The organism is Streptomyces sp. NPDC048419, assembly GCF_043200415.1.
GTDB lineage: Bacteria > Actinomycetota > Actinomycetes > Streptomycetales > Streptomycetaceae > Streptomyces.
Genome location: NZ_JBICXT010000013.1, coordinates 224,498 through 269,009 on the forward strand (window position 1 = coordinate 224,498; position 44,512 = coordinate 269,009).

Genomic DNA, 44,512 nt, shown 5'->3' on the forward strand with positions numbered 1-44,512 from the left:
AACGAGGCCGTCGCCATGACCGGCGGTCAGAGCGTCGAAGGCGGCCTCGACGTCGTCGCGCTCACCCGGTTGCTGGCGCTGGAGGGCGTGCGGCGCATCGTCGTCACCACGCCCGAACCGCGCACCTACCGCGGGATACGCCTCGACGCGCGGGCCACCGTGCGCCACCGTGACGACCTCGCCGACGTCGAACGCGAACTCGCCGCAGTCGAAGGCGTCACGGTGCTGATCCACGACGACCGCTGCGCCGCCGAGGAACGCCGGATGCGCAAGCGCGGCCTGCTTCCGGCGCCCGCCGAGAAGGTCGTGGTCAACGAGCGGGTCTGCGAAGGCTGCGGCGACTGCGCCGAGCAGTCGACCTGTCTGTCGGTGCAGCCCGTCGAGACCGAGTTCGGCAGCAAGACCCGTATCCACCAGCCCTCCTGCAACTCAGACTTGAGCTGCCTCAAGGGCGACTGCCCCTCCTTCCTCCTGGTCGAGCCGGGCACCTCGGCGTCCTCCGCGCCCGCCCGCCTGCCCGAACCGCCCACCTCGCTGCCCGAGCCGGAGCGCCGCTTCACCGACCACGAGGTCGTCCTGCGCATGCCCGGCATCGGCGGCACCGGCGTCGTCACCGTCTCGCAGATCCTGCAGATGGCCGCACACCTGGACGGACTGCACGCCGCGGGCCTGGACCAGACCGGCCTGGCCCAGAAGGGTGGCCCCGTCGTCAGCGACGTACGCATCGGCAAGGACCCCGTCACCGGCGCGGTGCGCGCCTCGGGCACCGGCGTCGACGTCCTCATCGGCTACGACCTGCTCGGTGCGGCGTCCGACCCGACCCTGGCCACCTGCTCGCCCGAGCGGACGGTCGCCGTCGTGAACACGGCCGTCGTGCCCACGGCCGCCATGATCACCCGGCAGGTCGCCGTGCCCGGCGGCCCCCAGGACGCACTCGACAAGATCGCTTCGGCGACCCGCTCCGAGGCGCTGCTACCGCTGGACGCCCAGGGCCTGGCCGAACAGCTCTTCGGCGACCACATGCCGGCCAACATGCTGCTCCTCGGCGCGGCCTACCAGCACGGCTGCCTGCCCGTCGGCGCGGAGGCCGTGGAACGCGCCATCGAACTCAACGGCGCCTCCGTGGCGAAGAACCTGGCCGCCTTCCGCTGGGGCCGCACCGCGGTGCTCGACCCCGAGGCCGTGCGCCGGGCCGCCGCACCGCGGCAGCAGGAGGCACCGCGCAGCACCACCTTGGAGGAGTCGGTCGACCTCCGCGCCGGCGACCTGACCGAGTACCAGAACAGCGCCTACGCGGACCGCTACCGGCAGGCGGTCGAGGCCGTCACCCGCCTCGCCACCGAGCGTGCGGGGGAGCGGGACGCCAGGCGCATCGCCCAGGCCTTCGCCACCTCATTGCACCAGCTGATGGCGTACAAGGACGAGTACGAGGTGGCCCGCCTGCACCTCGACCCCGTCGAACAGGCCCGTATCCGCGCCGAGTTCGGCGCCGACGCCGCGGTCTCGGTCATGCTGCACCCGCCCGTCCTGCGGGCGCTGGGCATGGACCGCAAGATCCGCCTGCGCCGCACCAGCGGTCCCGCCTTCCGCGCGCTGCGGGCCGCCCGCCGGCTGCGCGGCACCCCTCTGGACCCGTTCGCGTACGCCGCCGTGCGCCGCACCGAGCGTGCCCTGGTCACGCAGTACCAGCAGCTGATGCGCCAGGCCCTGGACCGGCTCACGCCGGACAACGCCGACACGGTCGTGCGGATCGCCGAACTCCCGCAGTCCATCCGCGGTTACGAGCACATCAAGATGGCGCGGGTCGAGGAGTACCACGAGCAGGCCCGCGAGGCACTGCGTGAGCTGGGCGCCCGAGAGCGCTGACGGGGGCCGGTGCGCGGGGCGCGGAAGGCGGCGCGCATGGGTGTTCATCTACCGCCGCGACTACGGCGTGAGCAGCGAGCCGCTGCGCTACGGCTTCGACATCGCCAGCCCCTGAGGGGCGCGGTAGGGCACATCGTGCCTACTCCACGGGCGTTATTTTAGTTGTTGCGCAAGCGTGGGAACCGTAGTGGTGGAATAGGGCGTTGAAACCCAGTGACCGTACGGTCGGCAGTCGAGCCGCGATCGGAAGGAATGAGCCGTGGGAGTTTCCCTGGGCAAGGGCGGCAATGTGTCGCTGAGCAAGGAAGCGCCGGGGTTGAGCGCGGTGTTGATCGGTCTGGGATGGGATGTGCGGACCACCACCGGTGCGGACTACGACCTGGACGCGTCCGCGCTGTTGCTCAACACCTCCGGCCGGGTCGCCTCGGACCAGCACTTCGTCTTCTACAACAACCTCCGCAGCCCGGACGGTTCGGTCGAGCACACCGGCGACAACCTCACCGGTGAGGGCGAGGGCGACGACGAGAGCATCAAGGTCAACCTCGCGGGCGTGCCGGCCGACATCGACCGGATCGTGTTCCCGGTCTCCATCCACGAGGCGGAAGCGCGAGGCCAGAGCTTCGGCCAGGTCCGCAACGCCTTCATCCGGGTGGTGAACCAGGCGAACAGCCAGGAGATCGCCCGCTACGACCTCTCCGAGGACGCCTCGACCGAGACCGCGATGGTCTTCGGTGAGCTGTACCGGCACAGCGGCGACTGGAAGTTCCGCGCGGTGGGCCAGGGCTACGCGTCCGGCCTGGCCGGCATCGCCTCGGACTTCGGGGTCAACGTCTGACCCCACCATGACGTGACGGCAGCCGGTGCATCCTGGGGTGCGCCGGCCGCCGCGCGTTTGCGGTCCGTCGCAACGCGCCACCTTCCTCCACCAGCGCGGCTTTCGCACCCCCTTGACTCCCGCATTGGTCCATACCAAAATCCCGGACGACCCGTGCGAGCCCCTGGGCTCGTCCCCCCACGTCGGGCCCTTTCCCCTGTCCGTCAGACAGAAGGACCCCTCGTGAGACGTCGTCGCCTCCTCGCCCTCTCCTCCGTCGGTCTCGTCAGTGCGTGCGGGCTCGAACCCGGTGGACAGAGCAGACGTACCGTCACGGCATGGCTGATGAAGGACAGCGCCTCGCAGGCGTTTCTGCGGCGGTTCACCTCGGCGTTCGAACGTGACAACCCGCACCTCCGCCTGAATGTCCGCATCCAGCAGTGGACCGGCATCGGGCCCAAGGTGCAGGCAGCCCTGGACGCCGACTCCGGAGGAGGCCCCGATGTCATCGAGGTCGGCAACACCCAGGTGCCGCAGTACGTGGAGGGAGGCCGGCTGCTCGACCTGACACTGGAGTCGGCGTTGCGCTGGGGGAGCGAGAGCTGGCTGCCCGGCCTCGCCGAGCCGGGACAGTTCCTCTCCCACCAGTACGGCATTCCCTGGTACGCCGCGAACCGGGTCGTCGTCTACCGCAAGGACCTCTTCGCACAGGCCGGCATCGAGACCGCCCCCCGCACCCGGGAGCAGTGGCTCGACGCCACCGAGAAGCTCAACTCGGGTGGCAGCCAGGGCATCTACCTCGCCGGACAGGACTGGTACACCCTCGCCGGGTTCATCTGGGACGAGGGCGGGGACCTGGCCGACGACGGTGACGGCGAGGGCTGGCGCGGCACTCTGGACACCCCGGCCGCCCTGCGCGGCATGGACTTCTACCGGCACCTGCAGGCCCTCGGCGACGGACCCACCGGCGCCGACGAGGAACACCCACCGCAGGCAGGCGTGTTCGCCAAGGGCCAGGTGGCCCAGATGGTCGCGGTCCCGGGCCTCGCGCGCACTGTCGTCCAGCAGAACCCGGGCCTGAAGGGCAGTTGGGCTTCTTCCCGGTACCCGGCCGGACCGCCGCCCATCCCGGCGCCGTCTTCACCGGCGGCTCCGACCTCGTCATACCGAACAACACCCGCGAGCACGACGGCGCCGTCGCCGTCGTCGCCGCGCTCACCAGCGCCAGGTGGGACACCGACCTGGCCCGCACCATGAACTACGTCCCCAACAAGAAGACCCTCGCCAAGCATGTCGCCGGCGAGGAGGGGGTCGCGGCCATGGCCGCCGGGGCCGCGCAGGGCCGGGCCACGCCCAGCACGCCCCAGTGGGGCGCGGTCGAGGCGGACAACCCGATCAAGCAGTACATGACCAAGGTGCTCACGGGAGCCGACCCGGCCACCGAGGCGCGCCGGGCCTCCCGCCGCATCACCGACGTCCTGAACAGGCTGAATTAACCTCGCCGCGAATGCAGTTGACCTCCGGCCGGGCGTCCGTGGTGCGGGCGGACGCCCGGCCGGAGGCCGAGGCGCTCATGAGGCTCAGGTAGTACGGCGGGTCACGAGGATCACGTCGGTGCCACCGCGCGCCCCGTCTGCGGAGAGATCATGCCGGCACACAGATTCCGCGCCGCAAGCCCCTGCGCGATACGCGGGATCGCGGCGACCGTGTTGGCGGGCCAGTCGTGCATGAGGATGATCTGGCCGTTGGTGAGCCGTCCGGCGGCGGCGACGATCGCGTCGGTGCCGGCGCCGTTCCAGTCCTGCGAGTCCACGTCCCAAATGATCTCCCTGAGACCGTACTTGGCCTCGACCGTCTTCACCGTCGCGTTGGTCTCGCCGTAGGGCGGACGGAACAGTTTCGGCGAACCGCCGCCCGCGGACGCGATGGCCTGCTGGGTGCGGGCGATCTCCGAGTCGATCTGGGATTGCGCGAGTTGGGTCAGATGCGGGTGGGTGTAGCTGTGGTTGCCGACCCACATGCCGGCGGCGACCTGGGCCCTGACCTGGGCCGGGTAGGCGGCGGCGTACTGGCCCTCGTTGAACATCGTGGCCCGCAGGCCGTTCTGCCGGAGCGCGTTCAACAGGTTGGGTGTGTTGCCGGACGGGCCGTCGTCGAAGGTGAGTCCGACGTAGCCGGTACAGGTGGCGGCCTGCGCCGGGACGGCGTGGACGGTGAGGGTGCCCGCGACGACCAGCGCGAGGGCGGCGCCCAGCCCCGTCGTGAGAGAACGACGTGACGCGGGACACCGTCGGCTGCCGCTCATCCCGACACCGTGATGTTGGAGCTGCCGCTGCTCTGGTAACCCTCGGTCGCGAGGATCATGTAGTACTTGAAGCTGCCGAGTGGCATCCCGGCGCGGCCCCATGCGTCGAAGTGGTTGCCGGTGGTGATGGTGCCCCCGGTCCGCTTGGACTGACGCACGCTCCAGTACTGGTTGAAGGTCTTGGTGCCTTCCACGGACGGGGCGTTGTACCGCGTCGTCATGTAGATGTCGTACGTTCCGCCGTCGCTGGTGACGGTGCCCTTGTACGTGCCCGTGGGCCGGTAGGTGCCCCAGTTGTCGACGATGTAGTACTCGACGAGCGGGTTCGACGTCCAGCCGTACAGCGACAGATAGCCGTTGCCGGACGGGCTGAAGCTGCCCGAGTAACTGACGTTCCGGCGGGCGCCGGTGCTCCAGCCCTTGCCGCAGACGAAGTTGCCGGTGTTCCTCCAACTGGTGCTGTAGTTCCCGCCGTTGCCCAGGGTCATGGAGACCGTGTTCTGCGCGTCCGTCCAGAACGAGTAGTAGAAGCCGTTGTTGGTTCCGGTCTGGTTCGTGGTGATGACGGTCGCGGCACGGGCGGTACCGGGCAGCGCCAGCGCCGTGGCCGTGCCCAGCAGCAGACCGCAGGCGGCCCTGCGGCTCATCGGGTGTGCGGGTGCGCCGTTCACGGGTGTGCCATTCATGGGGGGTTCCTCCTCGGGTCCGAGGGCGGGTTTTGGTCCGCCAGTGTTGGCCTGTCCCCGTCAAGCGTCAATAGTTTCGTTGGAAGCTCGAAACATTCGAAGTAACTTAGCCTGCGGATTGTTTCTTTTCTGGTGGCTCAAACTGCCTGCATGCGACCCAAGTTGGTTCCGAATGTTTCGAAGAATTTCCGGACTCACGTGCACATGAGAAGGGGCAGGTGCCGAACCCGGCACCTGCCCCAACCGTGCTGTCGCGGCTTACCGCGCCACGCTCAGCGACAGCGCGAACCGTCCTCCCTCATCCGTCCACCAGTGGGTCAACTCCAGCCCGGCAGCGAACAGTTCGGCGCGCACGCCCTCCTGGCGGAACTTCGCCGAGATCTCCGTGCGCAGTTCCTCGCCGTCGGTGAAGTCGACCGCGAGGTCCAGCGCGTGGATCTTCACCGTCTGCGCCGCGCGCGAGCGCAGGCGCATTTCGATCCACTCGTTGTGGGAGTCCCACAGGGCGACGTGGTCGAAGGCGTCGGGGTCGAAGTCGGCGCGGAGTTCGCGGTTGACGACGGTCAGGACGTTCTTGTTGAAGGCGGCTGTCACGCCGGCCGCGTCGTCGTAGGCGCGGACCAGAACCTTCTCGTCCTTGACCAGGTCCGTGCCGAGGAGCAGCGCGTCGCCGGGGGAGAGGAGGGAGCGGACCGCGGTGTGGAAGGCGGCGCGTTCGGCCGGGAGCAGGTTGCCGATCGTGCCGCCGAGGAACGCGATCAGCCGGGGGCCCGGCGTGTCCGGGAGGGTCAGGCTCGCCGTGAAGTCGGCGATCAGGGCGTGGACCTGGAGGTCCGGACGCTCGGCGACGAGGGCCTCGCCCGCCTGTGTGAGCGCGCTCTCGCTGACATCGACCGGGACGTAGGTGTCCAGGCCGGTGAGGGCGTCGAGCAGATGCCTGGTCTTCTCGGAGGAGCCCGAGCCGAGCTCGATCAGAGTGCGGGCGCCGGTCGCGGCGGCGATCTCACCGGCGCGGGTGATGAGGATCTCCCGCTCGGCGCGCGTCGGGTAGTACTCGGGCAGCTCGGTGATCTGCTCGAACAGCTCGCTGCCCTGGGCGTCGTAGAACCATTTCGGCGGCAGCGTCTTGGGCGTGCCGGTCAGGCCCTGTTGGACGTCGGCGCGCAGGGCGGCGTCGGTGGCGTCCTCGGGCAGGGTGCGGGTGAGAAGGAACGGGCTCACGTACGGGGCTCCTTCGGCAGTGCGGGGGCCGGGGCGTCGCTCGGCTCCTTGAGGGGGGTGAGCAGCACGTCGGTGCGGCTCGCCGCGAGCAGGGTGCGGTCGGGGACCTCCTGCCAGTGCGGGTCGTCGTCGTAGGGCTCGGACGCCACGACGGTGCTGCGGCCGGGCTGGGACAGGTACCAGAGGGTGTCGCCCCAGGTGGTCGCGGTGATCGTTTCGCCGTTGGTGAGCAGCAGGTTGAGCCGGGAGCCGGGGGCCGCCTCGGCGACCTCCAGGACCGTGTCGGCCAGGGCCTGGCCCTCGTCGTCGCCGTTGCGCAGCCGAGCCAGGATCAGCGCCCAGACGAGCGCCGAGTCGTTGCGGGCCTCCAGCGACAGCACGTCGACGGCGGGCAGGGCGGAGATGAGCGGGGCGAGCGAACCCGGCCAGCCCTTCACCGCGCCGTTGTGGCTGAACAGCCAGGGCCCCGCGACGTACGGTGCCGCCGCGGCCTCCGCGTCCGCCCCGGACAGGGTGGCATCGCGGACGGCGGCCAGTACGGCCCCCGAGCGCACGACGCGCGCGAGGTCGGCGAAGGACAGGTCCGCCCAGATGGGCCCGGCCCGGCGGTAGCGGGCCGGTGCCGGGTCCCCCTCGGCGTACCAACCCACCCCGAAACCGTCGGCGTTGACCGTGCCGTGGCGCTGGTGCCGGGGTGCCCACGACTGCCGGTAGAGGCTGTGTGCGGGGTCGACGAGGACGCTGCCGAGCGTCTCCTCGGGGCCCAGGTAGGCGAGGTGACGGCACATCAGGCGTCTCCTGCGGAACGGGCGGTGCGGAAGCCGGAGAAGATCTGCCGCCGGATCGGGTAGTCCCAGTTGCGGAACGTGCCCCGGCAGGCCACCTGGTCCACCGCGAACGAGCCACCGCGCAGCACCTTGTAGTCCGGCCCGAAGAACACCTCCGAGTACTCCTTGTACGGGAAGGCCTCGAAGCCCGGGTACGGTGCGAGGTCGCTCGACGTCCACTCCCACACGTCGCCGATCAACTGCCGTACACCCAGCGGAGATTCGCCCTTCGGGTAGCTGCCGGCGGGAGCGGGGCGCAGATGACGCTGGCCGAGGTTGGCGTGCTCGGGCTGCGGGTCGCCGTCGCCCCACGGGTAGCGCATGGAGCGGCCGGTCGCCGGGTCGTGGCGGGCGGCCTTCTCCCACTCGGCCTCGGTGGGCAGCCGCCGGCCGGCCCAGCGGGCGTAGGCGTCCGCCTCGTACCAGCACACGTGCAGCACCGGCTCGTCCCTCGGCACCACCTCGGTGACGCCGAAGCGGCGCCGTAGCCACTGCTTGCCGTCGCGGTGCCAGAACTGCGGTGCCCGGATGCCGTGCTTGCGGATGTGCGCCCAGCCCTCGGACGTCCACCAGCGCTCGTTCTCGTAGCCGCCGTCCTCGATGAACGCCTGGTAGGCGCCATTGGTCACCGGCGTGGTGTCGATGTGGAACGACGCCACCTCGCGCCGGTGCGCCGGGCGTTCGTTGTCCAGCGCCCACGGCTCGGTCGAGGTGCCCATGGTGAACGGGCCGCCGGGAACGAGGACTTCGGCCGGTCCGGTGAACAGCGGAACCGGATCCGGGTCGGGGGCGGTCAGGGCCTGCGGCCCCTTGCGCAGCTGATGGGTGATCAGCATCGTCTCGTCATGCTGCTGTTCGTGCTGCGCGATCATTCCGAAGGCGAAGCCCGCCTCGGTCAGCCGCGTCCCGTGGAAGGCGGCGCCCTCCAGCACGTCCATCACACGGCCGCGCACCTCGGACGCGTAGCTGCGCGCCTCGGCGGGCGGCAGCAGCGGCAGCGAGGGCCGTTCGGAGCGCGGGTGCTCGAAGGCGTCGTAGAGGCCGTCGATCTCGGGCCGCATCGCCTCGCGTCCCGCGACCGTCCGCAGCAGCCACAGCTCTTCCTGGTTGCCGATGTGCGCCAGGTCCCACACCAGCGGCGACATCAGCGGCGAGTGCTGGGCCGTGAGATCGGGCTCCTCGACGCAGCTGGTCAGGAGCGTGGTGCGGTCACGAGCGGTGACGAGCATGGTCAGCGCCCGCTCGCGGAGCGTCTCCGCGTCGATGAACGAGTCCTCCGTGGTGGATTCGTCGATGGCGGGGTCGGTCATGTGCGGATGTCCTTCCCATGCGGGCGCCGGTCGGTGCCGCGCACCCGGTCCAGCAGATCGTCGGCCGGGCTGCGGCCCTGGATGACATAGCGGTCGAGGTACGCCGCCACGGCGTCCGTGACCTCGCTGGTGGCGCCGATCCTGGGCAGGGCCTCCACCGCCGCGGCGAAGCAGGTGATGGCCGCCTCGTGCAGTTCGGGGTCGGCCAGGCCGTGGCGGGCGGCGTCGATCCACAGGGGATTGTGCGGCGCCGGCAGCCCGAGTGCCCGCTCGGCCAGGGGCTTCACAGTGCGGTAGGCGGTCTCGGCGGCCTCCGGATCGTCGAAGAGCGCCGCCGTCACGGCGAGCGGGACGATCCACCCGTCCTCGCCGGGCTGCGCGTCGATCATGCGCATTTCGAGGAACCCGCGCGGTCTGACCGGCGGGAACAGGGTCGTGATGTGGTAGTCGAGATCCTCCCGGGTCGGTGGCCTGGGCGCCCCGGACTCGGCCCACTCCCGGAAGGTCAGCCCCTCCGGAACGTCCCAGGGCCCGTCGTCCTTGCGGACGCACATCACCGGGGCATCCAGGACATGCCGGGCCCAGGCCCGGCGCGGGTCGCCGTTCAGCGGGGGTGCGCCCGCCCTGCCGGGGCCGATCTCCAGCCACAGCAGCTGCCGGGTGGAGCGCCAGCCCGTGGGCTGCCGGCCGGCGAGCGGGGAGTTGGCGAAGGCGGCCACCAGGACCGCTCCCAGCTGGTGCGCCAGCCACCAGCGGCGCCCGTGGCCGAGGGGACCGGGCTCCTCGTAACCCGCGTCCAGGCTGATCTGGACGGAGGCGGAGGTGCACATCATGCGACGGCCGGCCGGTCCGGTCCGGTCGAGGCAGGCCTCCAGGGCGTCGTAGCGCGGTTCGTGCAGGAACCGGCGGGGTGCGTGCCATGGGTCGTGGCCTATGCCGACGAGGCCGAGTTCCTGCCCGGTCAGGACCGAGCGGACGGCGTCCAGGTCGGCGGAGACGGTGCGGATGCACTCCATCAGGGAGGCGGCGGGCGGCGAGCTGAGCTCCAGCTGACCGCCGGGCTCGATGGTGAGCGCCGACCTCAGAGGTACGTTCCGCAGAGCGGCATAGGCCGCTTCGAGTCGTTCGGTTGTGACGGGGAGCTGCGGTGTGCGCAGCTCGTGTACGAGCCATTCCACTTCCACCCCGACGGTGCGGGGCGGGCCGGTCTTGAAACAGATGCCCCGGACCAGTGCCTCCACCTCGGGTGGGGTGAGGGCGGTGCGGGGCTCCGTACAGTCGGGCGCCGTATGAGTACTCGGCGTATCGGACATGCCAGGAACCTCCAGAGATTCGAACGTGCCGCCGACCCGGGCCGTCAGGTGCCCGGACGGCAGCACTCGTCCCACCCAAGACCCTCACGCCGTATCGCACAAGGGTGCGTATCGGCACGTTCTGGCTCGGTAATCTCCTCACTCCACGCGTTCGCCAGACCTTTCCCGGCCGTTCGCGCACGCGGAAACTCTGTTGCACGGCATGTCCAGCATCGCCCAGGATCGGTCCATGAGCACGACGGGGGAAATCGCGCGGCGCGCGGGCATGGCGCTCACGGGGGTGGCGCCATGAGCGCGCGCCTGCGCGGTATCGCGCAGCAGACGGAGCAGATCGTCGCGGCGGGGGTGTATCGCGCGTCCGACGGGCGCGAGGTGTCGATCGCGGGAGCCGTCGAGGCGGCTCGGGCGGGGACGCGGATGTACGGGCCGGATCCGGTGACCGTGCCATCGACGGCCGGCACCGACACGTTCTTCGAGGTCACCGGCGAGAGCAGCCTGCAGGCCGCGCGCCGGCTCGGCGGCGAGGTCGCGGTGCTGAACTTCGCGTCGGCCCGCAACCCCGGCGGCGGATACCTCAACGGCGCCCAGGCGCAGGAGGAAGCCCTGTGCCGCGCCTCCGCGCTGTACACGTGCCTGGTCGAGGTCCGGGAGTTCTACGACCACCACCGAACCCACCGCGACCCGTTCTACACCGACCGCGTCATCCACTCACCGGCGGTTCCCGTCTTCCGTGACGACCGCGGCGTCCTGCTGGACGAGCCGTGCACCGCGGGCTTTCTGACGGCGGCGGCTCCGAACGCGGGCGTGATCAGGCGTACGGCACCGGAGCGCGCCGACGAGCTGCCGCAGGCCCTGGCCGTGCGCGCGGAGCGGGTGCTGGAGACGGCCGCGGTGCACGGCTATCGCCGACTGGTGCTGGGCGCGTGGGGCTGCGGGGTGTTCCAGAACGATCCGGCACAGGTGGCGGGCGCCTTCCGAGCACTGCTCGGACCCGGTGGCCGCTTCGTCGGCGCCTTCGAGCATGTGGCGTTCGGGATATTGGACCGTACGGCGGGCAACACGGTGCGCGGGGCGTTCGTGCGGGCGTTTCCCGAGCGGCAGCTTCAGCCGTAGAGGGGCCGGCGGTGTGGTGAGGCCCCCGCAGACGGGGGATGCGGCGGGGGCCTCGTCCAGGTAGACGGATGGATGGGCCAATGAGTTCCTGACCGGCGCGATGACTTTTGCAGTGCGTTTTGTCAGCGCGCTTCGTCAGTGTGTTCCGCAGTACGTTCTGTCAGCGCGGGCGCCCGATCTGCATGCCGGGGCGGCGGCGGTGGACGGTCAGGTAGGCGAGGCCGTCGTCGCCCGCGGCGATGCTGCGGGTGGATCCGTGGGGGAGCCAGACCAGCGCGCCGGGGCTGAGGGGCTGCGGTTCGTCGTCTACGTGCCGGCCGCCGAGGGAGCCGTAGCCGGAGACGACGAGCAGGAGCACATCCAGGTCCGGCTCCGCGTGCGGGGCGACATGGCGGCCGGGGGTCAACCGGACGAGATTGGCGTCGAGTTGGCGTCCGCTCTCGGTGAGCTTCCACGCGATGGCGGCCTCGGTCGGTGCCGCGTCGGCCAAGGCGGCGGTGTCACAGAGGATGCGCGCGGTCGGTCCGTCAGGCCCTTCGTCCGCTCCGTCGCCCTGTGGCCCGGCGCTGGTCATCGGCTGCCCCTTCCCTCCTGCTCACCTGTCACACAGCTTGCCGTAGAATTATTACAGGCGCTGTTTGGAGAAAAAAATCCCAGGTGGGATACCGGGTCGGAGAGGGGTGAGCTGGCGTGAAGGGTGCGAGCGCGCGCATCAGCCCGCGTCGGCGCGAGGTCCTCGACGTGCTGCGCGCGGCCTCGGGTCCGCTGGGTGTCGCGGAGGCGGCCGAGCGCCTCGGTGTCCATCCCAACACCGTGCGGTTCCACCTGGAGACGCTGGTCGAGCAAGGGCTCGTCGTGCCCGAGGTGCTGGAGCCCTGCGGGCCGGGGCGCCCGCGGACGGTCTACGCTCCGCGCCCGGGCATGGACCGGGGCGGAACCCGCCGCTATCAGATGCTTGCGCGGATGCTGCTCGGCCAGCTGGCGACCACGGGACCCGACGCGCGCTCCACGGTCGTGGAGGCGGGGGAGGCCTGGGGTCGTTCTCTGGCGGATCAGTCTTCGCCGGCGTCCGAGCGGCCCACCGCCGCGGAGTCGGTCTCCCGGCTCGTAGGCCTGCTGAACGACCTCGGCTTCGACCCGGCCGCCTCCACGAGCGCCGGTGAGGAGGGTGGAGCGCCGTCGCTGATCCGGCTGCGGCACTGTCCTTTCCTCGAACTCGCCGAGGAGCACGGTCAGTTGGTGTGCCCGCTCCATCTGGCCCTGATGCAGGGGGCGTTGGCCGAAATGAGTGCCCCACTGACGGTGACGGACCTCGAACCGTTCGCGGAACCCGACGTGTGTCTGGCCCACTTGGCGCCCGCACCGCAGTAACCGCAGTAAACGGCAGACGGCAGATTTCAGAAAGGCGCGCTTGATGTACCCCACGTGGGCCGCGGCAGCGGTCGCGATGACCTTCGTCTGGCTCGGCATGGTGCTGGCGATCTCGTTCCTCGAGGCACCGCTGAAGTTCCGCGCCCCCGGCGTGACCATCCCCCTCGGACTGGGAATCGGTCGGCTCGTCTTCCGGGCGCTGAACCTCGTCGAGGCCGCACTCGCCGTCGCGATCGTGATCGCCGTCGCCGGTGATGCGTCGACCGCGGTCGTGACACCTGTCGTCGCCGCGGTGGTCCTGCTCCTCGCGCAACTGCTCGTGGTACGCCCGCGACTGAACCGCAGGTCGGACCGCATCCTGGCGGGCGAGGGCCTGCCCCGATCGCACGAGCACTTCTACTACGTCGGCCTGGAGTTGGCGAAGGTCGCGGCGCTGATCGCGCTGGGCGTGGGCCTGTTGACCATCGGCTGACGGCACAATGATCGGATTCCACCGAGGTGGGCCGGTGGCGGCGGTGGTGGCGGCGACGAAGGAGACCGAATGCCGGGACTGATCATCTTCCTGAACGGGACGTCCAGTTCGGGCAAGTCCAGCATCGCGAAGGAACTGCTGCAGATCCTGGACGAGCCGTACTTCCACATGCCGGTGGACGCCTTCCACGCGATGCGAACGCGTCGAGTGGTCAGTCCGGAAGAGTTGCCCGACCTTCTGCGGCGCACATGGATGGGCTTCCACCGGGCAGTGGCCGGGATGGCCGCGGCCGACAACAACGTGGTGGTCGACCATGTGCTGAGCGAGGAGTGGCGGCTGCCGGACTGCCTGGGACTCTTCAGTGCCAGGGATGTCGTCCTCGTCGGCGTGCGCTGCTCGCTGGAGGAACTCCAGCGCCGTGAACAGGCACGGGGCGATCGCCCGGAGGGCCTGGCAGCCATGCAGTTCGAGCGGGTCCACGCGCACGGCCTGTACGACCTGGAGTGCGACACCACCACGGCCGGTGCTGCTGACTGCGCCCGGCAGATCAGTGCCTTCCTGCAGCAGCGGCCGACCCCGACGGCGTTCGAGCAGCTCCGGACGACGCTGCGCCCGGATCTGGCGGCCCCTGGAAGAGAGGCGGTAGCACTGTCCTGACCTCGTTACTGTCAAGGACCCGACAGCCGGGCGCAGTCAAGGAGAGGCCGTCAACGTGTCGATACGCCAGACCTTCGCCAAGCTCTTCGAGAGCACGGCCGAGAGTCCCGACGGCGACTCGTTCGCCGTGGAGCGCGCGTGCCAATGCTCGCCGCAGTGGCCCGGCCTGGAGACGACGGCGAACGGTCACATGCTCCCGGCTCAGCCCTCCGGCCACTACAGCGTTCTGACGAACCCGGAGGTCGGCCCGTTCGTGGCACGCTGCACCGGCTGTCAGGCTCGTTATCCCGACCCATGGGTGATCCCGCAGGGTGCGCCGATGCCTTTCGACTGGGCTCGTTAGAACTCTGGCCCCGCGACTCCGCCGGCCTCAGCTCCAGCCGTAGCGCTCCGCCAGCCGCTGCCGGACCAGGTTGAACCGGCCCCGGTCCAGAGCGCAGGCCTCGCGGCGCATGCCGTCCTCGTGGAGGCGCAGGACGCGGTCGACGTCGATCCAGGAGTCGCGGCCGGTGCGGTCCCAGGGGCCGCTGCCGATGGCCACCCACTCCCGGTCGCCGTCGTGGCGCTTGCTGGAGAGCTGGACGGCGAGCAGGGTGCCGGCGGCCTCGCGGGCGACGACGAGGACCGGGCGGTCCTTGCCGCGGCCGTCGTTCTCCTCGAAGGGCACCCAGGTCCACACGATCTCACCGGGGTCGGGGTCGCCGTCGTGCGCGGGGGCGTACTCGGTACGCACCTTGCCGACCTGGCGCGGGTCGGCCTCGGTCGTGGCGGTGGCGCCGTAGCGGCCCGGGACGTTCTCATCGGTATACGCGGTCACGAGGGCACCTTAGACGGAGAGGGTGTCGGCCTCTGACAGCGCCTGCGCAAAAGGCCGGGGGCCCTCGGAAGAACCGAGAACCCCCGGGCACGCTGCGCGGAACTTGCCCCCTATCCCTCCTTCTCCACCGGCACCCGCTGCGCCGGCGGAGCCGCGATCCCGTTCAGGGACGGTGAAGTCTCCTTCGGTGTCTGTCCGTTCTGATTCATCGAGGCCAGCAGCTGACGGGCGAGGCCGAGGCCGGTGCCGCCCATGGTGAGCGCCTTGGCGAGCATGTCGGCCATGCCGTCGGCGCCGTTGAGGACCACCATGTTGTCGACGCTGCCGAAGGCCGACGCGCCGGCCTTGACGATCTCCGGCCAGTTCTCGGCGAGTTGCTGCGCGACGACCGCTTCCTGGTTCTCCGCGAGGGCCGCGGCCCTCGCCTTGATGGCCTCGGCCTCGGCGAGTCCCTTGGCCTTGGTCGCCTCGGCGTCCGCCAGGCCCCTGGCCTGCGAGGCCGCCGCCTCCGCCTCACCGGTGGCCCGTGTGGCGGCCGCCATGGCGGCACCACGGGCCTTGGTCGCCTCGGCCTCGGCGCCCGCGGCCGCCTTGACCCGGGTCGCCTCGGCCGCCGCCGCGAGCTCCGTCTCCTTCGCCTTGGCCTGGGCGCCGGAGATACGTGCGTCGCGCTCGGCCTCGGCCAGCGTGCGCTTCTCGTAGGCCATGGCGTCCGCCGGCTTGCGGACGTCGGCCTGGAGCTGCTGTTCCCGCCGGTGCGCCTCGAGTTCGGCGACCCGCGTCTCCTGGACGACGACCTCCTGCCGGGCCGCGGCGTCGGCGAGCGGGCCCGCCTGCCGGGCCTGTGCGCCTGCCTTGTCCCGTTCGGCCTGGTAGCCGGCCTGCAGGATCTCGCTGTCCCGGGTGGCTTCCGCCATCCGCGCCATCGCCTGCTGCTCGGCTTCCGTGGCGAGCCGGTTCGACTCCGCCTGCGCGATCCGCGCGTCCCGCTGTACGGCCGAGGCATGCGGCAGAGCGAGGTTGCTGATGTATCCGGTCGGATCCTCGATCTCGTGGATCTGCAGCGAGTCGACGATCAGGCCGAGCTTCTCCATCTCCGTGCCGCAGGCCGCGCGGGTCTGCCCGGTGAGCTTCTCCCGGTCGCGGATCATGTCCTCGACCGTCAACCCGCCCACGATGGACCGCAGATGACCGGCGAAGACGTTGTGCACCCGCTCCGACATCAGCTTCTGCTGGTCGAGGAACCGGCGGGCAGCGTTGGCGATCGACACGAAGTCGTCGCCCACCTTGAAGATGACCACGCCCCGCACCTTGAGCGGAATGCCCTGGTGGGTCACGCAGTCCACATGCAGTTCGGTCTCGTTCAGGTCGAGCGAGAGCTTGCGCACCGCCTGCACACCGGGCAGCACCAACGTGCCGCGTCCGGTGACGATGCGGAAGCCCATGCCCTCCCCGAGTCCCTCCGTCTTGTGCTTGGAGCCGGAGATGATCAGTGCCTCGTTGGGTTCCGCGACACGCCACATCAGCTTGAACAGACCGATCAACGCGGCGATGGCAACGACGGCCACCCCCGCAACGACGCCGACGATCATCGGCATACGCCCCCTTTGAATGGTGCCCTTTCGGCACCGAACGAAGGGAGTGTGCTCCTGCGCGGAGCCCGGTAGAAGACGCTGACGAATCCTTGTCGCGTTCTTGACGCGCAGCCCGCCAACAGGCTCTCACCTGCGTGAAGTTGGGCTCACCTGTTAAATCAAGTGCTGGCTCGGGTGCTCAACTGTCGTATGCCTCAGTGACGTACACCGTCCTCGGCGGCAGGTACTCCACGACCATGACCACCGTGCCCCGCTCCATCCGGGTCGTCCTGGTCGCCGCATAGGCGAGGAAGTGCTCGGCACCGCCCCGCACCCGGACGATCACCTCGCCGACGAGTCCGGGCCCGACCGTTCCGGTGACCCGCCCCATGAGCCCCACCATCGACGCATCGTCCATGGTCACAGGGTACGGGCGGAACGGGCCTACGCCGCCGGGGAGTCGCTCACCGCGAGTTCCGGCGGCCACGCCTCGTGCCAGCGCAGCTCCGCCTCCAACTGCGCGGCGAGCGAGATCAGCAACGGCTCGCTGCCGGCCGGCCCGAGCAGTTGCGCCCCAACGGGCAGGCCGCCACTCACGAACCCGGCCGGCACATTCACACCGGGCCAGCCCAGCACGTTCCACGGCCAGGCGTACGGGCAGGCGGCGATCATCGCCCGGTCGGTGGCGAAGCCGCTCAGTTGAAGCATCGAGCCGATGCGCGGCGGGGGAGCGGCCGTGGTCGGCGCGAGGATGACGTCGTACGACTCGAAGAAGCCGCCGATACGACGGTGCAGCACCGCCTCCGCACGCCGCGCCGCCCTCAGCGGTGCCCCGCCGAGCAGCCGTCCCAGCCGGGCGGCGTCACGGGTGCGCCGGTCGAGCAGCGCCGGGAAGGGTGCCTCGCCCACGCGCTCGGCGAGACCGACGGTGGCGCGGGGGATGAAGGTGAGCCCGATCTGCCCGTACGGCGGGTCGGCCTCCTCCACCACATGCCCCAATCCGCTGACTCTCTCGGCGAGTTGGACGACCCGAGCCCGCACTTCCGGCTGCAGGCGCGCGGGCAGGGCGGTGAACGGCGGCTTGAGGGCGAGCGCGATACGCAGCCGCCCGGGTTCCCGCCCGACCGCCTCGAACGCGTCGATGCGGGGTGGCTGGTGCGGATCGCGCTCATGGTTGCCGCTCGCCGCGTCGAGCAGCAGGGCCGCGTCCGCGACCGTACGGGCGAGAGTGCCGTTGACGGTGATGCCCTGGAAGGACTCGCCGCGCGGCCAGGTCGAGATGCGCCCCCGCTGCGGCTTGATGCCGATGAGGTGGGTCCAGGAGGCGGGGATGCGCACGGAGCCGGCGCCGTCCGAGCCGAGGGCGGCGGGTACGAGCCCGGCGGAGACGGCGGCCGCCGACCCGCCGGACGAGCCGCCGGGTGTGTGCTCCGGATTCCACGGATTACGGGTAGCGCCGAAAGCCGGCCCCTCGGTGAACGGCCACTGCCCGAACTCGCAGGTGTTGGTCTTGCCGATGATCACGGCCCCGGCCGCACGCAACCGCCGTACGGCCTCCCCGTCTTCGGCGACCAGCGGAAACTCCCCGTCGCAGCCGAACGCGGTCGGCTCGCCGGCGACGTCCATGTCGTCCTTGACGGCGACGGGCACGCCGAGCAGCGGCTTCCGCACTCCGGCGGCGAGCTCCTTGTCGGCGGCGTCGGCCTCGGCGAGAGCGGCCTCGGCCCGCACGATCCGGAAGGCGTTGACGGTGGACCGGCTCGCCTCGATACGCGCCAGCGCCTGCTCGACGAGCACCCGGGAGCTCACCTCCCCGTCGGCCAGCGCTCGGACGGACTCCGCCAGGCCTGCGGCACGGTCGAGCGTCATGGGGGACCTCCGGTTGCACGGGGCGTTGTCTACTGAACAGTAACGTCCGTGAGGTGGAGGGGGAACGGGCTCGACGGGGGCTCGCAAAGGTGAGGGCGATCCGGCAGGCCAGATCGTCGGCGTGCGCCGCGCTGGAGCGTCGGCAGGGCCGATGGACGTCCACGACGCTGCAACTTTCGCGGTTCCGGACTGGATACCCCGACGTCACCGATCACCGTGGCGCTGACTTTGCCGCTCCAGAGCATGCTCGACCCCGCGGGCGGCCTCGCCCCCGGCGACCCGCGGCGCATGGCCGGGCGCGTCATCGAATCCGCCGCCGTCGAACCGACCCCACTGTGCATGCGCTCCGGGGCTACGGCATGCCCCGTGCGGTGGAGGCTACCGGCCTATGCCTCGATGTTGTGCGACTTCTTGACTGCGGTCGCAGAACTGCCCTACATTCGCAACGCTCCCGATCATCCCGCGTGTACTGCTGATCTCGTCCGCGGGTTTTCCTCTCCTCGGCCCAGCTCTCCCCGCGAGCTGCCCCGGCCGGCCCTACCCGTCAGGAGATCCGTGTGTCCACCACAGTCGGCAACACTCCGGAAGCCGCGACAGCGGGCCCGGCGCTGACCCCCGGAACACTCGTCGGCGGCCTGATACCCGTGTGCCTGGAGCAAGTTGGTCTCGCCGTGCCGGCCACCTCAACGGCCTGTTCCAGACGAATCTGCACCCGGTCGGCTCGCAGCTGACCTGGATCACCGGCGCCTTCCTGCTCCTGGTGACGGTGGTGGAGCTGACGTTGGGTCTGCTGGGCCCGGCCGGTCACCCGCCGACCGGATGCCACCTCTCCTGCACGCCCTCTCCTGCGCGCTCTTTCCTGCGCATCGGCACACCTGGCACGACACAGAACTCCTGGCGCGCCTCCCCGCGCCGGGCCGGCATATCCCGCATTGGAGTCCCAGTGAGACCGAACAACCGCACATGGCTGGGTCGTTCAGCCCTCTCCGTCTCCGTTCTCCTCGCAGCGTCGGTCGTACAGTCCTCGGCGGCCGGTGCCACCGAGGTCGGCGCGCAGGGCGCGGAGAGTCCGCGGATCAGCTGCGCGTCCCTCGCCGGAGCGCAGATCCCGGCGAGCGCCATCGCACTGCGCACCGACGGCGCCACGATCACCTCCGCCACCCTCGTCGCCGCCTCCGGCACCCTGCCCGAGTACTGCGCCGTGCGCGGCACGGTCAACTCGGTCGACGCCTCCGCCCCCGACATCGGCTTCGGCGTCGACGTGCCCACCCAATGGAACGGCTCCGCCTGGCAGTTGGGCGGCGGCGGCAACGACGGATCGGTCCCCAACCTGGCCGTCACCCAGCTGGGCCAGGGCTACGCCGTCTACGGCGGCGACTCCGGCCACCAGGGCCAGGGCGTGGCCTGGGCGTACAACGACGAGTCCTGGCTGAACTTCTCCTACCAGCAGATCAAGAAGACCCATGACGCCGCCACCGACGTCCTCAAGCTCGTGTACGGCCACCAGCAGAAGCTGAACTACTGGCAGGGCACCTCCCAGGGTGGCCGGGAAGGCCTGGAGGCCGTCACGCGCTTCCCCGACGACTACAACGGCGTCGCGGTCACCGTCCCGCTGGCCGACTTCTCCAGCCTGATGCCCAACCCCGTCTACCTGGGCTCGCGGCAGACGACCGGCGCCACCTGGATCGCGCCGGCACAGCAGACCCGCGTCGCCCGCACCGTACTGTCCATGTGTGACGGCCTGGACAACGCGGTCGACGGCGTCATCAACGACTACGCCGCCTGCAACCACAAGGCCGATCCCGACACCCACGCCTCGGACGCCTTCTACGCCAAGCTGCGGTGCACGACCCAGGACACTTCCGGCGACTGCCTGTCCGCCGGGCGGATCGACACCCTGAAGAAGATGTACGGGACCCTCGCCTATCCCTACCGGCTCGCCAACGGCCGTACCGACTACGCCGGTTGGGGCACGGGCATGGAAGGAGCGAACGGCTGGCTGTGGAGCTCCACCCAGCCCACCACCACCCAGACCGCAGGGTTCGGCATCGGCTGGCCCGTCCTGCAGGCGCACCTCTCCGGTACCGATGCGGGCACCTACGCGGTCGGTGACTTCGGCCTTCTGAAGGAGAAGGACACGCTGCGGCAGATGTCGTACCAGCTCGACATCTCCAGCGACCTGGACCGGTGGATCGCCCGTGGTGGCAAGCTGCTGATGGTCACCAACGCTTCCGACGCCATCTCCAACCCCCGGGCACAGATGGCCCTGTATCAGCGCTGGGCCACGGCCTACGGCCACAAGGCACTCGACCGGCACGTTCGGTACTACGTCGACCCGAACCAGGGGCACGTCGGCGGCGGCAAGGACGCCACCGGCGCGACACTGCCCTCGACCATCGACATGGCCGGCTACCTGGTCAACTGGGTGGAGAAGGGCGTCGCCCCCGGCAAGTCGCTGATTGCCTACAACACCAGCGACCCGGCCACGGCCACGTACTCCAAGCCCGTGTGCTCCTACCCCACGTACCCCCGCTACCGCGGCACCGGCGCCCTGACCAGCGCGTCCAGCTACACCTGCGCTTCCTGACCGGGCAAGCTCCAGCTCTGGCCCGCTCCAGGTCGGGCACCCAGATTTCGAAACGGGCGCCGGCCGGGACCTGGACGAGCAGATGGTGCGCGTGACCTTGGGTCCCAGCCGTACGGCTGCGAACGTTTTGAGGAGCTTCGCACCGTACGCCTGGCGAACGTCTCAGTGGCCCGGGCCGCGTGGGCTGTGGACCTCACGGTGATCACGGTATCCGAAGCGTGCGTCCGGGGCTCCCGGACGCACGCTTCCGAAGCTCAGTTGCGGTAGCGGTAGAGGATGCGGCCGCGGGTCAGGTCGTAGGGGCTGAGCTCCACGAGCACGCGGTCGTACGGGAGGATCTTGATGTAGTTCTTCCGGATCTTCCCGCTGATGTGCGCGAGCACCTGGTGCCCGTTCTCCAGCTCCACCTTGAAGTTGGCGTTGCGTAGGCATTCGATGACGGTGCCCTCGATTTCCAGGCCGTTAGCTGTTCTTGCCAAGGTCTCTCTCTTCTCGAGTCGGTGAGTCGGTGAGTCGGTGAGTCGGTGAGTCGGATGGGGTCGGTTCGTTTCGGTGCGTGAGCAGGCGTCAGCGGTACACCAGCTCCAGGTAGCTGCTCGATCGCCGGGCGCCGACGCCCTCGAACAGCGCGATCGCCGCGGTGTTGGATTCGTCCACCTCGGCCCAGGCGGAGTCGATCCCGTCCCGATGCAGCGTCCTCAGCGCGTGGGTCAGCAGCGCCCGTCCGATGCCACGGCGGCGCTGATCGGCCCGTACCGCGAGCAGCCCGATCCGCGCCCGGCGGCGCACCGGCACAACCCGGACCAGACCGACGTACTCACCGTTGCAGACCGCGACAGCGTACTTCGCCGGGTCGACCAGCGTGCACCCGGCCGGGCCGGTCAGCAGCTGGGCCGGCATGGTATGCCAGCCGACGGTGGCTTCGACTTCCTCGCGAATCGCGCGGTCCAGCGCGCGCAGCGGGCGCTCGTCCGCCTCGCCGGCGGGCAGGATCGTGACGTCCGCCGGGAGCTGCAGCGCGTCGAGCCCGGTTCGGCGCGGGTGACTGGGCAGGACGTACTCCCGCTCACGGCGTCCGACGACGAATCCGAGCCGCTCCCAGCTCGACCTCAAGTCCTGGTCGGCCTCGCCGACCAGTGTGTAGAGAGGCTCGGGCAGGGCCGCCAGCATCGCGCTGGCGAGCTGGTCGAAGAGCGCTTCCTGCCATACGTCGATGCTGATGAAGAGCCGTCCGTCGGGCCGGTGGGATGCATCGCCGCAACCGGCGATCAGCCCCTCGGCCACGGCCTCCCACCGGGCCTCCGCGACCCGTGTGATCGTCACTGTGTTCATAGGTGTTCGCCTTTCAGGAGTGCCTGGTTGGAGAGGCGCTCCCGACGACACCTGGGTCAGTCGGACACCGTGACGGTGAGAGGGAGCACCCACCTCGATACAGCGTTCATGGGTCTCACCTCCTCCGGCACGTCACGGTTCGACCGCAAGCTATCAGCCGGATCATCAGTCTGGCCAACCGTTTTCCGGGTCCGGGCTCGGAGTCTCCGCCTGGGCGGGAAGCGTCCGGCCCAGGCGGGCGAGCGGGGACGAGGCCATCAGTGCCGGCGACAGCAGCATGCCCGCGGCGGTGACCAGGAGGCCGGTGCGCGTCCCCCACGCTTCCGCGAGGAAGCCGCCGAGCAGTGAGCCGAACGGGGTCAGCCCCATGCCGACGAAGTTGATCGTCGCGGCAGCGCGGCCTTGCATCGCGTCCGGAGTGACAGTCTGCCGGACGGCCATGACCGTGACATTCACCAGCTGACTGAAAGTCCCGAAGACGAAGTTGACCGCGAGAAGCGCGGGAACCGTCACGGCGGGGCTGCCGTCCAGCGCGGGCACGAACAGAAACACGCCGTCGCCGAGTGCCGCCGCGGACACGAGGACGACGCCGTACCCGAAACGGCCGGGCAGACGGGCGGCCAGCAGCGCGCCCAGGAGCGCACCCGGTCCCGTCGCCGCGAGCGTCAGCCCGACGGCGGTGCCCGACAGGTGCAAGTTCCTTGGCAGGAACAGCAGATAGACGGTCATCACCGCCGCGAACGAGAGCTGGAAGGCCGCCGATGCGAGGCACACCGTCCGCAGTGAGGGGGCGCCGGCGACGAAGCGGAGGCCCTCCTGGATTCGCCACCGGAGCCGGGGAGGGCGCTGCGAACGTTCCCGAACGCATTCGCGGCGACCGATCCGCCGGATCGACAGGAATGACACCGCGAAGAACACGGCACTGGATGCGGCGGCGATCGGCGCCGAGAGCATGGACACCAGCGCGCCACCGAGGGCGGGGCCGCCGATCTGCGCGGCGGACCGGCTGCCCTCGAGCGCGCTGTTGCCCCGTACCAGCTGATCGCGTTCCACCAGCCGTACCAAGGACGCCTGATACGCCACGTCGAAGAACACGGACAGCGCTCCGACGGCGAAGGCGATCACGAGCAGCTGCGGCAGGCCGAGCGCACCGAGGAGACCGGCCACGGCTGCGGCGCTCAGGGCCAGGGCCCGGCCGGCGTCGGCCAGCACCATCAGCGTGCGGGTACGCCACCTGTCCACCCACGCGCCGACGAAGAGCGACAGCAACAAGATCGGTGCCTGTCCCACGGCTCGCAGGGCGCCCAACTCACCGGCATCGGCGTGGAGCGTCAGGACGGCGAAGAGCGGCAGAACCACCAGGCTTGCGTGTTCCCCCAGTTGGGAGGCAGTCTGGCCCGCCCAGAGCCGACGGAAGTCCAAGTCCCGCCACAGGCCTGACGGACGACCAGCAGGCCGGCCGGAACGGGACGCGGAGGCGGGAAGGGAAGAGGAGGAGGACGGCACAAGGACCCCTGAGATCACGGAAGACGAGACCCGCCACCCGGCACACGACAGACAAGGTGCACCGGGCCGTTTCAGGCAGCGGGAAAGGAAGGCTCGCTGTGCCGCGGATCAAGGGCAGCACGCGATGACAGGCCGCTCACGGCCACAGATGTCAACGCGTGCTCTGACGACCGACCATGTCCTCGCTCCTCGCTCCTCGTGTACCGCTGGAGTCGCTCGCTGCGCGAACACTAACTTCCACTCGGCCGCGCCCGAAAGGCGAATAAGGCCGGGCAGGCGCGACGGCAAGGAGTCCGGCATCTCGCGCCGGCCTCTACGGATACGGCACCCAGGCGCACAGCGCGCGGTGCACGCCCCGAGATCTCAGCCGCTGACGACCTCGCGCTGGAGTGCGGGAGTGCGGGAATCTGGAACTGGCTCGGGACCGGCGGCCGGCGCACCAGGCGTTCGGTCAACGTCTCCCAGGCGTCTCCCAGGAAGGCGCCGGTCTCTGTGACCCGGTACCAGCGACTTTCCGGCAGCAGCTGGCCGCCGGGCTCGCGTCAGTCGGCTTCTCCGGCTCGCAGCCGTTCGCCGGAAACGCCGCTCTCGTTGACGCTCATCAGGTCAAGCGTCCCAGACACTTGACTCCGCAAGCGACCGCCGCGATCCTCTCCCATGCATTGTGCGGGTCATGACAACCTGATGGGTCGGTCGAGCCCGCCATCCCTCCGACCAAGGGGCGTGGGCCGTGACGCTGACTCGACGCTGGTATCGGCGACGCAAGAACGTCACCATGCTGTCGCTGCTCTTCCTGGTGCTGGCCATGGCGCTCGGCCCCGCGCCGAGTTCGGTGGCCGCCGACGACTGGTGGGACCCGGCCGCGCGCCCGAACCCGGACTCCCAGATCGACGTCACCGGTGAGCCGTTCACCGGCACCAACTCCGCAGGCGACGTACGGGGGTTCGTCGACGCGCACAACCACCTGTTCTCGAACGAGGCCTTCGGCGGGCGGCTGATCTGCGGCAAGGTGTTCTCCGAGCAGGGGGTCGGCGACGCCCTCAAGGACTGTCCCGAGCACTACCCCGACGGCACCCTCGCGATCTTCGACTACATCACCCACGGCGGCGACGGCAGGCACGACCCGGTCGGCTGGCCGACCTTCAAGGACTGGCCGGCGTACGACTCGATGACCCATCAGGCCGACTACTACGCCTGGGTGGAGCGCGCATGGCGTGGCGGGCAGCGGGTGCTCGTCAACGACCTCGTCACCAACGGCGTGATCTGCTCGGTCTACCCCTTCAAGGACCGCAGCTGTGACGAGATGACCTCGATCAGGCTGCAGGCCAGGATGACGTACGCCCTGCAGGACTACATCGACAAGATGTACGGCGGCCCGGGCAAGGGCTGGTTCCGGATCGTCACCGACAGCGCACAGGCCCAAGGCGTCATCAAGCAGGGCAAGTTGGCGGTCATCCTGGGTGTCGAGACCTCCGAGCCGTTCGGCTGCAAGCAGATCCTGGACGTCCCGCAGTGCAGCAAGGCAGACATCGACAAGGGCCTGGACGAGTTGTACGGGCTCGGCGTGCGCTCCATGTTCCTGTGCCACAAGTTCGACAACGCGCTCTGCGGGGTCCGCTTCGACTCCGGCGGGCTCGGAACGGCCATCAACGTCGGGCAGTTCCTGTCGACCGGCACCTTCTGGCAGACCGAGAAGTGCACCGGTCCGCAGCACGACAACCCCATCGGCAACGCGTCCTCCAGCGCGGAGGGGGACCTGCCGGCCGGCGTGAAGGTCCCCTCCTACGACAGTGACGCCCAGTGCAACAAACGCGGGCTCACCGACCTCGGCGAGTACGCCGTGCACGGCATGATGAAGCGCAAGATGATGCTGGAGATCGACCACATGAGCGTCAAGGCGGTCGGCCGGGTGCTCGACATCCTCGATGCCGCCTCCTACCCCGGCGTCATCTCCTCGCACAGCTGGATGGACCTCAACTGGACCGAACGCGTCTACTCGCTGGGCGGTTTCGTCGCCCAGTACATGCACGGTTCGGATGGGTTCGTCGCGGAGGCGAACCGCACCAAGGCACTGCGCGACAAGTACCACGTGGGCTACGGCTTCGGCACCGACTTCAACGGCGTCGGCGACCACCCCGCCCCACGCGGCGCGGACGCTCCGAACAAGGTCACGTACCCCTTCAAGAGCGTCGACGGCGGCTCGGTCATCGACAAACTCACCACCGGACAGCGCACGTTCGACTTCAACACCGACGGCGGCGCCCACGTCGGCATGATCCCCGACTGGATCGAGGACATCCGCAAGAACGGCGGCCAGGACGTGGTCAACGACCTCTTCCGCGGCGCCCAGTCCTACCTCGACACCTGGGGTGCGACCGAGCAGCACCAAGCCTCGGTCAATCTCGCCGACGGCAAGACGGCGACGGCCAGTTCGTCGGAATGGAACCCCTTCACCAGCTACCAGCCGGGGCGGGCCGTCGACGGCGACAGCGGCAGCCGGTGGGCCAGTGACTGGAGCGACGACCAGTGGTGGCAGGTCGACCTCGGCGCCACCAACCGGGTCGGCCGCGTCACGCTGGACTGGGAGCGGGCGTACGGGAAGTCGTACCGCATCGAGGTCTCCACCGACGGCACGAACTGGCAGACCGTCTGGTCCACCACCTCCGGTGACGGCGGCCTGGACACGGCCAAGTTCAACGCCACACCGGCCCGCTACGTCCGCATCCACGGCCTCGCCCGCGGCACCGGCTGGGGATACTCACTCAAGGAAGTGGGCGTCCACAGCGCCTGATTGAGGTATCGACAACCGAGGACACACATGGCACGCATGCCGTCGGCGGAACGGCGCACACAGCTGACGGAAGCGGCGATACGGGCGATGGCCCGGGACGGCGTCGCCAAGACGACGACCCGGTCCATCGCCGCCGAGGCGGGCGTGTCCCTGAGCGTCTTCCACTACTGCTTCGACTCCAAGCAGGCCTTGATCGAGTCGGTCATCACCACCCTCACCGACCACTCCGTGACCGTGGTCAGGCAGGCCCTACGGCCCCGGGCCACCCTCGTCGAGACCGTCCGGGCGGGCTTCCAGGCCTACTGGGACCACGTCCGCGCCCACCCCGACGACCACATGCTCACCTACGAACTGACCCAATACGCCCTGCGCGAGCCGGGCTTCGAGCACCTGGCCCGACGACAGTACGAGCTCTACGGCGATGCCTATACCGAGCTGATCGGCGGCCTGCGCACCGTCATGAACCTCCAACTCAAGGTGCCCGTCCCCACGTTGGCCCGCTACCTGGCCGCCATGACCGACGGGTTGACCCTCAACTACCTTGTACTCGGGGACGAGTCCGCCTGGAGCGACATCCTGGACACGGTCACCGCCCACATCGCCGGGCTGGTCCAGCAGCACGACGAGGGGTGACCCTGAACGACGCCCACCGTAGCCGTTCTCGATGACATCAGGCATACGAATCAGGTCCCGTCCGACCAATCAGTCGGCGGCGTCCGGATGGCTCGGCCACCTCCCGTTCACCGAGCTGTTTCGGGCTGATGACATGTGGCACCAAGCCGTTGCAGTGAGGCGTGCAACGGGTGGGGTGGCCGGCTGGTCGTACTAGGCATCGGAAGCGGTGTCCGACCGGACGATGACCAAGTCCGGGGATGCTGGACCAACTTGAGCTCTGAAACGGGGAGAAACATGTCACGGACGAAGCGTGTGCTGCAGGGCGTGGTGGTTGCCGGTGCGAGCGCTGTCGCCCTCGCGACTCTCGCACCGACGGCGTCGGCTGCGCCCGCCACCACGAAGACCGTGGCGGCTACGGCGACGACGACTGCGGTGGCGTACAACGGCGCCTGCGGCAGCGGCTACAAGGTCGTCAACTCGACGGCGATCGGCGACATCGGCACGGCCTATCTCACCTACAGCTCCGCCACCGGCAAGAACTGTGCGGTGGCCGTCCGTAACGTCGCGGGTGACCCGGTGTACATGGACCTGTTCATCCGGCGCAGCAGCACCGAGATCTTCGACGACCAGGACGGCGGCAACTTCCGTTCCTACGTGGGCCCGGTCTATGTCAAGGCCGCTGGGTCCTGTGTCGACTGGTGGGGTTCGATGGGCGGGGTGTACTACGGCGAGTACGGCACCAACTGCGGCTGATCCTTTCGGCGTACCTCCGTTTGCGATCAATCCGATGCCTCGAGACGGAAACCTCCGTCCGGGGCATCGGCCTCTTCATGGTCGAATTGCTGGTCGAATTGCTGGTCGAAACGGAGTGTTCATAGCGGGTGCATGGCGTTGGACGGATGGTTCTGATGACCTTCGATCCAGCTCACCGCGCACCGCAGGCACACAGCACACCGAACGCCGCCCAGCTCGCAGCAGGAGAACCGCATGCCCAGCCGCCGCCGTTTCCTCACCGGCGCCGCGCCCGTCGCTGCGCTGCTACCTGCGCGACCCCGACGGCTATCTCATCGAGGTGGGTCGGTCCACCGGCCTGCTCAGGGGGATCCTGGCCGATCCGCCCGCGGACGCGTGACTTGGCGGATGTCACAGATCGTGGGGCTGTCCTGTCTTACCTGTTGATCGGACAGCATCGCGTACCCCGGCAGGCGGAGAGGCGCGTCGTGAAGACCGTGAGAGCCGGCGTACCCGTCCGGCTGTCCGAGTCGGACCGAGCTCACGCGCGCTCCGTGACCTCCCGGGTGCGCGGCCACCCCTTTGCGACAGCGGAAATGAGCACACTCATGGAACAAGCGGAACAGGTCGACATCGCCGCGGCGCCCGTGACCGCACGGATCGACACGCTCGACAGTCTTCGCGAGCACCTTCAGTGGGCGATCGAACTCGAACACGCCACTCTGCCGCCCTATCTCTGCGCCCTGTACTCCCTCGACCCGCAGCGGAATCCAGACGCCGCCCAGGCGGTGAGCAGTGTCTTCGTCGAGGAGATGATCCATCTCGCCCTGGCGGCCAACCTCCTCAACGCGGTCGGTGGGCAGCCACGCCTGGACCCCTCGACCATGCTGCCGAGCCACCCCCGGACGCTGCCCCACGGCGACCGCTCTCTGACGCTGTCACTGGTTCCGTTCGGGGCGCAGGCTCTCGAGATGTTCCTCCGCCTGGAGAAGCCGGCTCCGCCCGCCGCCCCGGCGGAAGGCGACGACTACGAGACGATCGGGCAGTTCTACGACGCCATCGAACAAGGGCTGCACCATCTGTGCGCCGAACTCGGCGAGGAAAAGGTCTTCTGCGGTGACCCGGCCCGTCAGATCACGGCCGGCCCCTTCTCCCACACCGGCGGACAGTTGAAGCCGGTCCTCGATCTCGCCTCGGCCCTCGCGGCGATGGAGGAGATCGTCGAGCAGGGCGAGGGCACGTCACGCGGCGAAGTCTGGGACGGCGACCAGGACGTCTTCCACCCCGACCGTGACGAGGTCGCCCACTACTACCGGTTCGAGGAGCTCAAGCTGGGCCGCCGATACCGGCGCGGCGACACCCCCGCATCCGGCCCCACCGGTGAGGCGATCGTGGTCGACCCTGACGGCGTCCTCCCGATGCGCCCCAACCCCCGTATGACAGACCACCCTTCGGGCGACCCGATCCGCACCGCGCAGGAAGGGTTCAACCAGACCTACTGCACCCTGCTCGATCAACTGGAGCAGGCGTTCAACGGCAGCCCGCAGATGCTCGGGGCAGGGATGGGCACGATGTACGCGCTCAAGGCACAGGCGCTGAGCCTGCTGCAGATGCCCGACGGAGACGAGACGACGGCCGGACCGACCTTCGAGTACGTGGCACCCGACACCCGGCGGTGAACGTCGCAGCCAGACCCTGGGCCCGTAGGCCGGTGGGTTCTCCGCCCGCCGGCCTGACGGCCGATGTCCCACGCGCGCTCGCAACCCTCTCTGGAGGTGCACCATGGACGCCGACAAGGAGGCCGCACGCGGCCTGAACGACATCGAGAGCTTCCTCTACCAGGAGGCTCATCTCCATGCCGCGCACCAGCGCGTTGAGGAGTTCACCGCTCGGGAAGAGGGGCTGACCCGCGGGCAGAAAATGGACATCGAGCGGTGGTACCTCGAAGAGCAGGCCTACGTCGCCCATATCGTGACCGCTCACATCGCCGCTCGGATCGGCGAGCTGGAGCAGCAGCACCGCAACCACCTCGGCCACTGGCTCCGCGGAACCCTGATCGGCATGGCCGTCATCACCGCGGCACTGATCACGACGTGCGTCACGGTGATCCTGGCCGTATCGCGCTGAAACGCGGCGCGTGCGCCTGAGCCCGGGACGAGACCGCCTCCACTGGGTGCTTTGAGTACGCGGCGTTTGCGAGGTCGGCCGGTATATGGGCCGCTTCGTCACCGGCAAGGTGGCCGGTGTGTGACGCCGGCCGGGAAGGCCTCTTTCGTGCTCAACAGCCCACCCGCGCACGGCATGCTGCACCACGTCGAGCTCTGGGTGCCCGATCTCGCCCGCGCGCGGGCTTCGCTCGGCTGGTTGCTGGAGAGGCTCGGCTACGCCCTCTTCCAGAGCTGGGACAGCGGGCGCAGCTGGCGGCTCGGGCCCACGTACGTGGTCGTCGAGCAGTCCCCGGCGCTGACCGCGGAACGGTACGACCGGTGCCGTCCAGGGCTGAATCATCTGGCCTTCCACGTCGAAGACGCCGTCGTGGTCGAGAACTTGGCGGCCGACGCGGTCCAGCATGGTTGGCAGCTGATGTTTCCCGAGCGGCATCCGTATGCGGGCGGGGAACGGCACTACGCCGCCTATCTGGAGAACGACGACGGCTTCGAGGTCGAGCTTGTGGCGATCGAACCGTCCGGGCGCAGCTGACCAGGCCTCGGGCCTACAACGGTGCCGGCGAAGAAGCCCCCGGGATCAACTTCCGAGGCGTTCCCGTGCCGTTCGCCGGTGTGCTCCACAAGTCCGTGCTGCCGACGTTGCCTTGGGACGGGAGGGCGTAGGCGACGGTTTTGTTGTCGAGCCAGGTGGCCTGGTCGTCGACGCTGTGGCGTTCGGCCAGGGGGGTTTCCTTCAGGGTCTTCAGGTCGAGGACGTATTCGTGCCAGAGGTCCGTGCGGGACAGGATCCGCTTCTTGAAGGCGACGCGGGTCTCGTCGGGGGACAGGGACGGGCACTCAACGTTCTCGATCAGCGTCGTGACCTTGTGCTGGGACAGCGAACCCCGCACCAGGTACGTCTTGTTGGCCGTGTTGAGCGTGGCGTAGAAGGTGTCGTCGTCGTGGGCGAAGGTGACGCCCCAGAAGTTGATGTCCGAGGCGTGGTAGGGCTTGCCGTCCTTGACGATGGAGAACGTCTCCAGGCTGGGGGTCAGCTTCATGGTGCGGGTGTCCAGGACGGAGGTCCTGGTGGAGAAGAAGGCCGAGGAGTACGACTCGCCGGAGACGAAGACGGTCCAGGCGACGAAGCGGCCGCTGGGGGAGACCCGGGCTCGGCTGGGTGTGCCCGCGAGCGCGTACGTGTGCCGGGTGCGGAGGTTCGAGTCCAGCAGCAGGGCGCGGTTGCTCTGCTTGAGGACGCCGGTGGTGGACTGCAGGCAGACGCCTGTGCCGGCCGCCGCGTAGAAGCGCGCGCACTTCAGGTCCGTGGCGGTGCGCTTGGCCTCGGGGTCGGTGGACGGGACCGAGGCGACCGCGGTGCGGTGCGGGCCGGAAGCCTGGTTGACGAAGGTCAGGCGGCTCTTCTGGTCGAGGGTCAGCCTGCCCGAGTCGACCGTGGGGCCGCCTGCCTGGGGCTTGTTGGCGCGGTCCGCGCGGGCGGCGGCGTGCAGCACGACGCCGGTCCCCACGCCCGCGAGCACCAGGACCGCCGCGACGAGTATGAGCAGGCGGCGGCGCATCGATGTCATCTGTGGGTCCCTGTGGTTCTTGTAGCGGTGGTGGTCTTCGTGGTGGCAGTCATCGTGGTGGCGGCCATCCGGCTGGGTCCGGGGGCCTTGGTCATCGGGTTCCGTCGGCCGGGCGTAGCACCACGCCTGCTACCACCGCACAGCACAACAGGCCGATCGCCGAGCCGGCCAGGGCCGGGCCGTCGCCCCACATGGTCCAGGCGGCGCCGAAGGCCAGGGAACAGCAGAAGCGCGCCAGCGCCTGGCTGGTGCCGACGATGGCCAGGCCGCTGGCGCGCAGATGGCTCGGGACGATGCCGGCGAGGGCGGCGGGGAGCACGCCGTCGGTGGCCGCGTAGAACGTGCCGTGCAGGGCGAGTACGAGTACCGGGAGGGCCGACGTGGCCGGGGCCCACAGCAGGAGGACGTAGGCGACGAGCAGTACCGCGTGCCCGGCGAGGAACACGGTGCGGCGCCCGATCCGGTCGGCCAGGGTGCCGAAGGGTACGGCCAGGAGCAGGAAGACGGCGGCAGTGCCCAGCGGCAGCAGGGGGAACCACTCCTCGCCGATGCCCGCGCGTCGTTGCAGGAGCAGGTAGACGAAGGCGTCGCTGACGGTGGTCAGGCCCAGCAGCGCGGCGCATCCCGCGAGCGCCCGCATCCGAGGCACTCGTAGAAGTGCCAGCGCTTCACGAACGCGAACGGGTGGCTTGCTCTGCGGCAGGCCCTCTCCCGCCGAGATACCCGTCCCGTCCGACGTGTCGCTCTGCTGCCGGCCGCCCGGCAGGACCGCCTCGTCCGAGACACCGCCCCGCTTGCGCCCCGGCACGAACAGCACCAGCACCAGCACCCCGAGCGCGGCGACACACGCGCTCACGCCGAACACCGCGTCGTAGCCGTCGACCGCCGCGCGCAGGATGAGGAATGCCGCGAGCGGGCCGAGCATCGCGCCTGTGGTGTCCATCGCGCGGTGCACGCCGAAGGCGCGGCCCTGCCTCTCGGTCGGTGTGGACAGGGAGATCATCGCGTCGCGCGGGGCGGTGCGCAGGCCCTTGCCGGTCCGCTCCAGCGCGAGGACCGTGCCGAGCGTGCCGATGCTGCCGGCGAGCAGGAGCAGCGGTTTGCACAGCGCGGACAGGCCGTAGCCGAGTCCCGCCAGGAGTTTGTGGTTGCGAATCCGGTCGGCGAGGTGGCCGCCGGTCAACTGGACCAGTGCGCTGACGCCGTTGTAGACGCCGTCGAGGGTGCCGAATCCCAGTGGACTGAAGCCCAGCGTGGTGACGAGGTAGAGCGGCAGGACGGCGGTGACCATCTCCGAGGAGATGTCGGTGATGAGGCTGACCGTGCCCAGGACGAGGACGACCGGGGCGACCTTGCGCCCCGGTCCGCGTCTTGGACCCTGGTCGGCGCCTGCCTTCGGCGGCGCGGAACGGTCGGTGAGATACAAGTCCTGCTCCCCGTGCGGTGGTTCAGTTCTGCTGCCGGCTGCTCTCGTCCCGGAGCCAGGTGCCGAAGTCCTGTGCCCGGATGGCCTTCCTGGCTCCTCGCCGGGCGGTGACCGCCGCCGCGAGGAAGACCACGACATTCGGGAGGAGTGTCGGCTCGCGGCGGAGCATGGCTTTCAGGTCTGCCGTACTCGTGCGCGCCGAGGCCGACGCCTCCCCCGGGGCCTCCGCCTCTTCCGAGCCCGAGCCCCGACTCCGCTCGCCCTGATTCTGCTCGACCTGAGCCGTCGACACAGCCGCCCGGATGCGCCTTCTGATCAGATCCGGCCATGTTCGCGGCGGTTGGATCACGACGGAGGCCGCGTCCACCACGCGGCGCTCCGCCGGCGTGAACGCCAGGGATGCGGCCAGGTCGTCCGCCATGAGCGGCGGCAGCGCGGCGAGGCGGGCGTGCCCGGCCTTGGAGACGGCGATGACGCCCCGGCCGAACAACCCCTCGCGTACGGCGGGGAGTTGCTGCCAGACCCGGTAGTAGGCGCGAACCCGCCATGCGCAGGAGGCGAGCGGAATCCGTCGTTCGGGGGCGGTGGCGAGGATGCCCGAGGCCTCGTCGTGCAGGGGCTCGGTCAGCGCCCGCACCTCGGCTCCCGTGATCACGACGTCGGCGTCCACGTACACGCGGGGGAAGCCGCGTGCCTGGTCGTCGCCCGCCCGCAGCGCGGCGTGCTTGGACGGGACGGGGATCTCCACCACGCGGACGCGCGGGCCGCGCTCGGACGCGACTTTCGCGGTCGAATCCGTGCAGCCGTTGCACACGACCAGGATGTCGGTGTCGTCCCCAGGGTCGGAATCGGCCAACAGTGCATCGAGGAGTCTGCCGATGACAGGCGCCTCGTTGTGGGCCGGGATCACAATGCTGGTCACGCGGGCAGTATGCCGCCGGTGTCGTTATTGCGACATGTGTTTCGTCCAACTGTTCCCGAGACTGAGTTACGTGGTCTAGATTGAGCTCCGCCGGACCGGTTTGGGTGGGGAACAGGTTCTTGACTGCATGTCACGGTGCGGCATTGTGAATGATTCTGATCAATCTGTAACCAGCGTGCTGGGTGCATGAGGCGGTTGGGGAACCGCTGACGCTCCCATCGCTTTCCAGTGCTGCTCTGTCCAGGGCACTTCGGTCAGGGGTAGCCGCGCACATGGTGGGGGGGGCATGGCCATTGAGGTCACGCATGAGCGAGCACAGGTGGAACACAGGCGTCCACAAGCTCGCCGAAGACGTTGGGAACACAAGTACCGACTTGCTCTACTGGTCGCGGACGGCTGCGCTGCAGCTGCTGCGGCCTTCCTGATCCACGCGGCCTACGGCCGCTGGGCGGTGGCCCTGGTGCTGCCCCCGACCTGGATCATCGCCATGTTCGCCCACCGCTCCTACGACCGCAGCGCCCTGGGCCTGGGGTCCGAGGAGTACCGACGGGTGCTGCGCGGTGCCGTCGCACTGCCGGCCCTGGCCGTGGTCGCGTACTGGGTGTTCACCCGCGATTCGGGCCTCCTTCATGACATGATCATGGCGGCTTTGCCCGTTGCTGTGATTGCGGTGGGGGTTCGCTACACGCTCCGCCGCAGGCTGCACAGACGCTGGGCGCGCGACCGGGACCGTAGCGTGACGCTCCTGGTCGGGCCCTCGCGCGGCGTCGTGGAGCTGGTCTCCGTGCTGAGGCGCGGCGGCGCGCAGGAGCTCCAGGTGGCCGGCGTCTGCCTGAGCGACCCGGAAAACGCCGCGGAAATACGGAAGTTGGGCCTCCCCTTTCTCGGTGGCATCGGGGGCATGAACGACGTCATCCACGCCCTGGGCATCAACACCCTGGTGGCGCTGCCGGTTCCCGGAGCCGACCCCACCGTGCTGCGCCGGATGTCATGGAGTGCGGCCGCACAGGGTGTCGACTTCCTGCTGGCCCCGGTGCTGACCGACGTGTCCGCCCCGCGGCTCGCGGTACGGCCCACCAACGGGGTGCCGCTGATGCGAATCAAGGCACCCGACATGTCCCGGTTCTCCCGGCTGCCCAAGGAACTGCTGGATCGTTCCCTCGCCGCCGGCCTCCTGCTGCTCCTCTCGCTGCCCATGCTGCTGGTGGCCCTGATCGTGCGCCTGGACAGCTCCGGCCCGGCCCTGTTCCGGCAGGAGCGGGTGGGCCGCTTCGGCGACCACTTCACCATGCTGAAGTTCCGCACCATGCGGGTGGACTCGGAAGCCCTGCGGGCGGAGCTCCAGCACCTCAACGAGAACAGCGACGGACTGCTGTTCAAGGTGAAGAAGGACCCCCGGGTCACCCGGGTCGGCTCGTTCCTGCGGCGCAGCTCGCTGGACGAACTGCCGCAGCTCATCAACGTGGTCAAGGGCCACATGTCACTCGTCGGCCCGCGCCCGTCGCTGCCCGAGGAGGTCGAGGAGTACACGCCGGACGTCAAGCGCCGGCTGCTCGTCAAGCCCGGCCTCACCGGGCTGTGGCAGGTCAGCGGACGCTCCGACCTGCCCTGGGACGAGGCCGTCCGGCTCGATCTCGGATACGTGGACAACTGGTCGATGGGCCTGGACCTGTCGATCCTGGCGCGCACCGGGTCCGCAGTGGTGCGAGGAACGGGGGCCTACTGATGGACCGAGGAAAGAGGAAGCAAGTGACGCAGACCACGGAGCCGTTGGGGGTCGCGGTCGTCGGGGCCGGCTACTGGGGTCCCAACCTCGTACGCAACTTCCAGGCCAGCGACCGCTTCCGGCTGCGCCGGCTGTGCGACCTCGACGTGGACCGGGCCAAGCGGGTCCTGGGCGCCTACTCGACGGTCGAGGCCACCGACGACTACGCGGCCGTCCTCGCCGACCCCGAGGTGGCCGCCGTCGCCGTGGCCACCCCGGCCGGCACCCACCTCGACATCGCGCTGGCCGCCCTGCGCGCCGGCAAGCACGTCCTGGTCGAGAAGCCGCTCGCGGCGACCTACGCCGACGGACTGCGTCTGGTCGAGGAGGCTGAGGAGCGCGGTCTCACCCTGATGTGCGACCACACCTACTGCTACACACCCGCCGTGGGCCGCATCCGCGAACTGGTCCGCGACGGCGAACTCGGCGAGATCCACTTCGTCGACTCGGTCCGCATCAACCTCGGGCTGGTCCAGAAGGACATCGACGTGATGTGGGACCTGGCCCCGCACGACCTGTCCATCCTGGACTTCATCCTCCCCGACCACGTCGAGCCGGTGGCCGTCGCCGCCCACGGGGCCGACCCGATCGGCGCCGGCCAGGCCTGCGTGTCCTATCTGACGCTCCAGCTCAACACCGGGGCCATCGCCCACGTGCACGTCAACTGGCTCTCGCCGACCAAGGTGCGCACCACCATGGTGGGCGGCTCCAAGCGCACCCTCGTCTGGGACGACCTCAACCCCGCCCAGCGCGTGGCGATCTTCGACCGGGGCGTGGACCTGGCCTCGCCGCAGGAGATCGGCGCCGACGAGCGCCGGGACATGCTCATCTCGTACCGCTCCGGCGACATGGTCGCGCCCGCGATCGGCGAGAAGGAAGCGCTGCGCAGCATGGTCGACGAGTTCGGCGACGCCATCCGGCAGGGCCGGGCGCCGCTGACCGACGGCCGGGCGGGCCTGCGGGTGCTGGACATCCTCGAAGCGGCCTCCCGCAGCCTCGAGTTCAAGGGCGCGGTCGTGGGCCTGCGCGCCGGGCGTTGAGCGCGACCGAGTCAGCGATGCAATTCCCTGAGAGGGCACAGCAGTTGAACAGCGTACGTGGCAAGAAGATCCTGGTCACCGGGGGAGCGGGCACCATCGGCTCCAACCTCGTCGACCTGCTGGCCGAGGGCGGCGCCCGCGAGGTCGTCGTCCTGGACAACTTCGTGCGCGGCCGTCGCGCCAACCTCGCCCGGGCCCTGCCCAGCGGGGTCGTCGAGGTCGTCGAGGGCGACGTCCGGGACGTGGAGACCGTACGGAAGGTCACCGAGGGCGCCGACCTGGTGTTCCACCTGGCCGCGATCCGCATCACCCAGTGCGCGGAGGAGCCCCGGCTCGCCAACGAGGTCCTGGTCGACGGCACCTTCAACGTCCTGGAGGCGGCGGCCGAGGCCGGCGTCGCCAAGGTGATCGCCTCCTCCTCGGCGTCCGTGTACGGCATGGCCGAGGACTTCCCGACGACCGAGCGTCACCACCCGTACAACAACGACACCTTCTACGGCGCAGCGAAGGCCTTCAACGAGGGCATGCTGCGCAGCTTCCACACCATGTACGGCCTGGACTACGTGGCCCTGCGCTACTTCAACGTCTACGGCCCCCGCATGGACATCCACGGCCTGTACACCGAGGTGCTCATCCGCTGGATGGAGCGCATCGAGGCGGGCGAGCCGCCGCTGATCCTCGGCGACGGTCTTCAGACGATGGACTTCGTCGACGTCCGCGACATCGCCAGGGCCAACGTGCTCGCCGCCGAATCGGACCTGACCGACGAGGTGTTCAACGTCGCCAGCGGCACGGAGACCTCGCTGAAGGAGCTCGCCGAGGGCCTGCTGGAGGCGATGGGCGCGACCGGTCTGGAGCCGGTGCACGGTCCCGCCCGCGCGGTGAACGGTGTGACCCGCCGCCTCGCGGACACCTCGCAGGCCGCCGGCCGGCTCGGCTTCACCGCGCAGATCGACCTGCGTACGGGCCTGAAGGACCTGGTCGAGTGGTGGCGCGCGGAGCGGGAGGCGGCCAAGTGAGCACCGACCGCATCCCGGTGATGATCCCCTGGCTCGGCGAGGAGGAGGCCAAGGCCGCCTCCGACGCCGTGCTGTCGGGGTGGGTCGCCCAGGGCCCGAGGGTCGCCGCCTTCGAGCAGGCCTTCGCCGAACGGGTCGGCGCCGAGCACGCCGTCGCCGTCAGCTCGTGCACCACCGCACTGCACCTCTCGCTCGTCGCTCTCGGCCTCGGCCCCGGCGATGAAGTCGTGGTGCCCTCGCTGTCGTTCATCGCCACCGCCAACGCCGTCCGCTACGTCGGCGCCGAGCCGGTGTTCGCCGACGTCGACCCCGTCACCGGCAACCTGACCCCGGCCACCGTGGACGCGGTGCGCACAGCGCGCACCGAGGCCGTCCTCGCCGTCCACCAGGGCGGCGTCCCGGCCGACGTGCACGCGCTGCGCGCCGCCTGCGCCGACTGGGACCTGCCGCTGGTGGAGGACGCGGCCTGCGCCATCGGCTCGACCGTCGGCGGCAAGCCCGTCGGACACGGCGCGCTGCTCGCCGCCTGGTCCTTCCATCCGCGCAAGCTCGTCACCACGGGCGAGGGTGGCATGGTCACCACCGACGACGCCGAGTGGGCGGTCCGGCTGCGCAGGCTGCGCGAGCACGGCATGAACGCCTCGGCGGCCGAGCGCCATGCCAGCGACAAGCCCATGCTGGAGAGCTACCTCGAGGTCGGCTACAACTACCGCATGACCGACGTCCAGGCCGCCATCGGCCTGGTCCAGCTCGGCAAGCTCGACGCGATGATCGCCCGCCGCAGGGAACTGGCCGCCCGTTACGAGGAGTTGCTGGGCGACGTTCCCGGCCTCACCCCTGTCCATGATCCCGCGCACGGGCAGAGCAACTTCCAGTCCTACTGGGTGCTGCTGGCCGAGGACTTCCCCGTCGGCCGGGACGACCTGCTCGCCGCACTCTCCGAGGCCGGCGTCTCCGCCCGGCGCGGGATCATGGCCGCGCACCTGGAACCCGCCTACGCGGAGCACCCGAGCGTGCCGCTGCCGGTCACCGAGCGCCTCACCCGCGACTCGCTGATCCTGCCCCTGTTCCACACCATGACCGAGGCCCAGCAGGACCGCGTCGTGGCCGTACTGCGCGAACAGGCCGGTAGATGAACGAACTTGTGATCGTCGGGGCGGGCGGCTTCGCCCGGGAGACCGCGCAGGCCGCGGCCGACTCGGGCGGGTTCAAGCTGCTCGGCCACCTCGACGACAACCCCGCCCTGCACGGCGTTGAGGTGGACGGCGTACCCGTCCTCGGCGGTTGCGACCTCGTGCACGAACTGCCCGCCGCCCAGGTGGTCATCTGCGTCGGCAACCCGAGGGACTACGCGGCCCGCGCCCGCCTCGCCGACCGGCTCGGCCTGCCCGAGGACCGCTACGCCACCGTCGTCCACCCGACGGCGGCGGTGTCGGCGACCTCCGAGGTCGGGCCGGGCTCGGTGCTGTTCGCGCACTGCGTGCTGACCGCGGCTGTGCGGGTGGGCGCCCATGTGGCCGTGATGCCGCAGGTCGTGCTCACCCACGACGACGTGGTCGAGGACTTCGCCACCCTCACCTCCGGCGTCCGCCTGGGCGGAAGCGCACGGCTGGAGCGCGGGGCCTACGTGGGCTCCGGTGCTTTGATCAGAGAAGGCACGACGATCGGCGCCTGGTCGCTGATCGGGATGGGGAGCGCCGTGCTCGGCGACGTGCCGCCGGGCGAGGTCTGGGTGGGGAGCCCGGCCCGGCGGCTGCGCGCGGCGGATGCGCCCGCGCTCGACCAACTCGCGGCGCGCGCACACGACGCCGCGCCGCATGCACTGGGGGGACCAGTCACATGAACCAGATTCCGCTTGTGGACCTCAAGGCGGCCCATGAGGAGGTCGCCGACGAGGTACGGGCCGGATTCGACCGCGTCCTGGCGGGCACCGCGTTCGTCGGCGGCGAGGAAGTGCGCCTGTTCGAGCGTGAATACGCCGACTTCGGCGGCATCACGCACTGCGTGGGCGTCGCCAACGGCACCGACGCCGTCGAACTCGCCCTGCGCGCAAGCGGTGTCGGCGTCGGCGACGACGTCGTGGTGCCCGCCAACACCTTCATCGCCACCGCAGGCGCGGTGGCCCGCATCGGCGCGCGCCCCGTCCTCGCGGACTGCCTGCCCGACAGCCACCTGCTCGACCCGCAGGCCGCACTGGACGCGATCACCCCGGCCACCCGCGCGGTCGTCCCCGTCCACCTCTACGGACAGATGGCCGACGTGACGGCCCTGACCGGTCAACTGCCCGACGGCGTACGGATCGTGGAGGACGCCGCCCAGTGCCAGGGCGCGAGCCGCGACGGCCGCACCCCCGGCAGCGGCACCATCGCGGCCACCAGCTTCTATCCGGGCAAGAACCTCGGCGCCTACGGCGACGCGGGCGCCGTCCTCACCGACGACGAGGAACGCGCCGGCCTGGTGCGCGCGATCGCCAACCACGGCGGCGTCGCCAAGTACCGCCACGACGTGGCCGGGTTCAACAGCCGCCTGGACGGACTCCAGGCCGTCGTCCTGCGCGCCAAGCTGGCCCGGCTCGCGGACGGCAACGCGGCCCGCCGGGCGGCCGCGGCCCGCTACGACACGCTGCTCGCCGGCCTCGCGGCGGCCGGCCGGGTCGTCCTGCCGGTGACCGCGGCCGGCAACGTCCACGTCTGGCACCTGTACGTGATCCAGGTCGCCGGCACCGACCGCGACGACGTCGTCGGCAAGCTCAACGCCGAGGGCATCGGCGCCGGAGTGCACTACCCCGCCCCGGTCCACCTCACCCCGGCGTACCGCCAACTCGGCCACAGCCGAGGCGATTTCCCGAACGCAGAGCACGCGGCGGACCGGATCCTGTCGCTGCCGCTGTACCCGCAGATCACCCCCGACCAGCAGCAGCGCGTCGTCGACACGCTCACCGACGCCCTCGCCGGCTGACGGTCCAAGAGTTCCACGCTCCATCACCGGCCCGCCGGCCGGTCCAGCACAGCACCGCTGAGAGGTACTTATGAAACGTTGGAGCAGACGGATCAGAGGGACCCGCCTCGCCGTCGTGGCGGCATTGATATTGGCGGTGCTCCCGCTGGCCGGGTCCGCACAGGCGGCGTCCGATCCGTGCGGATCGGGCTCCAACCCGATCGTGTGCGAGAACTCCAAGCCCGGCACCCCGAAGACCGACTGGTTCTCGCCCAACGCCTACGGCGACATCAAGGGCTTCACCACCAAGGAGAGCGTCCAGGCGGGTGACACCGTCCAGTTCAAGATCCAGTCGAAGACCACGTACAACGTCCAGATCTACCGGTTGGGCTGGTACGGCGGCGACGGCGCCCGCCAGATGTCGACCGCGGCCCAGGCGGCCGTGACGTATCCGGCCAACTACACGACGAAGCCCGCCAGTTGCACCACCAAGAACACCGGCCTGGTCGACTGCGGCAACTGGCCCGTGACCGCGAACTGGACCGTGCCCAGCGACGCCGTGTCCGGCCTGTACATCGCGAACCTGACGCAGACCGACGGCGACGGCCTGATGCCGTACCCCTTCGTGGTGCGCAACGACGCCAGCACCTCCGACGTCGTCGTGCAGACCAGCGACCAGACCTGGCAGGCCTACAACGACTACGGCGGCCAGGACCTCTACGGCGGCCTGGGCCCGGCGCCGGACGGCCGCGCCTACGAGGTCAGCTACAACCGGCCGCTGGACATCGGCGGCGACAACGGCATCTACGGCTCCGAGTACATGATGCTGGCCTGGCTGGAGCGCAACGGCTACGACGTCAGCTACACCTCCGGCGTGGACGTGTCCTCGGCGAGCGGCGCCACCCTGCTGAAGAAACACAAGGTGTACCTGTCCTCCGGCCATGACGAGTACTGGACGCAGAGTCAGTACTCCAACGTCCTGGCAGCGCGCAAGGCAGGTGTCCGGCAGGGCTTCTTCAGCGGCAACGAGGTCTTCTGGAAGACCCGCCTCGCGCCGAGCATCGACGGCACCAACACGGCCGACCGCACCCTGGTCTGCTACAAGATGACCAAGATGGAGCAGAACAACGGCATCGCCGATCCCAGCGGGACCTGGACCGGCACCTGGATGGACCCCGCCAGCAAGAACTACGGGCAGGACTACCAGCCGCCGAACATCCTGACCGGCTCCATGTTCACCGTGAACGGCTACCGCGCCGACGCCATCACCGTTCCCGGTTCGTACGGCAAGAACCGGATCTGGCGCAACACCTCCATCGCCAACCTGACCTCCGGCCAGACCGCGACGTTCCCGACGGGCACCCTCGGCTACGAGTGGGACAGCGACCTCGACAACAGCACCAGACCCGCCGGCGCGATCGACGTGTCGTCCACGACGGTCGACATCAACGACGCCAAGCTCCGCATGGACTGGGGCAACGTCTACGGCAACGGGACCGCGACGCACAATCTCGTCGAGTTCCGCGACCAGGACTCCGGAGCCCTGGTGTTCGGGTCGGGGACCGTGCAGTGGTCGTGGGGCCTGGCCAACGTCCCCACCTACAACCCCGATGACACGGTGGTCACCGAGGACTCCCGGATGCAGCAGGCGACGCTGAACGTCCTCGCCGACATGGGCGTCCAGCCGGCGACCCGGCAGAGCAACCTCGTCGCCGCGACGGCCACCACCGACACCACCGGCCCGACCGTCTCCGTGACGAGCCCGGCCTCCGGGGTCACCGTCCCGGCGCTGAAGCCGGTCACCATCAAGGGCACGGCCTCCGACTCCGGTGGTGTGGTGGCCCGCGTGGAGGTCTCCACCGACGGCGGCGCCACCTGGAAGGCTGCCACCGGTCTGACCTCGTGGACCTACACCTGGACCCCGACCAGCCCGGGCGCGGCGAACATCAAGGTCCGCGCGGTCGACGACAGCGTCAACATCGGCGCCGTCACCACCATCCCCGTCACCGTCGGCCCCCAGGCCTGCCCCTGCACCGTCTGGCCGGCCTCGGCCGTGCCCGGCACCGTCAACGCCGGCGACGGCAGCTCGCTGGAGCTCGGCGTCAAGTTCCGTACCACGGTGGCCGGTTCGATCACCGGGGTGCGCTTCTACAAGTCGCCGGCCAACACCGGCACGCACACCGGCAGCCTGTGGACCGCCTCCGGCACCCGCCTGGCCACCGGCACCTTCTCCGGCGAGACCGCCTCGGGCTGGCAGCAGCTGAACTTCGCCACCCCGATCAGCGTCAAGGCCAACACCACCTACGTCGCCTCGTACTTCGCCCCCAACGGCGGATACTCCTACGACGGCGGTTACTTCGACGACAGCGACGCGGGCCTGGCCCCGCTGACCGGGCTGAAGTCGGGCACCGACGGTGGCAACGGCGTCTTCCACTACGGCTCGAGCAGCGCCTTCCCGAACTCGCAGTCCTCGGGCAGCAACTACTGGGTCGACGTGGTGCTGGACACCTCCGCCGCCAGCACGACCCCGCCCACCGTCACCTCCACCTCCCCGACCTCCGGGGCGACCGGCACGTCGATCACGTCGCCGGTGTCGGCCACCTTCAGCGCGGCCGTCGACACCGACAACGTGACCTTCACCGTGAAGGACGCGGACGGCAGCACGGTGCCGGGATCGATCACGTATCCCTCGGCGAACAAGGTGACCTTCACCCCGTCGACGCAGCTGTCGCTGCACACCACCTACACCGCCTCGGTGCAGGCCTCCGATGTGTGGGGCAACGCGATGACGGACCCGGTGACATGGTCCTTCACGACCGACTCCACCCCGCCCGCGGTCACCTGCCCGTGCACCCTGTGGCCCGCCTCCGCGACGCCGGCCACGACCGATGTGACCGGTGACGCCAACTCCGTCGAACTGGGCACCCGGTTCACGTCCTCGGCGGCCGGCTGGATCACGGGCGTCACCTTCTACAAGGGCACCGGCAACACGGGCAACCACACCGGCAGCCTGTGGTCGGACGACGGCACGCTGCTGGCCGGCGGGACCTTCACCAACGAGACGGCCTCCGGCTGGCAGACGCTGACGTTCGCCACTCCGGTGGCAGTCACCGCCGGCACTCCGTACGTCGTCTCCTACCACGCGCCGAACGGCAACTACGCAGTGGACGGCGGCTACTTCAGCGGCGCCCACCAGTCGTATCCGCTGACCGGTACGGCCGACACCACCGCGCATCACAACGGGCTCTACCGCTACGGCGCCGACCCGGCCTTCCCCAACAGTTCCTACGGATCGGCGAACTACTGGGTGGGCCCCGTCTTCACCGCAGAGAACCCGAGTGCGTCCCTGGCGACGGCCAAGGCCTCGGAGGCGACCCTGTCCTCCGTGGCACACACCGCCGACGCGGCGAGCGCCCTCGTCATGACCGTGGACAAGTCGGCCCCGGTGTCGACCGTCAACGCGAGCGTGAGCATCGTGAAGGGCTCCAAGGCCGCCAAGCAGCTCCACGTGACGGCCGTCGTCTCCTACAACCGGGCGACCCACAAGGCGTCCGTCCACCTCTCCACCCCCCTGCCGGACGGCACACGGTTCACGGTCACGGTCACGGCGAAGGACAAGCACCGGCACACGGTGAAGTCGCACAGCTGGACCCTGACCAGCAAGACCGTCGTCAAGAAAAAGAAGAACTGACCCGTCCGCACCCACCGTCGGGGGGGGGGGGGGGGGGGGGGGGGGGGGGGGGGCCGGCGGGGGGGGGGGGGGGGGGGGGGGGGGGGGGGGGGGGGGGGCCGAGGGGCGGAGGGAGGGAAGACCCGTCGTCGCCCTGAATCCGGGCAAGCGGTTCGGCGTGCGCGTGTCGGGAAGCGCAGGCCTGGTGCGTGGAATGTG

General features: G+C 69.9%; 38 protein-coding genes and 2 pseudogenes (1 of these 40 only partly in view). 23 read left to right on the plus strand and 17 right to left on the minus strand.

The genetic code is table 11. The features are described from left to right. From ACGFYN_RS26720 to ACGFYN_RS26730, 3 genes and pseudogenes are all read left to right on the plus strand, one after another. A protein-coding gene (locus tag ACGFYN_RS26720; RefSeq protein WP_393868397.1) for an indolepyruvate ferredoxin oxidoreductase family protein crosses the window boundary here: on the plus strand, positions 1-1,866 show its 3' portion. Its footprint begins 1,572 nt before the window's first position; only the last 1,866 of its 3,438 coding nucleotides appear in the window; its start codon lies off the left edge, out of view; the stop codon is at positions 1,864-1,866. Between the two features lie 259 nt (positions 1,867-2,125). Beyond that, entirely contained in the window at positions 2,126-2,701 is a 576-nt protein-coding gene (locus tag ACGFYN_RS26725; protein ID WP_393868398.1) for a TerD family protein, read from the plus strand. A 222-nt stretch (positions 2,702-2,923) separates the two neighbouring features. Next, positions 2,924-4,176, plus strand: a pseudogene (locus tag ACGFYN_RS26730) (extracellular solute-binding protein). 110 nt (positions 4,177-4,286) lie between these two features. Here the strand turns inward: ACGFYN_RS26730 and ACGFYN_RS26735 are convergent. The 6 genes from ACGFYN_RS26735 to egtA all read right to left on the minus strand — a co-directional run bounded on the left by ACGFYN_RS26735 (position 4,287) and on the right by egtA (position 10,342). Continuing rightward, on the minus strand, positions 4,287-4,985 hold the full coding sequence (locus ACGFYN_RS26735) for a polysaccharide deacetylase family protein (protein WP_393868399.1): 699 nt from the start codon (positions 4,983-4,985) through the stop codon (positions 4,287-4,289). Then, positions 4,982-5,671: a glycoside hydrolase family 11 protein gene (locus ACGFYN_RS26740; RefSeq protein ID WP_393868400.1), complete on the minus strand. Its 690-nt coding sequence runs from the start codon at positions 5,669-5,671 to the stop codon at positions 4,982-4,984. The genes ACGFYN_RS26735 and ACGFYN_RS26740 overlap by 4 nt, the downstream gene beginning before the upstream one ends. Before the next feature lie 258 nt (positions 5,672-5,929). Continuing rightward, a complete protein-coding gene (gene egtD / locus ACGFYN_RS26745) occupies positions 5,930-6,892 on the minus strand; it encodes an L-histidine N(alpha)-methyltransferase (RefSeq protein ID WP_393868401.1) in 963 nt (320 codons plus the stop codon). Next, positions 6,889-7,680 (minus strand): ergothioneine biosynthesis protein EgtC, encoded by a 792-nt coding sequence (gene egtC, locus ACGFYN_RS26750; RefSeq protein WP_393868402.1) that lies wholly within the window; start codon positions 7,678-7,680, stop codon positions 6,889-6,891. The genes egtD and egtC overlap by 4 nt, the downstream gene beginning before the upstream one ends. Beyond that, positions 7,680-9,029 carry an ergothioneine biosynthesis protein EgtB gene (egtB, locus tag ACGFYN_RS26755; protein WP_393868403.1) on the minus strand — a complete coding sequence of 450 codons (1,350 nt, stop codon included), beginning with the start codon at positions 9,027-9,029 and terminating at the stop codon, positions 7,680-7,682. Before egtB ends, egtC begins: the two co-directional genes overlap by 1 nt. Further along, on the minus strand, positions 9,026-10,342 hold the full coding sequence (gene egtA / locus ACGFYN_RS26760) for an ergothioneine biosynthesis glutamate--cysteine ligase EgtA (RefSeq protein WP_393868404.1): 1,317 nt from the start codon (positions 10,340-10,342) through the stop codon (positions 9,026-9,028). The genes egtB and egtA overlap by 4 nt, the downstream gene beginning before the upstream one ends. 288 nt (positions 10,343-10,630) lie before the next feature. Here egtA and ACGFYN_RS26765 point away from each other — a divergent pair, with 288 nt between their 5' ends. Next, a complete protein-coding gene (locus ACGFYN_RS26765) occupies positions 10,631-11,455 on the plus strand; it encodes a TIGR02452 family protein (RefSeq protein ID WP_393868405.1) in 825 nt (274 codons plus the stop codon). A gap of 160 nt (positions 11,456-11,615) precedes the next feature. On the opposite strand, the gene ACGFYN_RS26770 is transcribed toward ACGFYN_RS26765, so the two are convergent. Next, positions 11,616-12,029: a cupin domain-containing protein gene (locus ACGFYN_RS26770; RefSeq protein WP_393868406.1), complete on the minus strand. Its 414-nt coding sequence runs from the start codon at positions 12,027-12,029 to the stop codon at positions 11,616-11,618. 116 nt (positions 12,030-12,145) lie between these two features. On the opposite strand from ACGFYN_RS26770, the gene ACGFYN_RS26775 reads away from it, so the two are divergent. The 4 genes from ACGFYN_RS26775 (at position 12,146) to ACGFYN_RS26790 (ending at position 14,298) form a co-directional block, all read left to right on the plus strand. Then, entirely contained in the window at positions 12,146-12,826 is a 681-nt protein-coding gene (locus ACGFYN_RS26775; protein ID WP_393868407.1) for a helix-turn-helix transcriptional regulator, read from the plus strand. A gap of 43 nt (positions 12,827-12,869) precedes the next feature. After that, complete coding sequence (locus tag ACGFYN_RS26780) at positions 12,870-13,298, plus strand: hypothetical protein (protein WP_393868408.1); 429 nt, start codon at positions 12,870-12,872, stop codon at positions 13,296-13,298. 69 nt (positions 13,299-13,367) lie between these two features. Further along, positions 13,368-13,955 (plus strand): chloramphenicol phosphotransferase CPT family protein, encoded by a 588-nt coding sequence (locus ACGFYN_RS26785; RefSeq protein ID WP_393868409.1) that lies wholly within the window; start codon positions 13,368-13,370, stop codon positions 13,953-13,955. Between the two features lie 55 nt (positions 13,956-14,010). After that, positions 14,011-14,298 carry a hypothetical protein gene (locus ACGFYN_RS26790; RefSeq protein ID WP_393868410.1) on the plus strand — a complete coding sequence of 96 codons (288 nt, stop codon included), beginning with the start codon at positions 14,011-14,013 and terminating at the stop codon, positions 14,296-14,298. Between the two features lie 27 nt (positions 14,299-14,325). Here the strand turns inward: ACGFYN_RS26790 and ACGFYN_RS26795 are convergent, their stop codons facing one another. From ACGFYN_RS26795 to ACGFYN_RS26810, 4 genes are all read right to left on the minus strand, one after another. Then, complete coding sequence (locus ACGFYN_RS26795; protein ID WP_393868411.1) at positions 14,326-14,772, minus strand: type II toxin-antitoxin system PemK/MazF family toxin; 447 nt, start codon at positions 14,770-14,772, stop codon at positions 14,326-14,328. A gap of 110 nt (positions 14,773-14,882) precedes the next feature. Then, complete coding sequence (locus ACGFYN_RS26800) at positions 14,883-16,370, minus strand: SPFH domain-containing protein (protein WP_393868412.1); 1,488 nt, start codon at positions 16,368-16,370, stop codon at positions 14,883-14,885. 175 nt (positions 16,371-16,545) lie between these two features. Then, positions 16,546-16,764: a hypothetical protein gene (locus tag ACGFYN_RS26805; RefSeq protein ID WP_393868413.1), complete on the minus strand. Its 219-nt coding sequence runs from the start codon at positions 16,762-16,764 to the stop codon at positions 16,546-16,548. A 26-nt stretch (positions 16,765-16,790) separates the two neighbouring features. Beyond that, positions 16,791-18,215, minus strand: coding sequence for an amidase (locus ACGFYN_RS26810; RefSeq protein WP_393868414.1), 1,425 nt, complete (start codon positions 18,213-18,215; stop codon positions 16,791-16,793). A gap of 646 nt (positions 18,216-18,861) precedes the next feature. On the opposite strand from ACGFYN_RS26810, the gene ACGFYN_RS26815 reads away from it, so the two are divergent. After that, positions 18,862-20,802 carry a tannase/feruloyl esterase family alpha/beta hydrolase gene (locus ACGFYN_RS26815; protein ID WP_393868415.1) on the plus strand — a complete coding sequence of 647 codons (1,941 nt, stop codon included), beginning with the start codon at positions 18,862-18,864 and terminating at the stop codon, positions 20,800-20,802. A gap of 254 nt (positions 20,803-21,056) precedes the next feature. On the opposite strand, the gene infA is transcribed toward ACGFYN_RS26815, so the two are convergent. From infA to ACGFYN_RS26830, 3 genes are all read right to left on the minus strand, one after another. Next, positions 21,057-21,281: a translation initiation factor IF-1 gene (infA, locus tag ACGFYN_RS26820; RefSeq protein WP_393868416.1), complete on the minus strand. Its 225-nt coding sequence runs from the start codon at positions 21,279-21,281 to the stop codon at positions 21,057-21,059. An 88-nt stretch (positions 21,282-21,369) separates the two neighbouring features. Beyond that, positions 21,370-22,134, minus strand: coding sequence for a GNAT family N-acetyltransferase (locus ACGFYN_RS26825; RefSeq protein ID WP_393868417.1), 765 nt, complete (start codon positions 22,132-22,134; stop codon positions 21,370-21,372). A gap of 165 nt (positions 22,135-22,299) precedes the next feature. Next, the gene (locus tag ACGFYN_RS26830; RefSeq protein ID WP_393868418.1) at positions 22,300-23,640 is read right to left on the minus strand and encodes an MFS transporter; all 1,341 of its coding nucleotides are present in this window, start codon (positions 23,638-23,640) and stop codon (positions 22,300-22,302) included. A 775-nt stretch (positions 23,641-24,415) separates the two neighbouring features. Here ACGFYN_RS26830 and ACGFYN_RS26835 point away from each other — a divergent pair. The 7 genes and pseudogenes from ACGFYN_RS26835 (at position 24,416) to ACGFYN_RS26865 (ending at position 30,478) form a co-directional block, all read left to right on the plus strand. Then, on the plus strand, positions 24,416-26,431 hold the full coding sequence (locus ACGFYN_RS26835) for a discoidin domain-containing protein (protein ID WP_393868442.1): 2,016 nt from the start codon (positions 24,416-24,418) through the stop codon (positions 26,429-26,431). 27 nt (positions 26,432-26,458) lie between these two features. Then, positions 26,459-27,064, plus strand: a complete 606-nt coding sequence (locus ACGFYN_RS26840; RefSeq protein WP_393868419.1) for a TetR/AcrR family transcriptional regulator — start codon at positions 26,459-26,461, stop codon at positions 27,062-27,064. 276 nt (positions 27,065-27,340) lie between these two features. Then, positions 27,341-27,799 (plus strand): spore-associated protein A, encoded by a 459-nt coding sequence (locus ACGFYN_RS26845; RefSeq protein ID WP_393868420.1) that lies wholly within the window; start codon positions 27,341-27,343, stop codon positions 27,797-27,799. 274 nt (positions 27,800-28,073) lie between these two features. Continuing rightward, a pseudogene (locus ACGFYN_RS26850) lies at positions 28,074-28,178 on the plus strand (VOC family protein); the annotation flags it as partial. A gap of 208 nt (positions 28,179-28,386) precedes the next feature. After that, entirely contained in the window at positions 28,387-29,457 is a 1,071-nt protein-coding gene (locus ACGFYN_RS26855; protein ID WP_393868421.1) for a ferritin-like protein, read from the plus strand. Positions 29,458-29,560: 103 nt separating this feature from the next. After that, positions 29,561-29,905 carry a hypothetical protein gene (locus tag ACGFYN_RS26860; RefSeq protein ID WP_393868422.1) on the plus strand — a complete coding sequence of 115 codons (345 nt, stop codon included), beginning with the start codon at positions 29,561-29,563 and terminating at the stop codon, positions 29,903-29,905. A 174-nt stretch (positions 29,906-30,079) separates the two neighbouring features. Beyond that, positions 30,080-30,478: a VOC family protein gene (locus ACGFYN_RS26865; protein ID WP_393868443.1), complete on the plus strand. Its 399-nt coding sequence runs from the start codon at positions 30,080-30,082 to the stop codon at positions 30,476-30,478. A gap of 13 nt (positions 30,479-30,491) precedes the next feature. Here ACGFYN_RS26865 and ACGFYN_RS26870 read toward each other — a convergent pair whose 3' ends face one another. From ACGFYN_RS26870 to ACGFYN_RS26880, 3 genes are all read right to left on the minus strand, one after another. Further along, positions 30,492-31,514 carry a TolB-like translocation protein gene (locus tag ACGFYN_RS26870; RefSeq protein WP_393868423.1) on the minus strand — a complete coding sequence of 341 codons (1,023 nt, stop codon included), beginning with the start codon at positions 31,512-31,514 and terminating at the stop codon, positions 30,492-30,494. Positions 31,515-31,605: 91 nt separating this feature from the next. Further along, complete coding sequence (locus tag ACGFYN_RS26875; protein ID WP_393868424.1) at positions 31,606-32,940, minus strand: MFS transporter; 1,335 nt, start codon at positions 32,938-32,940, stop codon at positions 31,606-31,608. Positions 32,941-32,962: 22 nt separating this feature from the next. Continuing rightward, positions 32,963-33,862, minus strand: a complete 900-nt coding sequence (locus ACGFYN_RS26880; protein ID WP_393868425.1) for a glycosyltransferase — start codon at positions 33,860-33,862, stop codon at positions 32,963-32,965. A 286-nt stretch (positions 33,863-34,148) separates the two neighbouring features. On the opposite strand from ACGFYN_RS26880, the gene ACGFYN_RS26885 reads away from it, so the two are divergent. The 7 genes from ACGFYN_RS26885 to ACGFYN_RS26915 all read left to right on the plus strand — a co-directional run bounded on the left by ACGFYN_RS26885 (position 34,149) and on the right by ACGFYN_RS26915 (position 44,314). Beyond that, entirely contained in the window at positions 34,149-35,588 is a 1,440-nt protein-coding gene (locus ACGFYN_RS26885; protein ID WP_393868426.1) for a sugar transferase, read from the plus strand. A gap of 23 nt (positions 35,589-35,611) precedes the next feature. Continuing rightward, the gene (locus ACGFYN_RS26890; protein ID WP_393868427.1) at positions 35,612-36,667 is read left to right on the plus strand and encodes a Gfo/Idh/MocA family protein; all 1,056 of its coding nucleotides are present in this window, start codon (positions 35,612-35,614) and stop codon (positions 36,665-36,667) included. Positions 36,668-36,711: 44 nt separating this feature from the next. Next, positions 36,712-37,686: an NAD-dependent epimerase/dehydratase family protein gene (locus tag ACGFYN_RS26895; protein WP_393868428.1), complete on the plus strand. Its 975-nt coding sequence runs from the start codon at positions 36,712-36,714 to the stop codon at positions 37,684-37,686. Continuing rightward, positions 37,683-38,822 (plus strand): DegT/DnrJ/EryC1/StrS family aminotransferase, encoded by a 1,140-nt coding sequence (locus tag ACGFYN_RS26900; RefSeq protein WP_393868429.1) that lies wholly within the window; start codon positions 37,683-37,685, stop codon positions 38,820-38,822. Before ACGFYN_RS26895 ends, ACGFYN_RS26900 begins: the two co-directional genes overlap by 4 nt. Further along, positions 38,819-39,529 (plus strand): acetyltransferase, encoded by a 711-nt coding sequence (locus ACGFYN_RS26905; protein WP_393868430.1) that lies wholly within the window; start codon positions 38,819-38,821, stop codon positions 39,527-39,529. The genes ACGFYN_RS26900 and ACGFYN_RS26905 overlap by 4 nt, the downstream gene beginning before the upstream one ends. Further along, entirely contained in the window at positions 39,526-40,644 is a 1,119-nt protein-coding gene (locus ACGFYN_RS26910; protein ID WP_393868431.1) for a DegT/DnrJ/EryC1/StrS family aminotransferase, read from the plus strand. The genes ACGFYN_RS26905 and ACGFYN_RS26910 overlap by 4 nt, the downstream gene beginning before the upstream one ends. Before the next feature lie 115 nt (positions 40,645-40,759). Beyond that, positions 40,760-44,314: a DUF4082 domain-containing protein gene (locus tag ACGFYN_RS26915; RefSeq protein ID WP_393868432.1), complete on the plus strand. Its 3,555-nt coding sequence runs from the start codon at positions 40,760-40,762 to the stop codon at positions 44,312-44,314. Positions 44,315-44,512 lie beyond the last annotated feature (198 nt).

Bases quoted from the DNA above. Each gene is read 5' to 3' on its own strand.
- ACGFYN_RS26735 (WP_393868399.1), bottom strand. From the start codon at position 4,985: ATGAGCGGCAGCCGACGGTGTCCCGCGTCACGTCGTTCTCTCACGACG.
- ACGFYN_RS26740 (WP_393868400.1), bottom strand. From the start codon at position 5,671: ATGAATGGCACACCCGTGAACGGCGCACCCGCACACCCGATGAGCCGC.
- egtC (WP_393868402.1), bottom strand. From the start codon at position 7,680: ATGTGCCGTCACCTCGCCTACCTGGGCCCCGAGGAGACGCTCGGCAGC.
- egtB (WP_393868403.1), bottom strand. From the start codon at position 9,029: ATGACCGACCCCGCCATCGACGAATCCACCACGGAGGACTCGTTCATC.
- egtA (WP_393868404.1), bottom strand. From the start codon at position 10,342: ATGTCCGATACGCCGAGTACTCATACGGCGCCCGACTGTACGGAGCCC.
- ACGFYN_RS26765 (WP_393868405.1), top strand. From the start codon at position 10,631: ATGAGCGCGCGCCTGCGCGGTATCGCGCAGCAGACGGAGCAGATCGTC.
- ACGFYN_RS26770 (WP_393868406.1), bottom strand. From the start codon at position 12,029: ATGACCAGCGCCGGGCCACAGGGCGACGGAGCGGACGAAGGGCCTGAC.
- ACGFYN_RS26780 (WP_393868408.1), top strand. From the start codon at position 12,870: ATGTACCCCACGTGGGCCGCGGCAGCGGTCGCGATGACCTTCGTCTGG.
- ACGFYN_RS26785 (WP_393868409.1), top strand. From the start codon at position 13,368: ATGCCGGGACTGATCATCTTCCTGAACGGGACGTCCAGTTCGGGCAAG.
- ACGFYN_RS26800 (WP_393868412.1), bottom strand. From the start codon at position 16,370: ATGCCGATGATCGTCGGCGTCGTTGCGGGGGTGGCCGTCGTTGCCATC.
- ACGFYN_RS26805 (WP_393868413.1), bottom strand. From the start codon at position 16,764: ATGGACGATGCGTCGATGGTGGGGCTCATGGGGCGGGTCACCGGAACG.
- ACGFYN_RS26810 (WP_393868414.1), bottom strand. From the start codon at position 18,215: ATGACGCTCGACCGTGCCGCAGGCCTGGCGGAGTCCGTCCGAGCGCTG.
- ACGFYN_RS26825 (WP_393868417.1), bottom strand. From the start codon at position 22,134: ATGAACACAGTGACGATCACACGGGTCGCGGAGGCCCGGTGGGAGGCC.
- ACGFYN_RS26835 (WP_393868442.1), top strand. From the start codon at position 24,416: ATGCTGTCGCTGCTCTTCCTGGTGCTGGCCATGGCGCTCGGCCCCGCG.
- ACGFYN_RS26840 (WP_393868419.1), top strand. From the start codon at position 26,459: ATGGCACGCATGCCGTCGGCGGAACGGCGCACACAGCTGACGGAAGCG.
- ACGFYN_RS26845 (WP_393868420.1), top strand. From the start codon at position 27,341: ATGTCACGGACGAAGCGTGTGCTGCAGGGCGTGGTGGTTGCCGGTGCG.
- ACGFYN_RS26855 (WP_393868421.1), top strand. From the start codon at position 28,387: ATGGAACAAGCGGAACAGGTCGACATCGCCGCGGCGCCCGTGACCGCA.
- ACGFYN_RS26860 (WP_393868422.1), top strand. From the start codon at position 29,561: ATGGACGCCGACAAGGAGGCCGCACGCGGCCTGAACGACATCGAGAGC.
- ACGFYN_RS26865 (WP_393868443.1), top strand. From the start codon at position 30,080: ATGCTGCACCACGTCGAGCTCTGGGTGCCCGATCTCGCCCGCGCGCGG.
- ACGFYN_RS26870 (WP_393868423.1), bottom strand. From the start codon at position 31,514: ATGACATCGATGCGCCGCCGCCTGCTCATACTCGTCGCGGCGGTCCTG.
- ACGFYN_RS26885 (WP_393868426.1), top strand. From the start codon at position 34,149: ATGGCCATTGAGGTCACGCATGAGCGAGCACAGGTGGAACACAGGCGT.
- ACGFYN_RS26905 (WP_393868430.1), top strand. From the start codon at position 38,819: ATGAACGAACTTGTGATCGTCGGGGCGGGCGGCTTCGCCCGGGAGACC.
- ACGFYN_RS26910 (WP_393868431.1), top strand. From the start codon at position 39,526: ATGAACCAGATTCCGCTTGTGGACCTCAAGGCGGCCCATGAGGAGGTC.